The sequence below is a fragment of the Agrobacterium bohemicum genome (genome assembly GCF_001562555.1).
Classification (GTDB): Bacteria; Pseudomonadota; Alphaproteobacteria; order Rhizobiales; family Rhizobiaceae; genus Agrobacterium; species Agrobacterium bohemicum.
On sequence record NZ_KQ961036.1, the window covers coordinates 66,403 to 122,221 of the forward strand.

The 55,819-nt window shown below is 56.2% G+C and carries 55 protein-coding genes and 6 pseudogenes (2 of these 61 running past the window's edge); 33 read left to right on the forward strand and 28 right to left on the reverse strand.

The window, feature by feature from the left end; all coding sequences use genetic code 11:
- A protein-coding gene (locus ATO67_RS20030) for an Hsp20 family protein (RefSeq protein ID WP_067653265.1) crosses the window boundary here: on the forward strand, nt 1-411 show its 3' portion. Its footprint begins 63 nt before the window's first position; 411 of the gene's 474 nt are visible here — the last part of the coding sequence; its start codon lies beyond the left edge, outside the window; the stop codon is at nt 409-411.
- A gap of 76 nt (nt 412-487) precedes the next feature.
- Entirely contained in the window at nt 488-787 is a 300-nt protein-coding gene (locus ATO67_RS20035) for a DUF982 domain-containing protein (RefSeq protein ID WP_067653268.1), read from the forward strand.
- A gap of 505 nt (nt 788-1,292) precedes the next feature.
- Here ATO67_RS20035 and ATO67_RS20040 read toward each other — a convergent pair.
- The 5 genes from ATO67_RS20040 to ATO67_RS23910 all read right to left on the reverse strand — a co-directional run bounded on the left by ATO67_RS20040 (nt 1,293) and on the right by ATO67_RS23910 (nt 2,610).
- Complete coding sequence (locus tag ATO67_RS20040) at nt 1,293-1,496, reverse strand: hypothetical protein (protein WP_067653270.1); 204 nt, start codon at nt 1,494-1,496, stop codon at nt 1,293-1,295.
- A gap of 71 nt (nt 1,497-1,567) precedes the next feature.
- Entirely contained in the window at nt 1,568-1,807 is a 240-nt protein-coding gene (locus tag ATO67_RS20045) for a DUF982 domain-containing protein (protein WP_067653272.1), read from the reverse strand.
- 75 nt (nt 1,808-1,882) lie between these two features.
- Nucleotides 1,883-2,125: a hypothetical protein gene (locus tag ATO67_RS23320; protein ID WP_173645952.1), complete on the reverse strand. Its 243-nt coding sequence runs from the start codon at nt 2,123-2,125 to the stop codon at nt 1,883-1,885.
- Nucleotides 2,050-2,256 (reverse strand): SemiSWEET family sugar transporter, encoded by a 207-nt coding sequence (locus tag ATO67_RS20050; RefSeq protein ID WP_245304050.1) that lies wholly within the window; start codon nt 2,254-2,256, stop codon nt 2,050-2,052. Before ATO67_RS20050 ends, ATO67_RS23320 begins: the two co-directional genes overlap by 76 nt.
- A gap of 162 nt (nt 2,257-2,418) precedes the next feature.
- The gene (locus ATO67_RS23910; protein WP_067653276.1) at nt 2,419-2,610 is read right to left on the reverse strand and encodes a DUF2934 domain-containing protein; all 192 of its coding nucleotides are present in this window, start codon (nt 2,608-2,610) and stop codon (nt 2,419-2,421) included.
- Between the two features lie 446 nt (nt 2,611-3,056).
- On the opposite strand from ATO67_RS23910, the gene ATO67_RS20060 reads away from it, so the two are divergent.
- Nucleotides 3,057-3,671: a flavodoxin family protein gene (locus ATO67_RS20060; protein ID WP_067653278.1), complete on the forward strand. Its 615-nt coding sequence runs from the start codon at nt 3,057-3,059 to the stop codon at nt 3,669-3,671.
- A gap of 67 nt (nt 3,672-3,738) precedes the next feature.
- Nucleotides 3,739-4,347 (forward strand): exopolysaccharide biosynthesis protein, encoded by a 609-nt coding sequence (locus ATO67_RS20065; protein WP_067653280.1) that lies wholly within the window; start codon nt 3,739-3,741, stop codon nt 4,345-4,347.
- Nucleotides 4,348-4,468: 121 nt separating this feature from the next.
- On the opposite strand, the pseudogene ATO67_RS20070 reads toward ATO67_RS20065, so the two are convergent.
- A pseudogene (locus ATO67_RS20070) lies at nt 4,469-4,717 on the reverse strand (DUF4158 domain-containing protein); the annotation flags it as partial.
- Nucleotides 4,718-4,952: 235 nt separating this feature from the next.
- On the opposite strand from ATO67_RS20070, the gene ATO67_RS20075 reads away from it, so the two are divergent.
- Nucleotides 4,953-6,056, forward strand: coding sequence for an IS110 family RNA-guided transposase (locus ATO67_RS20075; RefSeq protein WP_067653284.1), 1,104 nt, complete (start codon nt 4,953-4,955; stop codon nt 6,054-6,056).
- A gap of 418 nt (nt 6,057-6,474) precedes the next feature.
- On the opposite strand, the gene ATO67_RS20080 is transcribed toward ATO67_RS20075, so the two are convergent.
- Nucleotides 6,475-7,023: a TetR/AcrR family transcriptional regulator gene (locus ATO67_RS20080; RefSeq protein WP_067653286.1), complete on the reverse strand. Its 549-nt coding sequence runs from the start codon at nt 7,021-7,023 to the stop codon at nt 6,475-6,477.
- A 113-nt stretch (nt 7,024-7,136) separates the two neighbouring features.
- Between ATO67_RS20080 and ATO67_RS20085 the strand changes: the two genes are divergently transcribed.
- From ATO67_RS20085 to ATO67_RS20105, 5 genes are all read left to right on the forward strand, one after another.
- The gene (locus tag ATO67_RS20085) at nt 7,137-7,925 is read left to right on the forward strand and encodes an SDR family NAD(P)-dependent oxidoreductase (protein WP_067653392.1); all 789 of its coding nucleotides are present in this window, start codon (nt 7,137-7,139) and stop codon (nt 7,923-7,925) included.
- Between the two features lie 54 nt (nt 7,926-7,979).
- Nucleotides 7,980-9,077: an alkene reductase gene (locus ATO67_RS20090; protein WP_067653289.1), complete on the forward strand. Its 1,098-nt coding sequence runs from the start codon at nt 7,980-7,982 to the stop codon at nt 9,075-9,077.
- A 114-nt stretch (nt 9,078-9,191) separates the two neighbouring features.
- Entirely contained in the window at nt 9,192-10,016 is an 825-nt protein-coding gene (locus tag ATO67_RS20095; protein ID WP_067653291.1) for an oxidoreductase, read from the forward strand.
- A gap of 50 nt (nt 10,017-10,066) precedes the next feature.
- Nucleotides 10,067-10,927: an alpha/beta fold hydrolase gene (locus ATO67_RS20100; RefSeq protein WP_067653293.1), complete on the forward strand. Its 861-nt coding sequence runs from the start codon at nt 10,067-10,069 to the stop codon at nt 10,925-10,927.
- Between the two features lie 31 nt (nt 10,928-10,958).
- A complete protein-coding gene (locus tag ATO67_RS20105; RefSeq protein ID WP_067653295.1) occupies nt 10,959-11,963 on the forward strand; it encodes an NADP-dependent oxidoreductase in 1,005 nt (334 codons plus the stop codon).
- A gap of 490 nt (nt 11,964-12,453) precedes the next feature.
- Here the strand turns inward: ATO67_RS20105 and ATO67_RS20110 are convergent.
- Nucleotides 12,454-12,852: pseudogene (locus tag ATO67_RS20110) on the reverse strand (transposase); the annotation flags it as partial.
- A gap of 186 nt (nt 12,853-13,038) precedes the next feature.
- Here ATO67_RS20110 and ATO67_RS20115 point away from each other — a divergent pair.
- From ATO67_RS20115 to ATO67_RS20125, 4 genes and pseudogenes are all read left to right on the forward strand, one after another.
- Nucleotides 13,039-13,299 (forward strand): hypothetical protein, encoded by a 261-nt coding sequence (locus tag ATO67_RS20115; protein WP_157940908.1) that lies wholly within the window; start codon nt 13,039-13,041, stop codon nt 13,297-13,299.
- A 136-nt stretch (nt 13,300-13,435) separates the two neighbouring features.
- Complete coding sequence (locus ATO67_RS20120) at nt 13,436-15,559, forward strand: putative bifunctional diguanylate cyclase/phosphodiesterase (protein WP_245304043.1); 2,124 nt, start codon at nt 13,436-13,438, stop codon at nt 15,557-15,559.
- Nucleotides 15,560-15,682: 123 nt separating this feature from the next.
- Nucleotides 15,683-15,808: pseudogene (locus ATO67_RS22995) on the forward strand (IS110 family transposase); the annotation flags it as partial.
- A gap of 758 nt (nt 15,809-16,566) precedes the next feature.
- Nucleotides 16,567-17,316 carry an SDR family oxidoreductase gene (locus ATO67_RS20125; protein WP_067653299.1) on the forward strand — a complete coding sequence of 250 codons (750 nt, stop codon included), beginning with the start codon at nt 16,567-16,569 and terminating at the stop codon, nt 17,314-17,316.
- Nucleotides 17,317-18,115: 799 nt separating this feature from the next.
- On the opposite strand, the gene ATO67_RS22610 is transcribed toward ATO67_RS20125, so the two are convergent.
- The 3 genes from ATO67_RS22610 to ATO67_RS23185 form a co-directional block, all read right to left on the reverse strand.
- The gene (locus ATO67_RS22610; RefSeq protein WP_082760357.1) at nt 18,116-18,397 is read right to left on the reverse strand and encodes an I78 family peptidase inhibitor; all 282 of its coding nucleotides are present in this window, start codon (nt 18,395-18,397) and stop codon (nt 18,116-18,118) included.
- A 399-nt stretch (nt 18,398-18,796) separates the two neighbouring features.
- Complete coding sequence (locus ATO67_RS20135; RefSeq protein ID WP_067653304.1) at nt 18,797-18,994, reverse strand: hypothetical protein; 198 nt, start codon at nt 18,992-18,994, stop codon at nt 18,797-18,799.
- 64 nt (nt 18,995-19,058) lie between these two features.
- A complete protein-coding gene (locus tag ATO67_RS23185; RefSeq protein WP_157940907.1) occupies nt 19,059-19,388 on the reverse strand; it encodes a hypothetical protein in 330 nt (109 codons plus the stop codon).
- Between the two features lie 421 nt (nt 19,389-19,809).
- Here ATO67_RS23185 and ATO67_RS20140 point away from each other — a divergent pair, with 421 nt between their 5' ends.
- Nucleotides 19,810-20,973 carry a zinc-dependent alcohol dehydrogenase gene (locus ATO67_RS20140; protein WP_067653306.1) on the forward strand — a complete coding sequence of 388 codons (1,164 nt, stop codon included), beginning with the start codon at nt 19,810-19,812 and terminating at the stop codon, nt 20,971-20,973.
- Nucleotides 20,974-21,041: 68 nt separating this feature from the next.
- Here the strand turns inward: ATO67_RS20140 and ATO67_RS20145 are convergent, their stop codons facing one another.
- The 3 genes and pseudogenes from ATO67_RS20145 to coxB form a co-directional block, all read right to left on the reverse strand.
- Complete coding sequence (locus tag ATO67_RS20145; RefSeq protein ID WP_157940906.1) at nt 21,042-21,320, reverse strand: hypothetical protein; 279 nt, start codon at nt 21,318-21,320, stop codon at nt 21,042-21,044.
- A 957-nt stretch (nt 21,321-22,277) separates the two neighbouring features.
- Nucleotides 22,278-23,870: pseudogene (ctaD, locus tag ATO67_RS23915) on the reverse strand (cytochrome c oxidase subunit I); the annotation flags it as partial.
- Nucleotides 23,870-24,511: a cytochrome c oxidase subunit II gene (coxB, locus tag ATO67_RS20155; RefSeq protein WP_158667385.1), complete on the reverse strand. Its 642-nt coding sequence runs from the start codon at nt 24,509-24,511 to the stop codon at nt 23,870-23,872. The gene coxB and the pseudogene ctaD, both read right to left, overlap by 1 nt.
- An 81-nt stretch (nt 24,512-24,592) precedes the next feature.
- Here coxB and ATO67_RS20160 point away from each other — a divergent pair, with 81 nt between their 5' ends.
- The gene (locus tag ATO67_RS20160; RefSeq protein ID WP_067653314.1) at nt 24,593-25,090 is read left to right on the forward strand and encodes a DUF2231 domain-containing protein; all 498 of its coding nucleotides are present in this window, start codon (nt 24,593-24,595) and stop codon (nt 25,088-25,090) included.
- Here the strand turns inward: ATO67_RS20160 and ATO67_RS20165 are convergent.
- Together ATO67_RS20165 and ATO67_RS20170 are read right to left on the reverse strand one after the other, a co-directional pair.
- The gene (locus tag ATO67_RS20165; RefSeq protein ID WP_067653316.1) at nt 25,068-25,565 is read right to left on the reverse strand and encodes a CopD family protein; all 498 of its coding nucleotides are present in this window, start codon (nt 25,563-25,565) and stop codon (nt 25,068-25,070) included. The two genes, ATO67_RS20160 and ATO67_RS20165, sit on opposite strands and share 23 nt — an antisense overlap.
- Before the next feature lie 4 nt (nt 25,566-25,569).
- Nucleotides 25,570-26,103 carry a cytochrome c oxidase assembly protein gene (locus tag ATO67_RS20170; RefSeq protein ID WP_157940904.1) on the reverse strand — a complete coding sequence of 178 codons (534 nt, stop codon included), beginning with the start codon at nt 26,101-26,103 and terminating at the stop codon, nt 25,570-25,572.
- A gap of 765 nt (nt 26,104-26,868) precedes the next feature.
- On the opposite strand from ATO67_RS20170, the gene ATO67_RS20175 reads away from it, so the two are divergent.
- From ATO67_RS20175 to ATO67_RS20205, 6 genes and pseudogenes are all read left to right on the forward strand, one after another.
- Nucleotides 26,869-29,148, forward strand: a complete 2,280-nt coding sequence (locus ATO67_RS20175; protein WP_425352237.1) for an FdhF/YdeP family oxidoreductase — start codon at nt 26,869-26,871, stop codon at nt 29,146-29,148.
- Entirely contained in the window at nt 29,145-29,945 is an 801-nt protein-coding gene (locus ATO67_RS20180; protein WP_067653322.1) for a formate/nitrite transporter family protein, read from the forward strand. The genes ATO67_RS20175 and ATO67_RS20180 overlap by 4 nt, the downstream gene beginning before the upstream one ends.
- 353 nt (nt 29,946-30,298) lie before the next feature.
- Nucleotides 30,299-30,508: a cold-shock protein gene (locus tag ATO67_RS20185; protein WP_067653394.1), complete on the forward strand. Its 210-nt coding sequence runs from the start codon at nt 30,299-30,301 to the stop codon at nt 30,506-30,508.
- An 88-nt stretch (nt 30,509-30,596) separates the two neighbouring features.
- A pseudogene (locus ATO67_RS23600) lies at nt 30,597-31,215 on the forward strand (IS5 family transposase); the annotation flags it as partial.
- A 351-nt stretch (nt 31,216-31,566) separates the two neighbouring features.
- Nucleotides 31,567-32,145, forward strand: coding sequence for a TetR/AcrR family transcriptional regulator (locus tag ATO67_RS20200; protein ID WP_210176153.1), 579 nt, complete (start codon nt 31,567-31,569; stop codon nt 32,143-32,145).
- Nucleotides 32,142-33,302, forward strand: coding sequence for an MFS transporter (locus tag ATO67_RS20205; protein ID WP_067653326.1), 1,161 nt, complete (start codon nt 32,142-32,144; stop codon nt 33,300-33,302). Before ATO67_RS20200 ends, ATO67_RS20205 begins: the two co-directional genes overlap by 4 nt.
- Nucleotides 33,303-33,676: 374 nt before the next feature.
- On the opposite strand, the gene ATO67_RS23605 is transcribed toward ATO67_RS20205, so the two are convergent.
- On the reverse strand, nt 33,677-34,033 hold the full coding sequence (locus ATO67_RS23605) for a hypothetical protein (RefSeq protein ID WP_245304053.1): 357 nt from the start codon (nt 34,031-34,033) through the stop codon (nt 33,677-33,679).
- Between ATO67_RS23605 and ATO67_RS23610 the strand changes: the two genes are divergently transcribed.
- Entirely contained in the window at nt 33,938-34,189 is a 252-nt protein-coding gene (locus ATO67_RS23610; protein WP_245304051.1) for a helix-turn-helix transcriptional regulator, read from the forward strand. The genes ATO67_RS23605 and ATO67_RS23610 overlap by 96 nt on opposite strands.
- 109 nt (nt 34,190-34,298) lie before the next feature.
- Here ATO67_RS23610 and ATO67_RS20215 read toward each other — a convergent pair whose 3' ends face one another.
- Nucleotides 34,299-34,988, reverse strand: coding sequence for an aspartate/glutamate racemase family protein (locus ATO67_RS20215; protein ID WP_067653330.1), 690 nt, complete (start codon nt 34,986-34,988; stop codon nt 34,299-34,301).
- 209 nt (nt 34,989-35,197) lie between these two features.
- On the opposite strand from ATO67_RS20215, the gene ATO67_RS20225 reads away from it, so the two are divergent.
- Nucleotides 35,198-35,950 carry a class I SAM-dependent methyltransferase gene (locus ATO67_RS20225; RefSeq protein ID WP_245304052.1) on the forward strand — a complete coding sequence of 251 codons (753 nt, stop codon included), beginning with the start codon at nt 35,198-35,200 and terminating at the stop codon, nt 35,948-35,950.
- A 99-nt stretch (nt 35,951-36,049) separates the two neighbouring features.
- Here the strand turns inward: ATO67_RS20225 and ATO67_RS20230 are convergent, their stop codons facing one another.
- Complete coding sequence (locus ATO67_RS20230) at nt 36,050-36,724, reverse strand: glutathione S-transferase family protein (protein WP_245304044.1); 675 nt, start codon at nt 36,722-36,724, stop codon at nt 36,050-36,052.
- 257 nt (nt 36,725-36,981) lie between these two features.
- Between ATO67_RS20230 and ATO67_RS20235 the strand changes: the two genes are divergently transcribed.
- A complete protein-coding gene (locus ATO67_RS20235) occupies nt 36,982-37,971 on the forward strand; it encodes an AraC family transcriptional regulator (protein ID WP_210176161.1) in 990 nt (329 codons plus the stop codon).
- A gap of 298 nt (nt 37,972-38,269) precedes the next feature.
- On the opposite strand, the gene ATO67_RS20240 is transcribed toward ATO67_RS20235, so the two are convergent.
- Both ATO67_RS20240 and ATO67_RS20245 read right to left on the reverse strand, forming a co-directional pair.
- A complete protein-coding gene (locus ATO67_RS20240; RefSeq protein ID WP_067653336.1) occupies nt 38,270-38,944 on the reverse strand; it encodes an RraA family protein in 675 nt (224 codons plus the stop codon).
- Between the two features lie 28 nt (nt 38,945-38,972).
- Nucleotides 38,973-39,995 carry a hydroxyacid dehydrogenase gene (locus ATO67_RS20245; protein ID WP_245304045.1) on the reverse strand — a complete coding sequence of 341 codons (1,023 nt, stop codon included), beginning with the start codon at nt 39,993-39,995 and terminating at the stop codon, nt 38,973-38,975.
- A gap of 130 nt (nt 39,996-40,125) precedes the next feature.
- Between ATO67_RS20245 and ATO67_RS20250 the strand changes: the two genes are divergently transcribed.
- The 5 genes from ATO67_RS20250 (at nt 40,126) to ATO67_RS20270 (ending at nt 45,079) form a co-directional block, all read left to right on the forward strand.
- A complete protein-coding gene (locus tag ATO67_RS20250; RefSeq protein WP_067653338.1) occupies nt 40,126-40,821 on the forward strand; it encodes an IclR family transcriptional regulator in 696 nt (231 codons plus the stop codon).
- A 51-nt stretch (nt 40,822-40,872) separates the two neighbouring features.
- Nucleotides 40,873-41,832 carry a tripartite tricarboxylate transporter substrate binding protein gene (locus ATO67_RS20255; protein ID WP_067653340.1) on the forward strand — a complete coding sequence of 320 codons (960 nt, stop codon included), beginning with the start codon at nt 40,873-40,875 and terminating at the stop codon, nt 41,830-41,832.
- On the forward strand, nt 41,829-42,290 hold the full coding sequence (locus ATO67_RS20260) for a tripartite tricarboxylate transporter TctB family protein (protein WP_067653342.1): 462 nt from the start codon (nt 41,829-41,831) through the stop codon (nt 42,288-42,290). Before ATO67_RS20255 ends, ATO67_RS20260 begins: the two co-directional genes overlap by 4 nt.
- Nucleotides 42,291-42,321: 31 nt before the next feature.
- Entirely contained in the window at nt 42,322-43,830 is a 1,509-nt protein-coding gene (locus ATO67_RS20265) for a tripartite tricarboxylate transporter permease (RefSeq protein WP_067653344.1), read from the forward strand.
- A 67-nt stretch (nt 43,831-43,897) separates the two neighbouring features.
- Complete coding sequence (locus tag ATO67_RS20270) at nt 43,898-45,079, forward strand: alpha-hydroxy acid oxidase (protein WP_067653346.1); 1,182 nt, start codon at nt 43,898-43,900, stop codon at nt 45,077-45,079.
- Between the two features lie 240 nt (nt 45,080-45,319).
- Here ATO67_RS20270 and ATO67_RS20275 read toward each other — a convergent pair whose 3' ends face one another.
- From ATO67_RS20275 to ATO67_RS20295, 5 genes and pseudogenes are all read right to left on the reverse strand, one after another.
- Nucleotides 45,320-45,673, reverse strand: coding sequence for a cyclophilin-like fold protein (locus ATO67_RS20275; RefSeq protein WP_245304046.1), 354 nt, complete (start codon nt 45,671-45,673; stop codon nt 45,320-45,322).
- A gap of 128 nt (nt 45,674-45,801) precedes the next feature.
- Nucleotides 45,802-46,992, reverse strand: coding sequence for a (R)-mandelonitrile lyase (locus tag ATO67_RS20280; RefSeq protein WP_067653349.1), 1,191 nt, complete (start codon nt 46,990-46,992; stop codon nt 45,802-45,804).
- A gap of 78 nt (nt 46,993-47,070) precedes the next feature.
- Nucleotides 47,071-47,816: pseudogene (locus ATO67_RS20285) on the reverse strand (SDR family oxidoreductase).
- A gap of 89 nt (nt 47,817-47,905) precedes the next feature.
- The gene (locus ATO67_RS20290) at nt 47,906-49,009 is read right to left on the reverse strand and encodes an alpha/beta hydrolase (protein WP_067653350.1); all 1,104 of its coding nucleotides are present in this window, start codon (nt 49,007-49,009) and stop codon (nt 47,906-47,908) included.
- A gap of 72 nt (nt 49,010-49,081) precedes the next feature.
- Nucleotides 49,082-50,203, reverse strand: a complete 1,122-nt coding sequence (locus tag ATO67_RS20295) for an MFS transporter (RefSeq protein ID WP_082760365.1) — start codon at nt 50,201-50,203, stop codon at nt 49,082-49,084.
- 211 nt (nt 50,204-50,414) lie between these two features.
- Here ATO67_RS20295 and ATO67_RS20300 point away from each other — a divergent pair, with 211 nt between their 5' ends.
- On the forward strand, nt 50,415-51,302 hold the full coding sequence (locus ATO67_RS20300) for a LysR family transcriptional regulator (RefSeq protein ID WP_067653406.1): 888 nt from the start codon (nt 50,415-50,417) through the stop codon (nt 51,300-51,302).
- Nucleotides 51,303-51,609: 307 nt separating this feature from the next.
- Here the strand turns inward: ATO67_RS20300 and ATO67_RS20305 are convergent, their stop codons facing one another.
- Nucleotides 51,610-52,554, reverse strand: coding sequence for a nucleotidyl transferase AbiEii/AbiGii toxin family protein (locus ATO67_RS20305; RefSeq protein WP_067653351.1), 945 nt, complete (start codon nt 52,552-52,554; stop codon nt 51,610-51,612).
- Nucleotides 52,544-53,131, reverse strand: a complete 588-nt coding sequence (locus tag ATO67_RS20310; RefSeq protein WP_060504954.1) for a DUF6088 family protein — start codon at nt 53,129-53,131, stop codon at nt 52,544-52,546. The genes ATO67_RS20305 and ATO67_RS20310 overlap by 11 nt, the downstream gene beginning before the upstream one ends.
- Before the next feature lie 491 nt (nt 53,132-53,622).
- On the opposite strand from ATO67_RS20310, the gene ATO67_RS20315 reads away from it, so the two are divergent.
- Together ATO67_RS20315 and ATO67_RS20320 are read left to right on the forward strand one after the other, a co-directional pair.
- Nucleotides 53,623-54,681 (forward strand): LacI family DNA-binding transcriptional regulator, encoded by a 1,059-nt coding sequence (locus ATO67_RS20315; protein ID WP_067653352.1) that lies wholly within the window; start codon nt 53,623-53,625, stop codon nt 54,679-54,681.
- Nucleotides 54,682-54,686: 5 nt separating this feature from the next.
- A protein-coding gene (locus ATO67_RS20320) for an FAD-dependent oxidoreductase (protein ID WP_067653354.1) crosses the window boundary here: on the forward strand, nt 54,687-55,819 show its 5' portion. Its footprint extends 469 nt past the window's final position; only the first 1,133 of its 1,602 coding nucleotides appear in the window; its start codon is at nt 54,687-54,689; its stop codon lies off the right edge, out of view.

A 55,819-nucleotide genomic window follows, 5' to 3' on the forward strand; every position in this document is an offset into this window, starting at 1 on the left:
AACCTTCTGGAAAATGCCCAGCGCGCCCACTCAATCAGCGACTGGCCGCCCTATGACATCGTCAAGACTGGCGATGACAGCTACCGGATCTCTGTTGCTGTGGCAGGTTTTGCGAAGGACGACCTCGACATCACTTTTCAGTCCAACCTACTGACCGTCACGGGCAGGAAGCAGGAGGCAGTAAATGATGGTTACCTGCATCGCGGCATTGCCGGGCGTCCGTTTGAGCACCGCTTCGAGCTTGCCGACCATGTCAGGGTGAACGGAGCGGATCTGGCCAACGGTCTTCTGTCCATCGATCTTGTTCGTGAGATCCCCGAGGAACTAAAACCGCGCAAGATCTCCATCGAAAGCGCACCCGCGCTGACATCGGCCGCTCCGGCGCAGATCGAAGCTCAAAAGGCCGCTTAATCTTCATTGTCGGCTCAACAAGAGGGTGCCGTCGCAACGGCACCCATCACCATTCCGGGTAGGGAAGGAGAGAACGATGAAACCCGATATGTTCAGACAACCCGTTTCCATTATGGTGGGCCTCGGCTTTCCGGCTGAGGTTCGAAGCGTGATGGACGCTTACCGACATCTTGTGGAATGGCCACCGTCACAGAGGAATAGCGCGCACTCAGTCGCGCTTAAGGCATGCAGTGCCGCGCTACGCGGTGAAATCGAAGCCGAGACGGCGCGCGGCTTTTTTGCTGCTTTTGCCGAGAAACACGATCTGATAGCGTCGGAAACAAACTCGATCGCTGCGTGGCGTTGGCGCCGAGACAAAGATCCGCACGTGCTGTGAGGTGACGGGATGATACACAATATGCACCAGAACGCTGCCAACAACGCGATGAAACTAACGGTCCTGTTTCAGGCATACAGATTCGGCGACAAGTGAAGCATTGAGAGTTCCGGCATTTCCGTTGATGCCAAACAGGCGATCTCCACCGCCTGGGGATCAGGCCGTTACGTTGTCAATCCGAAGCCGGTGCTCCATATTGCCGAAAAGATCAGAGCCTCATAACCCCACTGGCGGAATAGTATCTGATGGACTGTGCGTCCAAGCGGAACGTTCGATCGTCTGTTCCAGAGAGTGCGGCTCTCATAATGGGCCTAACCGGCGCGCACATTACAAGCGGCTCTGGCCCGGAACGCAGCTCTTGGACTGCGCCGGAATGTGACCAAATAACACATGCCGTGAGAACGATCGTTCCTATCTCATGTGTTGGCTCGTGCAATATGTTTCGCCGTGCCCACTTCTTGTGTCAGAAAGCGGAGGCGATCAGTGCCCATCTCGACTGATTCATCTACTCGTCGTCCCGCGTCTTAAGCGCATCGGAAATTTTTGTTTTCTCTGGGTGGGCGTTGTTTTCTCCCATCGCGTCTCGATCTTCGTCGGGGTCATCGTCCGGGGGCAAATAACCGCGCGGCCTGTTCTCAACCGGCCCTTCCCACCGGGGAGACTGATCGGTGGTTCCGGCAGCACCGTCCGTTGGATCGCCTTTTGCCATTTATATACCTCCTTTGTTAGAGACGGTCGCAACTGGATTTTGTCTCGATTGCGGACATCACCTGATCATGCTCAGTGAAGCAGATTGGCTTCACTGGCTGCCCGCAAGAAGGTCTCGCGAGCTTCCTCTGGGGACGTCCTGCCAGCGATCGCGGCACGACAGATGCTGCGAGCACGTACATATGCCGGACCTCGCAGGTCAGGCCACTCGTCGAGCAAAAAAATCAACGCTGCGAACGGCCCCTGGACTGTCTGACGTCCACTGACGGGCATACTGATTTGAACGGGCTCTCCCCATGCGGCAACCGGCATTTTTCTCCTCCTTGCTGAATGCGTGCCAAACCTAGCTGTTTCATATAGGTTCCCTGATCGGGGATTTTTTCTTTATCAGCCGAGTGGCGAGACAGGGGGCAACCGCCAGTTCCCGCTTTCGAGAACCAGAATGACGGCAGTTAAATTGACCGCTTCCCAAGCTTGGGTCTTATTCTTTAAAGGCACCTTCGGTCTGTTTGACTTGCAGTCCTTGACTAAAATTGGGCAGACAAGCGCGCCTCTTACGGCTTTAGCTTTTTCACGAGTATGACCAGCGACAACAGAAAACAGGCTGAATTTGTGAGGATAATCGGCCATTCGGCGCGCATGATGCCGAATGTTGTCCAAAGTGCAAAGCCTGCAACTGTGAGACAGTACATGCCCGTCGAAATCGCTCGAGTATCGTTGGTCTTAACAACTTTGCAGACTTGCGGGACAAAGCTTGACACCGAACAGATGGAGGCAAGGTATCCAACCAACAGAGCGGTATCCAATGATTGGTTCCTTTCTACCGATTCGTTAGTCGGAAGGGAAAGCCGGGGTGCCTCACGGCTTTACAAAAATATCGACGTTCTCGACCCACGTTCGTTCTGACGAGTTTGATCCACGGGCTAATTTCTACTGTCGTGTTTTCGGCTGGCCAGTATTTCCGAGCCGTCAGGGGATGCCTGGGTTTGGATCATAAGCTCGTATTCTTGGATGGCTTGAAACCAGTGTTCGCGGTCGCCCCCGTCTGTTCGCCCGTTTTCTTCCCAGAGTGCGTATGCGCGTGCGCTAATCCATATATCCCGTTTCTCATACATTGGTGCTGCTCGATCTTATATAGACAAAAGCCTAACTGGCAGGCCTTCCAACCGTTTACTGTCAGCAAAGTTCCTGAAGAATCGGGAGAGGCGATAATCGTACCCTGCAGCATGCAACTCTGAAGCAATGATCAAAAACCGAAGACTTCCGATTATGGAATTTAGTAACTCACGGGACATCGGAATAATGTTCATTCAATGCATCATTCACCTGGCGACATGAATGTGAGTTTTTCCCGCAGGCGCATCTGGGCGATTTACGGTCATCGGCATCAGATGGCCGGAGCCGGAGTTTACTCCCTGCGACGAGTGATCCCTTGAGACGCCGCGTCGATGTTTTGGGAACCAAAGACGCAGCGCATGGTTGGGATGCCAGTTGTTCGGCTCATCAGGCCCCCGCGTCTATGCACAGACTGCTGACCGTCCACAATCTTTCGGAGGTAGATATGGCACTGAAGGTTCTTGCCCTCAACGGCACTCTCAAGACATCGTCATCAACAGAGACATCGTCGACCGCTAGGATGCTTGACCTCATAGTGAAGGAATTCAAATCTTTCGATGCAGTGACAGAAACAGTTTGGCTGGCAGATCATGATGTCAAACCCGGTGTGACATCTGATGAAGGTGAGGGAGATGCGTGGCCCGCAATAAGGACCAAGATACTGAGCGCAGATATCCTTCTCATCGGCACTCCTATATGGCTTGGGCAGCCCAGCAGCGTAACAAAGCGTGCGCTTGAACGTATGGATGCTTTTTTAGAAGAGACCGATGACCAAGGTCGAATGGTTTCTTACGGCAAAGTTGCCGCTGTGGCTGTCGTTGGCAATGAAGACGGTGCCCATCACGTAACTGCCGAAGTTTTCCAGGCATTGAATGATGTCGGCTTCACGATTCCGGCAAACGCCGTCGCCTATTGGGTGGGTGAGGCAATGGGATCCACAAACTTCGCTGATCTCGAGGAAACGCCCGACACTGTAACGACAATGGTCGAAATGCTGGTACGGAACACGGCGCATCTCGCCAACCTCCTGCGAGGAAATCAATACCCAGGTGAGCAGTGAGGTCGCCCTGTGCAAGACAGCCAACGTCTTTGCTCGGCATTGAGCGCTCAGATTGTGGAAACGGAACATGACGTCCCCCGCTCACGCTGATCAACGACAGCAGAACCTCGGAGCTCTTCTCCGAGATTTGTATGCCCTTGCCAGCGACTGTGACAAACCAACGATCCATCACATAAGGGAAACAGTGGGCGAACGAAGTTTTGGGCCTTTTCTGACGATCCCGGCCATAATTGAGATAAGCCCGATCGGTGGAATTCCGGGCCTCCCAAGCGTCATTGCCATTATCATCGCTTCCTTCGCAGTCCAGATATTGCTGGGGCGAAAGCACCTTTGGCTTCCCCAGTGGCTCGAGCGAAGGACGATCAGTGGATCGCAGCTCAAGAGTGGACTTGAGAAGATCGTACCAGCATCGCACTGGATCGACAAAATTGTCTGGCCGCGGATGGAGTGGGCAACGAAATCACCCTTTCTACAGGGGCTCGCGGCGCTGATCATTCTCCTCTGCGCAACTGTACCCCTTCTTGAACTTATCCCGTTTGCAAGTACCCTCCCAATGGCGGCGGTCGCTCTCATCGGATTGTCGCTCATAGCACGAGACGGGCTGCTGGCATGCTCAGCGCTGCTGTTATCGGCTGGGACGGCATATGCAGTCTTCAGCAGTCTGTCTGGTTCGTAGGGATGCACACCCGATAAACACTCAACGTCCTTTCATCGTGCGAGAGGGTTCTGCAATCTATGGCCTTTTGACGGGTTTCTTCACGGCGTGCATCGAGCGAAAATGCTTCCGGGGCGGCTCAGATCTGATCAGCAACATATTTAATCATGGCGCGTACCGGAATTTCTTCTGCCCCGAGCACTCGACCCGGGTATCGCATCATGCATAGCTGAATGGCTAAGCCGAGCCTCTTAGAATTTAGTCTCCGCAGTCCGATCTCCAGGCGATCCGCCAATGACAACGAATAGTGTTGGATCAGGCTGTCCTCGTCGACTGGTATGTCGACAAGCTTTCGATGATCTTGATCTTTGAGAAGCCTGCGCCTTGCCATTGCTCGACTCCATCCATGACGAATCTGCGCTGAGCGTTGTCGAGTCGGGCCGGACAGAGAAACCAAAACTAGCGCATGTCGATGGCAATCCACAGAAATCCAATGCACAAGATCTAATCTACGGCATTGTTCATGCTCCGTTCTGCCTTAGACCCAATGACCGTCATTCCCTCCCAGTGCTGGGAGCGGTTTGGTAGCATAGGAGCTGTCCATGCTACCAACCAGGAGATTGACGATGACGCAGATGAAGTTCATTGGCCTCGACGTGCATAAGGAAACAGTCGCGGTCGCTATTGCCGATGCGACCCGCAACGGCGAGGTACTCTTTTACGGCACCATCCCAAATACAGCCGAATCTATCCGACGCCTCTTTGACAGGCTCCACCTCGCCGAAGTCGAACTCCACTTTTGCTATGAGGCTGGCGGATGCGGGTACGGGATCTACCGGCAACTTCGACAACTCGGCGCTCCCTGCGATGTGATCGCTCCGTCGATGATGCCGAAGAAGCCCGGTGACCGGATCAAGAACGATAGGCGAGACGCCGTTACGCTCGCGCGGTTGCTGCGCGCCGGCGAACTGACAGCGATTTGGGTTCCAGATGAAAGCCATGAGGCGATGCGTGATGTGGTCAGAGCCCGCCGACAAGCGAAAGGTGATCTGGTGGCAGCCAGGCAGATGCTGCTGGGCTTCCTGCTACGGCATGGACGCAAGTTTCCTGGAAAGACGAACTGGACTCGTTCGCATTGGCGATGGCTGGGAGAGCAGGCTTTTGGCTCACCTCAGCAGCAGTTCGTTTTCGGTGAGGGCATCAGGTGCATTGAAGAGGCACAGGCCAGATGCGATCGTTTGGACCAAATGCTTCGGGAAGCAATGACAGGTTGGTCAATGGCGCCGCTTGTGAAGTCCCTGCAAGCCTTGCGTGGCGTCGGTCTGGTGATTGCAGCGACGCTTGTTACCGAGATCGGTGACCTCACTCGGTTCCAAACGCCAAAGCATCTCATGGGGTGGCTTGGGCTGGTTCCTTCTGAAGCATCGAGCGGATCGCGAACGCGGCGTGGGGCGATTACGAAAACTGGCAATGCCGAGGCACGCGCCATGCTTGTTGAAGCGGCCTGGTCCTATCGTTTGCCTGCCCGAGAGGAGCACCGCTACCGGATGAGGGTCGAGGACCTTCCGGAGGAGATCAAAGCTATCGGCTGGAAGGCCCAGGCTCGACTGTGCCAACGGGATCGCCGGCTTTCGGCCGCAGGCAAGCCGCAACCGAAAATCATCACCGCTATAGCTCGCGAGTTGGCGGGTTTCGTTTGGGATGTAAGCCGCCACACTCACTTCGCATAAGAGAAACCAGGCTGGAGAGACTTCAGAGAGACATAACAACCTGACCGGCGTGCCGCGAAATCCAGGCATGATGTGAAATCCTCGCCGTACGTTGGGGCGAGCTTCGGCTTATGCCCGTACTTAGACAGAGGAAGGCCCGCGACGAACATGGGAAATGCGGTAGCCAATCCGCGGATGAGAGCATGATCAATCGTCGACCGATCGGATCGCGGCACACCTGTCAGGTTGAAATTCTACAACATTGGCGTAGAGTCGGTGCTGCAACTCTATGCGACTTTACCTCCATGACGATCATGAGAGCGTACGATTTCGGACTGCTCTTGTTCTGCCCCCTATCTAGATCGACAGCGAGCTGGTTCATCTGACAAAAGATATCCATACGCCAACAGGCGCTGCAAATGCGCCTTCGCGGATGCTCCTACTCCACCTGCGTGTCGATCCATGCCCGCGTCTGCTCCAGAACCTCGTCCGACAATTCAGGATCATCGACCGCCCTGGCTAGAATGACGGCTCCGACCATCGCTGCCCAGCTTCCGATCGCTGCACGGCGGGCGTCTGCTGAGCCTTGGTCTGGAAGCGCTTTCTGAATACGAGCGATCTGGGTGCGCAGTCCCTTGGCCATGACTGCTTTCGCTGCAGGCGTCTGATGGCGAATGGCCGCGGCGAGGCCTGCGGTCGGACAACCATTGCCGGGATTGTCCCGGTGGCGAGGCGCCAGATAGGAGCGGACGAAGCCACTGAACTCGCCGTCCCCAAAACTGTCTGCCGCAAGCGCATGCGCCAACGTCTGCGCGACAAGATCGTCCTTCGATGTGAAGTGGCCATAGAAGCCGCCATGGGTCATACCGGCGGCCTTCATGACCTCAGCGACGCTGACCGCATCGAACCCCCTGTCCTTAAACAAGTGGCTTGCGACGTCCAGAATCCGGCGACGGTTTTCCGCCATCTGTTCTCGACTGACTTTCATCTTCAAAATTCTCCGAGCTGGCCATTGACATTTACATGATGGCCGTCATATTTAAACACAATCATGATGATCGTCATGAATATAGGGTCAACCGTAGAAAAGAGCAATCCAAAATGACTCAGATTCCCTTAGTCTTGATCACCGGCGCCTCCACAGGGATTGGCGCGACCTATGCCGAACGGTTCGCACGCCGCGGACATGATCTCGTGCTCGTCGCCCGAGACGTTGTGCGCATGGAGGCGCTTGCAAGCCGTCTGCGCGACGAAACCGGCGTCGCAATCGACATCCTTCCTGCCGATCTCACCAAGTCTGAGGACTTGGCCAAGGTCGAGACCAGGCTGCGCGACGACGCCCGGATCGGCATACTTGTCAACAATGCCGGAACGGCGATAGGTGGAAGCTTCGTCGACCAGAGCGTCGATGACATGACCAAGCTCGTTGGGCTTAACGCAACCGCACTCGTCAGGCTTTCCAGCGCGATTGCTCCCCGTCTTGCCAAGGCAGGGGAAGGCTCGATCGTGAATATCGGTTCGGTCGTCGGCCTCGCCCCCGAATTCGGCATGACCGTTTATGGCGCGACCAAGGCCTTTGTCCTGTTTCTGTCCCAGGGACTTGCCCATGAGCTCGGATCCAAGGGTGTCTACATCCAGGCCGTTCTTCCCGCGACGACCCGCACCGAGATCTGGGATCACGTCGGCGCCGACGTGAGCGCAATGAGCAATGTCATGGAAGTGGGCGATCTGGTTGATGCCGCTCTCGTCGGCTTCGACCGTCGCGAACCGGTGACCATCCCTCCGCTGCACGACGGCGGCCAGTGGGACGCGCTTGATGGCGCGCGCAAAGCCATGCTCGGCAATCTCGTCAATGCAGTTCCCGCTGAACGCTATCGGACGCCGGCGTGAGCTTTCCGACGTCGATGAATCCACACCGATCCAGAGAAACATCACAGTGATATCATGACCAAGACCACACTCTTCCAACCCACCAGCTTAGGCGCAATCACGCTTGCAAACCGCATCGTCATGGCGCCGCTCACCCGCAATCGCGCCGGCGCTGGCTTCGTGCCCGGCGAGCTGACCGCCGGGTATTACGCCCAGCGGGCTTCGGCCGGACTGATCATCTCCGAAGCCACTCAAATTTCGCAGCAGGGACAAGGCTACCAGGACACGCCCGGTATCTATACCCAGGCGCAGATCGATGGCTGGAAAAAGGTCACCGCCGCCGTGCACAAGAAGGGCGGGCGGATCGTCCTGCAGCTCTGGCATGTCGGGCGGATCAGCCATGTCAACCTTCAGCCCAATGGTGGCGCACCAGTCGCGCCATCTGCAATCCGGGCGGAAGTCAAAACATTCGTCAACAACGGCTTCGTCGATGTTTCGGAGCCTCGCGCGCTTGAGCTGGAAGAACTCGCTGGAATCGTCGATGATTTCCGCAAGGCCGCCGCCAATTCCATCGAGGCGGGTTTTGATGGGGTCGAAGTTCACGGGGCCAACGGTTATTTGCTCGAGCAGTTCGCCAAGGACGGTGCCAATATGCGTACAGATACCTATGGCGGCTCCGTGGAAAACCGCGCGCGCCTGATGCTTGAGGTGACCGCTGCGGTGGCGCAGGAGATCGGACCCGAACGCACCGGGATCCGGATTTCGCCGGTCTCGCCCGCCAACGGTATTTCCTGCAGTGATCCCCAGACGCAGTACGATTACATTGTCGATAAACTCGATGCTCTCGGTATCGCCTACATTCATGTCGTCGAAGGTGCTACCGGCGGACCCCGCGACGTCGCACCCTTTGATTATGGTTCGCTGCGCCGCCGCTTCAGCAGAACCTACATCGCCAACAATGGCTTTGATCTCGAGCTTGCGACGTCGCATCTGGCCGATGGCAGGGCGGATCTCATCGCTTTCGGGCGTCCGTTCATTGCCAATCCGGACCTGGTGGAACGGCTACAGAGCGGTGCGCCATTGGCGGAAGTGAACGCGGCTAAAATCTTCGGTGGCAGCGCTGCGGGTTATACCGACTATCCCCGCTTTTCCGAAACAACGTCCGACAATTGAGCCATCACTGGCGCCGTACCTCGGTGCGGGCCCTATCATGCAGATCACCATTAACCCCTGACAATTCCCAAGGCTGTGCGGACTGATGTCGCAAGCCAGATCGAGAACAATGCTATGGCAACCTTCGCATCAAAAGGACAGAAGACTGCATTCGTGACCGGTGTCTCAAGCGGCATCGGCAAGGCGGCGGCTTTGGCGCTCAGCCGGGCCGGTTACTGGGTGATCGGCACGAGCCGCAAGGTGGCACCCGGCGAGGTACGCGACGGTATCCGCATGGTCGCCTGTGACGTCACCTCGGACGCTTCCGTGGCTGCGGCCGTGGCGTTTGCACATGTTGAACTCGGTCGCATCGACCTGTTGGTCAACAATGCCGGCTATGCCATCTCCGGCGCTGCAGAGGAAAGCTCAATCGAGCAGGTTAGGGCACTGTTCGACACCAATTTCCTGGGCGTCGTTCGGGTCACGAACGAGGTCCTCCCGATCATGCGCCAGCAGGGCAATGGGCGAATCCTCAACATCGGCTCGGTTGTCGGGCTCATTCCCGGCCCCTTCGGTGCGCACTATACGGCTAGCAAGCACGCAATCGAGGGCTATTCCGAATCCCTGGACCATGAGGTGCGACCATTCGGCATCCGTGTCGCGGTGATCGAGCCATGGGCGACAAAGACGTCTATCGAAGCCAATTCCCCGCAGGGCGATCGTCCTGTCGCGGCCTATCGCGACACATTCGCCCGGTATCAGGCTGCGTTTGCCAAAGCTATGGCAGGTGGCGACACGGCAGATGACGTCGCAGCGACCATTGTTGCGGCGGCGCAGGCCAGGAAGTCAAAGCTCCGCTACCCCTCGGGCAAGGATGCTAGACAGACGGCGTTTGCCAGACGGTTCCTGCCACGCGCGTTGTTCGATCGCATTTTGCGCAAGCAGTTCAACATCGCCTGAGGACCCAACGTCCCTCAATCTGCCCCAACACCGGTAAACAGCAAGCCATCATGACAGTCACATCCGTCAGGACGACATCGCCACCCCGCTACTGCGACGCTCCTAACCGCTTCGTCGCCGTTGACAACATCCGCGCCTATCGTGAGCTCGGCCCACGCGGAGGTGTCCCGCTGGTTCTGCTCAATCACTGGGGTGCGGTGCCGGACAATTTCGACCCGCAGATCGTTGATGGACTTGCTGTCTCTCATCACATCATCGCGCTGGACTATCGGGGGATTGGCCTTTCTGATGGAAGGGCTCCTCTCACCATCGAAGAGATGGCCCGCGACGTAATCGCCGTCGTTGGCAAACTAGGCTTCACTGCGGTTGACGTATTGGGCTTCTCGCTGGGTGGCTTTGTGGCCCAGGACATTGCGCTTAAGGCTCCCAACCTGGTGCGCAAACTGATCCTGACGGGAACGGGTCCTGCGGGTGGAGCCAGCATTGCAAAGGTGGGCGCCGTCTCGTGGCCGCTGATCTTAAAGGGCATGCTGACCCTGCGCGACCCCAAGACCTACCTGTTCTTCACCTCGACCTCAAATGGGCGTCGGGCAGCGAAGGACTTTCTGGAACGGTTGAAGGAGCGACCGCTCGATCGCGATAAGAACCCGACACCCCGCGCGTTCCTCCGCCAGCTTGCCGCGATCAAGGCATGGGGGCGTCGGCCACCGCAGAATCTAGGACGCATTCGTATTCCCGTTCTCGTGGCCAACGGGCATCATGATATCATGGTGCCGACGTCCAACAGCCGCGATATGGCGCGACGCCTTCCGCATGCTGAACTCGTCATCTACCCGGATGCCGGCCATGGTGACATCTTCCAATACCATGCTGAGTTCGTGCCGAACGCCCTGGCTTTCCTGGCTGCCTGACCCTGATAACGTTTTACCCCGGAGAGAACCCGTGAAAGCCTTCGTCGTCGACAAATACAAGAAAAAGGCCCCGCTGCGGCTGGCCAACATGCCTGATCCGGTCATCGGCGCCAATGATGTGCTGGTTCGCATCCAGGCCACCGCGATCAACCTTCTGGATTCAAAGGTGCGTGACGGCGAGTTCAAGCTGTTCCTGCCCTATCGCCCGCCCTTCATTCTCGGTCACGATCTGGCCGGAACGGTTCTTAGGGCTGGCGCCAATGTCCGGCAGTTCAAGGCTGGTGACGAGGTGTACGCTCGTCCCCGTGACGGTCGGGTCGGCACCTTTGCAGAAATGATTGCGGTCGATGCCGCAGACCTCGCGCTGAAGCCGACAAGCCTCTCCATGGAGCAGGCCGCTTCGATCCCGCTCGTCGGACTGACCGTCTGGCAGGCGCTCGTCGAGGTGGGCAAGGTCAAGCCTGGCCAGAAGGTGTTCGTTCAGGCAGGTTCTGGTGGCGTCGGCACATTTGCAATCCAGCTTGCCAAACATCTCGGCGCGACAGTTGCGACCACCACCAGTTCGGCGAATATCGAGCTTGTGAAATGCCTCGGCGCTGATGTGGTGATCGACTACAAAAAGCAGGACTTCGAGCAGGTACTGTCCGGCTACGATCTCGTGCTCAATAGCCAGAACGCCGAGACGCTGGCAAAGTCGGTGAACGTGGTGAAGCCGGGCGGTAAGCTGATCTCCATTTCCGGACCACCGGATGTATCGTTTGCCAAGACGCTGAAGCTGAACCTATTCTTCCGCTTCGTCATGCGGATGCTCAGCCGCAGCATCCTGAAGAAGGCAAAGAGCCGCGGCGTCGACTATTCCTTCCTGTTCATGCGCGCGGATGGACAGCAACTGGGAGAGATCGCCAAGCTGATCGACGCGGGTGTGATCCGCCCTGTCGTGGACAAGGTGTTTCCATTCGCGCAGACGGCGGACGCCGTGGCCTATGTCGAAACTGGGCGCGCCAAGGGAAAGGTTGTCGTTGCCGTTTCGAAATGACCGCAAGGCCCGTCATAGGTTGCTTTATTCAGAGCATAATGTCCGCTTCCATTGCCCAAGGGAGAGGAGCGGACATTCTCCTTTTGACCCCCTTCCGGACATTTCCAAATGAATCAGGTGCTTGATCTGCCGCGTCTGTCTGCCAGCTCGCATCCGAAGTAATAGCAGGTCGATGGTACGTATCCTTTCACATCAGGAATTTTGTCAATTGTTCATTCGCGTGGCATCGAATTACTCCTTCGTCGGCGGATCCACGGTCTGAGCCCATAGCAATTACCGGCCCGGTTCTTGGGCCTATACATCACATCCGGTCGCCGCTCTCACGCGGCTGCACCATTATCCAGCTTTCGACGGGCACGGGCTCAGGAGAACGGGGCCAAACTCAAGGTCGGCGTTTAAAGCCAAAAGGATAGCCGGTCCGTTCACCTGGATCCGTCAGGACTGATCAGGCCCTGAGGATTAGAAACTGTGTTTCGGCGCAGTTTGTGTTTCAGGCGTTTTTCATGATTGCACCTTCGATTACGACGCAGGAGTTCACGTACTTCCAGAGTGCAACCAGCAACTTACGAGCAAGCGCCACGATCATCGGCGTTTTTAGGCGGCCGGCGTTACGTGCAACGCGTTCCTTAAACCACGGCGTTAAAGTTGATCTCGGTTGGTGGCGCAGCCATAGCCAGGCGAGCTTGACCATCCTTGCCTGCAATCGCGGATTTCCCGCTTGCGAGACCCCTTGTTCGCGATTGACGTTGCCGCTTTGCCAAGGGGAGGGCGCAAGGCCCGCATAGGATGCGATTTGCCGCCGATTGTCGAAGTGTCGGAACAAGCCTTCCGTGTAAAGTATCGTAGCGAACTCTGGTCCTATTCCTCTGATGCCCAAAAGCGCGGTCGCTTCTTTAGGCGTTTCCGACGTCTCGTGGACGATTGTGTTTCGGCGAGCCATTTGACACCGCCATAGGCACCGAAGGATGACCCCGGCGGGGCAGCAAAAATTGATACACTTCCGGACCATGCTGCGTAGCATATGGGGTCACCCTTCTGCGTCGAAAGGGGTCAACCTTGGAAGCCGGATGACACTTTGACATTCTATTCCCCGATCGTTGCCGTCGAATCGATTCAGTTCAAGCCGGTTGGCTACGACAGTATATTGGTTCGGATTTGGCAGATCACAGCGCAAGGCGCGTGCACTCGCCCTCCCGTTGGAAGCTATCCCCATGAGATGAAGGATGTTGCGATCCGCATTGACCTCAACCACAAACGTGGACAGCACCTCGACTACGACGCTCATTGCACGCTAGGTAAGCTGGTGATTTGTAGTGAAGGAAAAGAGGATCGTTAACTCTGTCCATTCCCTCAGCCTTAACCCAGATGCTGTACGCTTTGTCCAACGAAAAGGCAGATGGCGCATGATTAGGCAGTCACAATGGTTCGCGAAATGGGGGCTCCCGGCAAGCGTGTCCGCTTTGGTTGGAGCGATGCTACTCGGCACCCTTTACTGGTCTGCCGCCGAAATTGACGAGGTTGCTGCGGAACGGCAGAAGGGTCTAGCCACCCTCATCGTTTCAAAAATTCGATCTTCTGTCGCTCATGATCAAGAGAGTGCCACCGTGTGGGACGACGCGGTGATCAAAACGAAGGACCGTGATCAGGATTGGCTTGACGTGAACCTTGGGCGGTGGATGAACACCTACTTCAGCCATGATGCCGCCGTCGTACTTTCCGCCAATGGGCTTCCTATCTACCAGTATATTTCAAAATCAGCCAGCACGGCGTCATCAGAAGACCTTCGCTTGGCTTACAGTCCGCTGGCAGAACGGCTGCGCGAGCGGCTGGCCGCTGGAGACCAAGAGGGCATTTCGGACAAGGTCCTGTCAATTGGCGAGAGTGATCTGACCTATGTAGGGAAACGACCTGCTGTGGTCAGTGTCAAACCGATTATGTCTGACACAGGTGAGATCGAACAGCAGGCGGGCGAAGAAAACCAGCATGTTGCGGTGCGGTTTCTGGATCGAGACTTCCCATCTGAAATAGGTAACGAATACCAGTTCGCTGAGATCCAGTTCACAACGGAGATGCCGCGCGACAAGCGCCACTCCCATATCGCTCTCACCTCGAAGTCCGGAAAGGTGATAGGGTACTTTAACTGGCATCCATTTGAGCCGGGAAGAAGGGTTTTGCAGGCAACCCTCGCCGTCATCGGACTTGCTGTCACTGGCATATTCATCGCCGCAAGCTTGGCTGGAGATGCAATCTGGAGACGCTCGGTCAAGCTGAATTCCAATCGGCAGGAGCTCCAACATCTGGCATTGCGTGACAGTTTGACGGGACTGGCAAATAGGACACATTTTAACAGTGAGCTCGAGGCAAGGCTACAAAAGGCATTGCCTGAGGACCTATTGAGCGTGCTTTTTATTGACCTCGACCGGTTCAAGGGGGTCAACGATACCTTTGGACATCCAACAGGGGACAAACTCATTTCCTTAGTTGCTGTGCGAATGCGGGACATTCTTCCGGACGCTCTCATTGGGCGGATTGGAGGTGACGAGTTCACGGTCTTCCTCGAAAGGATGAAGGCGGACGACGTCGCTGCCATTGCAGAAAAAATAGTCGTGGGCCTGCGCGAGCCATTTGAAATCGACGGGGCCTATGGCTCCATTGGTGCGAGTGTCGGTGTGGCGATTGCGACAGGTGCGAATGTAGATGCTGTCGAACTGACGAGGCAGGCGGATATCGCGCTCTATCACGCAAAAGCAGCGGGGCGAAATACATATGCGGTGTTTGGCGCCCATATGGACGAACTCCTCCGCACCCGCCGAAAACTGGAGCATGACCTTCGCGAGGCGTTGGCAACGGGGACGCAGATTGAGGTTGTCTATCAGCCGGTCTACTTTGCTGACAGCGCGGGGCCGTGCTCGCTCGAGGCTTTGGCGCGCTGGAAACACCCAGAGCTAGGCCCTATTGGTCCCGATGTGTTCATCCCGCTCGCGGAAGAGATCGGCCTCGTTAACAAGATTGGAGCTCACGTTTTGGAGGACGCCTGCAGCCTGATCGCGGTGTTCCCTTCAATCAGTGTAGCCGTGAATGCATCCACCTCCGAACTCGCTTCCGCTGGCTACCCACTGCGGGTTCTCTCTAGCCTGGCCAAATGGGGGATCGAACCGGCTCGATTGGAAATCGAGATAACAGAGAGCTTGGCCATTAATAGTGAGGAGGATACTGAGCGAAACATCGCGATGCTGAGAGGGGCAGGGGTAAGGTTTGCAATCGACGATTTTGGCACCGGGTACTCTTCGTTCTCAAGGGTTCAGAACGTGACTGTCGACAGGCTCAAGATCGACAAGTCGTTTATCGCCGGGATGGGCGAGGGCCGGAACAGCGCGATTGTCGAAGCGATCATCAAGATGGCGCGTGCCAACGGGCTACAGACAACGGCCGAAGGGGTTGAAACCAACCAGCAGAGAGATGCACTGAAATCATTGGGCTGCGATAACATCCAAGGGTTTTTGATGTCGCGCCCAATAGCCCGATCAGAAGTTACGGCGCTTCTGCAGATGGCTGCCTTAACACCAAGCAGGGCCGCTTCGTCGGCCGCTTGCTAAGTTGCAGGGTACACGAATACCGATGTGCATTGTCGCTGGTTGCTTGCGTGGAGGCAGCATGATCGGGCCTTTCCGGAAATTAAGGGTCTATCAGTTTTGCGAAGCGACCGGCATGACGAGTACCGTCAGCTTACCGGGATGGGTCACGACTGCGTGGTGGTCGCACCGTCCCTGATACCAAAGCGACCTGGTGATCGGGTGAAGACGAACCGGCGCGACGCAGTCAACCTGGCAAGGCTACATCGTGCAAGCACCGCATATCGCGCGCATTGGAAAGAGGAGGCAAGATCGATCATCTGCTGATGCTCAATGTTGGAGGCAGGGCCCCGGTCGGGGAATCTTCGATGGAATTAAGTGGCCGACTACGTCGATGCCCGTGCTCAGATAGAAGCAGCCCCAGGCGTACACACGGAAATGCGGTATCCAACCCGCGTATAAGAGTTTGCAAACCGTCGTCTTGAGGCCCTGTCTCCTACATTGCGCATTAGCTACACCATGCAGGACCAGCCATTATTGGCTGGACGAACAGTCGTGGCCACGCCGCTTGCAAATGAACATAAGAATTCCAACGAGACGAATATTGCGCCAAAGATCGCTGGGGTAGCGGTGTGTGCTTGAGTGTGATCTGCTGTCATTGGCATGATTGGCCTCGAGAGAGTTTTCTAGCGACCTCACTCTGCCACAGTGCGGGCCGCTACTCACCCCTGATGGGAACTCAAGGTGGTAGAAGCACCCATGAGTTTGTCCAAGTTCGCTCTATAACACCCTACTAAGCCAGTAACCTGGCTGCCACGTTGCCGGAGATCCCGAAATTCTGCAATCCATTCAATAACGGGTATCGGCGCAGAGCGACCGACACCTCTGTTCGGCCCGAACCGGTCTTCACAGGCTACGCATTTCACGCGGCCAAGCCCGGACAATCTGCAGTACTTCGATTTCGCATGAAACGGGTGGCGTCAAGCGTCCGTGCTTCTGTATCGCTCGGCCTTCAACAATGGAGGCCACGAATGGGTTTGCTTAAAGACAAGGTAGCTATAATCACGGGTGCATCATCAGGTATCGGCCGCGCCGCCGCGTTACTTTTCAGCGCCGAAGGTGCGGCTGTTGTGCTCAACGGAAGAAACAGTACGGCGCTCGATCATGTTTTGGGCAGTATTCGTGCTGGTGGGGGACGGGCTGTTGCAGTTGCAGGCGATGTCGGCCTGCCGGAGACGCATGCAAGGCTGGTCACAGAGGCCTATCAGTCCTTCGGAGGCTTAGACATCGCCTTCAACAATGCGGCGTCCGTTGGTCCCGTTAAGCCCTTGGCTGAGGTCGAGTTGCCGGAATGGCAGGATACCATCTCAACGACGCTGACCTCTGCCTTCCTTGCGAGTCGCTTTCAAATTCCCGCAATGCTTCAGGCGGGAGGCGGCAGCATCATTTTTACATCGAGCTTCGTCGGTACGAGCGTAGGGCTTCCCGGCATGGCGGTTTATGCCGCTGCCAAAGCGGGCTTAATGGGCTTGGTGAAAGGTATCACCGCGGATTACGGCGGCCACGGCATCAGGGCGAACGCTTTACTACCAGGCGGGGTGGATACTCCTATGGCTGGTGACGAAAGCCAGAAGGCGTGGGCGGCCGGGCTGCATGCAATGAAACGCATCGCACAACCCGAGGAGATCGCGAATGCTGCCCTCTTCCTCGCAAGTTCCATGTCGAGTTTTGTTATGGGTTCATCACTGTACGCGGACGGTGGTAACTCTGCGGTCAAATGATTGTCACCGCCTGAAAATCGCCGCACTGCGGCGATCCTCTCCGTCAGATCGGCCATGTCCGCTTGTGGCGGGTACTGTTGAAAAGCTCCCTGAGCATCGGAAAGGGCGCGTCTTACCGTATCGTCAGGTATAGTTTTCTGACGCGGCGGGAGAGATGAGACCACTTTACGTCTGACGTGCTGAGGGAGCTTGTCATGCGCGATATTATTTCAGTGAGCCCAAAGGAAAAGCCGCCTGCTGGAGTTTTCAACAGTATCGGCGCAAAGCAGACTTGCCCTGCCGTGAATCGAGGAAGCTAAAGCCAAGGGGGCAGATGACCCGCCCCTTCCTACCCTCACAACCCGGCGCAGCCGCTCCAGCCGGCGGCTAAATTGCCGGAGCGAGGGTCGCGTGTTGAAGAGGCAAGTAGAAGAGGTTGGTCATTTTGACTTTGCAAAATCCCGACATTTCAGTGCTGCGGCGCCTCTGATGTATTTTCATACAATTAAGCCATATGACCAACCCAGTCGCCGGTTCGGTTCCTTTCAAGTTGCTTCAGCATTAAAGTTCGACCCCTTTAGGTGCGTAAGAATGACTCCTGGTTGCGCAGCGTGAAATACTGATTGGCTTGCGCGGCGTTTGGTTTGACGGTGTCAACGTTCAACGCCGATGGTGGGGTCACACCTAACTCCGAAACACAGATTGGACCAACGATCCTGCTTCAAGTCTACAGCTTCGACGCCCAACCGACATCCTGAGAGCCCCGGCTCTTTCTCTCGATGACAGGCTGCGACCCTCGCGGCCAGGGCATTACTCTGGTTCACCCGCAGGTGGCCCGGATAACGCGGCCTGTGGCTAGGTCAGTCTCCAGAGTTAACCTGTTATCTCGGGAATCATGCGTGACGGGCTGGCCTGGCGCGATCTGGCGCACGATGGTCGCCCCAGTTCGTTGCCTCGCTTCCTCGTCGCTCTGCCTGGGTTCTCCTATGAGTGATCGGGCCGCTGCAGGATCGCAGCGACGATTGGTAACTTCGTGCCCAGTCGAGCAGGTCACCAAAGCCGTTCCGCAGGATACAAGAAGCGTAACACGGAGAGTTTTCATTGGCTTTTGCCCCTGTCGATGAAGAATTCATATCATTGGTTCGCCGCCTGTTTGTCTGCTGAAACCCTATGTTGGAATCTTGATCGCTCCTATCTCGCGAAAGGTGTGTACCGCGAGTATTCCTCCAACCGTAGAAGTCACTTTCTTTTCAACCTTGGCAAACTTAATCACACAATTTTTTACATAGTAACCAATGCAGTGCCTCAACCCGCGGACTCGTCTTTCCCTTCGATCACGTCGGCAAGCTTTTGGAGAACCGGTGCAGCATCAGCCTCTCGGAGGGCTTGGATTGCTTCTCCCAAAATTGATCGAAGTTCCTCCGACGAAAGGATTCCTACATTTAGGTATGCGTACTTGAGTTTCGAGATCGTTGGCGCATTTGGTCGATCTTCTGTCATGTTATATATCCGTCTGCGCCCTAATCTGCTGTGCATTCAACAGAGAAGCCATATCCTCTGTTTCGTCTTCCTCAAGTGCGATGATTGGAACGTCGTTGACAATGGCGGGTGCCGCAGTCACTGCGTCAAAGATAGTCCAGTAGGGATCGCTCGCGTTTTTTCGCATCGTAAAACGGGCACTAGATTCGGGTTCAGTCATATCCGGTCGCCGGGCGGGTGAGGTATCATTGTACGTTGCCAAGGCAGAATGAAGAGTCAAGACCTTAGCTTTTACCTGTAAAGCTCCCGGCGTCAAAAAACGTCACCGCTAAGCCGCGACGCGACGTCACACCGTCGCAGGCAAGATCAATGCTTTGGTCAGTGAAATTGAGGTCGATCCAGACATCTTGATGCCTGTCTTGAAATGCGAAGATCATGCGCGACATACATGACGCCAGGTGCCGCCGGATATGCCAATGGCGCTGGCAGGTAACCACTCGGCATATTTTGGCCTCTTCGCGAGCCTGCTCTTCGAGCAGCAGGATCTGCCGGCAGTATCGGCTACCTTCCTTGGTCAGGGTGACGCATCGGGTGGTTCGACCAAGAAAAGACATGCTAACCGCCCCTTTCAAGCGCGTTGATAGGGCTTGGGACCATCGAATACCCGACGGCGAGTTTCCGGACCTGTTCTGAGAACTGCCGTTCTTTGCAACACGCACAAAGGCTCGCATGCGATCCAAATCATGCCCCATATTATTCATTTTTGGGAGAATTCGTGATCTGCAAATCGCTTGGTGGCCAAAGTCCTGAGGCCGACCATTGCCGTGCACAGTCCTCGGCTGGGAACTCTCGACAATCAGTCGAGTTCTTGAATGAGACCATCTGGAACAAAACGGCCGGCCGACCTTGCAGCAATCTATGTCCATCTTGCCGACAATGGCGCAAGTTTTTCCGCCGAGCAGGTTTACGGCGCAGGGGGCGGAGGCAGCCAGCCATGATTACGAATACGATGATGCACAAATTGGAGGATAGAACGTGAAAGCTCTAACATGGCATGGCAGTGGTGATATCCGCTGTGAGGAAGTCGATGATCCGACCATCCAGCATGACAGAGACGTCATCATCAGGGTCACCAGTTGCGCGATCTGCGGATCGGATCTCCATCTTTATGGCGGTTTTGTCCCCGGAATGCACGCGGGTGACGTAATGGGTCATGAGACAATGGGCGAGGTGGTCGAGGTAGGTCGGGGCATTTCGAAACTGAAAGTTGGTGACCGCGTGGTTGTGCCCTTCACCATCTCTTGTGGAGAATGCCGTCAGTGTAAGTGGGGCCAGTTCTCGCTGTGCGAGCGCTCCAATCCCAACGGAGCGATGCAAGCAAAACAGATTGGTTACCCAACTGCCGGACTGTTCGGATATTCCGAGATGTATGGTCGCTTTCCAGGTGGACAGGCACAGTACCTTCGTGTTCCCTATGCCGATGTCGGCCCGATCGTTGTTCCAGACGGTCTCACTGACGAACAAGTGCTGTTTCTCTCCGACATCTTTCCGACCGGTTATATGGCTGCCGAGAATTGCGACATCAAGCAGGGCCAGACCATTGCCGTGTTTGGATGTGGTCCTGTTGGGCTATTTGCCATCAAGTCGGCTTTCCTTCTGGGAGCGGAACGGGTGATTGCGATAGATACAATCCCTGAACGTTTGGCCCTCGCACGGCAATCCGGGGCGGAAACGCTCGACTATTCAGACGAAAGTCTGCAAGAGCGCATTCTCGATATGACGAATGGTCTGGGACCTGACGCCGTAATCGAAGCTGTCGGGATGGAAAGTCATGGTGCTGGTGGGATTATGGAAACCCTTCAAACCAAGCTGACCTCCACGGAGCGGCCTTATGCGCTGAGTCAGGCGATCCTCGCGTGCAGGCCCGGCGGCACCGTGTCTCTTCCGGGTGTGTTCGTCGGTCCGGCAGTCCCTGCACCGCTAGGCGCCCTGGTAGGCAAGGGGCTGACGTTGAAGACAGGCCAAACGCATGTCCAACGCTATCTGGAACCTCTTATGCAGTTGATTGTCGACGGCAAAATCGATCCTTCTTTCCTGATTACGCACCGTATCGGGCTCGAAGAAGGACCAGAGGCCTACAAGACGTTCCGCGACAAGACGGATGGTTGCGTCAAAGTGGTTATAAAACCCAATGGCTAATGTATGAATAAGGGTGCCCGCTGCGTGAGGATAGCGGGCACCTTACTGTGTGAAGCCTAGAGCGGCGTTCAACACAAATCCAGCCACAAAACGCCTGGAAATATGATCATGGTCGAGAAGAGACCTGCGGCCGCACAGTAGCGTCCGATCTTCACGATCGCCAAATGGTCAGCCTCTTTTCGTCGGGCCAGCACATACATCGCCACTGACAGAATGGCCGACGCCGCTAGGATTGCGACAAGTATCAGTCTCAACATGGGAATGCCGACTAGAAAAGCAGTATTCCAGTTCGCTTTGCATCCCACGGCATGAACGCCGTAGAGCGTGATGAAATAGATGCTCCACAAGATGAATGGCCCCAGAATAAGGGATATCAGACGATATCGGATGGCTTATCCTCCCGGCGGCAGGGTGGTGAGGAGATGTGGATACAGCCACGCGATGAGGACAATGCCTAAACAGTAACCGTGCCAGAGAGAGCTGATCCGTAGATCGTTCTGACGCGCATCGGAAATATATTCGCCCGTGCGCCACAGGCCAAAGCCGGCAAAGACCAGACCAAGGCCAAGGTGGAAAGCCAGATAGCATGAGACTGCGAATTCGACGGCGTTGAGGGCCGTAGACGTGGCGATGGTAGAACGTCCGTGCAATTCCACCAGCAACAGCGTCGCTGCCAGACCATAGGCGATGAGCGATGCGAGAAACATCGGACGATACAGCCCCTTTTTCAAGCCCGATGCCGCGCCTGCGCATGCTGCGAAGATGGCAAGGGGTATAATCAATGCATCACCCGCGGTGGATACCAGGTCGGTCTTTGGCCTCGGACCAAGGTTCGAGACCCACAAGAAGAGGCCGCCGAACAACAGCGATGCAAACAGCGTGGCATTGGCAACGAGCACCAGACGCATTGCCAGAATGGTCGGCGCCTCCAGGCTTTCAAAATGCAACGGAAGGCGACAGTCGCTGGAGGCTGCGAGGGGGCCACGGTCTGTCTTGGCATCCGGGTTTCTAGTCCAGAGCAGGAACAGCCCCAGCGTTGCCAGGCCGAAAATTACCGCAACCGGATAGAGCTTCAGCAGAAGCGATACGAAGACCCCACCAGTGGCGATCGCTGTGAACAAGGGCAGGTAGGTCGGTCTCGGCAGAAGGATGATTTGATTGGGCTCGCCGGAGATGGCATCGATCCCTAGCGTTTCCATCCATCCATTGCGTGAAAACCCCAGATAGCCCTTGCCTGCGGCTAGTTCCGCCGCAAGCTTGTCGATCGGCAGATTGTCGGCCCGTTCGGAAATGTGAGGGATCGACGCGAAACTGTAGGACGGGGGAGGTGTGGGCATGGCCCACTCAAGCGTACCCGCTTTCCAGGGATTGCGTCGGAAGGGCTTTCCGAAGATGAAGATCAACACCATGTCGAGTGCAACGAGCACGAAGCCCATGGCCATGATGAAGCTGCCAAAGGAAGAGAGCAGGTTCAACCACTCCCACGGTGAACCCTCAGGGTATGCATAAATTCTGCGCGGCATGCCCAGCAGACCAGTCAGATGCATCATGAAGAACGTCAGGTTGAACCCGACAAAGATCATCCAGAATGCCGCATGCGACAGATGCTGCGCGGGCTGACGTCCGCTGATGTGGGGTATCCAGTAATAAAGACCCGCAAGCATCGGAAACAGAAAGCCGCCCACCAACACGTAATGCAGATGCGCCACCACGAAATGGGTGTCATGCGCTTGCTGGTCGAACGGGACCATGGCCAGCATCACGCCGGTCAAACCACCCATGACGAAGACGACGAAGAAGCCGATGACATTCAGCATCGGCACATTCAACTGCGGGCGTCCCTGCGCAAGCGTCGCAAGCCAGGCGAAAATCTGGATCGATGTGGGAATGGCGACGAGTGCACTGGCGGCCGAGAAAAACGACAGGGCGACATGAGGAATGCCGACGGTGTACATGTGATGCACCCATAGCCCGAAGGACAAAAAGGCCATGGCCATCAGCGCGGCGATAATGATTTCGTAGCCGGTTAGCGTCGCTCTCGCAAGCACCGGAATGATGGTGGACAGCGCGCCTGCGGCCGGCAGAAAGATGATGTAGACCTCCGGGTGTCCAAATAACCAGAAGAGATGCTGCCACAAAAGCGGATCTCCGCCTCGGTCGGGATCAAAGAACGGCAGGTCGAAGGCGCGTTCCGCTTCCAGCAGAATCGAACCGAGGATGAGGGGTGGAAACCCGACGAGCATCATGCCGCCGACCACGAGCATGTACCAGGCAAAGATCGGCATTCGCACCAGTGACATTCCCGGTGCACGCATGCGAACGATCGTGATCACGATTTCGATTGCGGCACTGATTGCGGAAATCTCCACGAAGGTGATGCCCAGCAACCATATATCCGCATTGATACCGGGGCTGTATTTGGATGAGGAGAGCGGCGTGTACATAAACCAGCCGCCATCCGGGGCAATGCCCGTGACGAGGGCGAAGATCAGCATCGAGCCGCCGAAGAGGTAACACCAGTATCCATAAGCGGATAATCTGGGAAAGGCCAGGTCGCGCGCACCCAGCATCTTCGGCAGAAGATACATGGACAGGCCTTCGAAAAACGGGATCGCAAACAGGAACATCATGATGGTCCCGTGCATGGTGAAGACCTGCGCATATTGCGCAGCATCCATGAACCCGTTGGAGGCCGTCGCCAGTTGCGTGCGGATCAGCATGCCCAGAAACCCGCCGATTGCGAAAAACACCAACGCCGTTACCATGAAACGTTTGCCGATGACATTGTGATTGACTGCGGCAAATCGCTTGATGCCCGAACCGGCATCCCAGATCGCATCAAGCTGCCTGTGCAAGGCGATTGGAGACAGCTTCTGAGTGGGTATGGATCGGTCCATCACTGGGCTAACTTCCTCAATACGTTTTCAAAGTCGGTTTCGTTATGGGCCTGGACACGGAAGTTCATGCCCGCATGGCCTTCCCCGCAATATTCCGAACAGACTCCGCCGAATGTGCCTTCGATATCTGCGAGCAGCGTGATCGTGTTGACCTGACCGGGAATGGAATCGATCTTGCCGCCAAGCCGTGGCACCCAGAAACTGTGTATGACATCGACGCTGGTCGTATCGATTTTCACTGGCAGACCCACTGGAATGTGCAGAAGGTCTCGGGAGACCACCCGCCTGCCGTCGGCCTGATAGGCGAACTCCCAGCTCCACATCCGCGATGTTGCCGAAATCGTGACCGCAGGGCGCGGTGTATTGGCGCCGAACATTCTCTCACCATGATAGAAGGCATGGCCCAACAAAGCGATGAGGATGGGAATGGGCATGATGATGCCGCCCAGTACGATCCAGCGCTTGGGATCGATGGATTTAAAACGCCCCCGCGCCATTAGGACGGTGACGAGCAGGACCATGACGAGCGCGAAGATGATGACCGAACCTGCCAGCATCGCCCACCAAAGTTTTGCAAAAGCTGCCGTTGAAGGCCCGGCGGGATCGAGCGCTGAGAGGTCGCCTTGACAACCAGAAAGCATGGCGCCCGCCAGACCCAACGGGATCAAAGGCCGGAACCGGAAAGTGGATCGCCGTGTTGATAGCCAAACAGGAGCCGATGGATGCCAGAAACAGAGAAGTCGAACCCAGTGATCTCCAAAGTGGAAGAGAAGACCACCAACTCCGCTGTTGCGGTGGCTGGTCATCCCCTTCACGCCATGACGGTGCATTTTCCCATCGCACTGGTGATTGCCACTTTGGCAGCGGACGTCATGTTCTGGTGGAACGGCGACAGTTTCTGGACGAGGGCGGCACTGTGGGCATCGGGTGGCGCTTTTTTCAGCGGCATCGGGGCCGGATTGATCGGTACTGCGGAACTGCTGCTGGTTTCGGGTATCCGCGCACGCGTGGCCAGCTGGGCGCATGGTATTGCCGCAATGTCTCTGATTGCCGTTGCCGGTGCCAACTGGGGCGGACGTGTAACCGAAAGCATCGCGGTTCTTCCGCACGGGCTGGGTCTCTCGCTTCTGGCATCCGTTCTCACCGGACTGGCAGGATGGCATGGTGGCAAATTGATCTTCGATCATGGCATCGGCCTCATGGTATCTCCCAAGGACTGATCTGCGAGACGATCCGCTTGAGTGCGCCTGGCTCTGCCCATCCTGATGGCAGAGAGAAAGGTGCTTCCGGTCGCGCCAGAACCAGAAAGAAAATACCGCCCACCACCACGCCGCTCGCTATGGTAACGGAGACAAAGCGCCATACGGGATAAACTTCGCCATCCTTGAAAAGCCGGATGATGACGAGCCCGGTCATGACGTGGATAACGACCATGATGCCGACAAGTGCGAGCTTCATGGAAAACCAAGCACTGAACGGATATTGGAGAAAAATAAGACCGGTCCCTGTCGCAATTGCGACGAAAGCTGCGGGCGAAAGAACGCGAACGTAAGAGAAACGGACGATCTTCTGAAGTCGATAGAGATCATTGTCCTTCACGATGTGCGCGCGCTGCACGTAGAGGCCCGGTAGGCTGACAAGCCCGGCTGCCCACACAGAAATGGCCATGATGTGCAGGAATTTGACGAATACCATCGCGCTACTGCTTTGCTAGGCGAGGAAGGAGCAGACGGGTGCGCGCGCACCACAGAACGACGATCGCGTATGGCGCAAACCCCAATGTCCACATCAGCACACCCGCCAGCTGTTGATCCTCAAGCGGTGACAGCCCGAAGGCCTGCGTGCTTGCGAAATGTGCGTCGAAAAGCGGAGTCGGTGCGAATGTCAGGATTGCGCCGAGGAAACCCATTTGCACCATGGTGCCCAGTGCGAGGCCAGCGGTTGCCATCACTGATGTGCTGCGCGCCAGCAAAGCTTGCCATAGCAGGAGGGATACGACGATGAGCGCGATTTGCATCAGCCAATATTGCCATGTGCCTGATAGGGTGAAAGCATATCCAAACGGCAAATGCCAAACCCAGTAGATCGCGGTGTGCAGGACAAAGATAGCCTCCACGGGAATTTTTGGCGGCCATAGCTTTGTCTGAAGACAGATCGTGACGATAAGTGGCGCAATGACCGAGCCGATAAGAATATGGTGGGCAAGTCTCACCGAGAATAGGGCGCTTGTCATGGCGCAAAGCGGCGAGACAAATGCGACAATCAATAAGAGGAGAAGCAAGCCCGTCTTTAATGCCTTAGGGCGCGTTGCGAGATAATGAAGCGTCACTGCAACAACTGCGAGACAAGCGACTAGAACTGGATCAAAGTTCCATGAGGATAGTGCACTTTGGAGTGTTGGAGCTGGGCCGCAATAGGGGTCAAGCGTGCTCGGCAATATTTTGATTCCTGTTCAATAAACGGCGCGAGTTGGTCCACCTTGAACAAAGAAACGCGCGCCGGTACGACCAGTTCCTGATTTCCTATTTCACGCTTTAGTTACAGCCAGTGATCGCATCATTCTGGAACGATCATCTATTTTTTTAATTTAGTAACCGGGGATTGTAATCAAGGAAGTAGAAAATGTCTCATATGAGGCCTCGGATTGATGCCGGGATATCTCCATTTTCGCTTGTTAGCCGGCATCGCTGCCTTTGCGGCATCCAAGCACCGAGAAGAGCGAAGTCCCGGAAGTGGGCAGCATTGTAAGGCGCGTAAATGGTGCATTGGCGTGGCGGCTGTCGGTATACTTGGATCTCTCATGTCGAGTAATTTTTTTGCAGGAAGAGATCAATAGAGAGCTTCAGAGCGGGGCGGTTGTTGTGAGAATTTCCGTATCAGATGAGTGTCATCAGGTTCAGAAAGCTTTCAGAAATTCGTCAAACACAGTGGGATCAGAAAGATAACGGCATAGGGAGCTGACCTCAGTGCCCTGCCTCATAGCAGAAATAGGTGACCGGTGAAAAAAGTCAAATATGTCCAATACGACATGCCAACGGGCGGTTGGGGATCGATCAAATCCGTTGTCAAGAACGCCGTAACGCAGAAGGCCATAAGAGCGGCTCCCGGCTTGATGACTGATCATAACAAAAAGGGTGGGTACGCATGTACCAGCTGTGCCTGGGCCAAGCCGGGCAAACCGCATCTGGCGGAGTTTTGTGAAAACGGTGCCAAAGCGACGTTTTGGGACCTTACCGCCAAGCGCGCGACGCCCGAATTCTTCTCCAAACACACGGTTACCGAACTGCTTGAGTGGGCCGATTATGACTTGGAAAATGAGGGACGTTTGACGCACCCTATGCGTTACGATGCAGCGACCGACAAATATCGGGAGGTTGCCTGGTCGGAAGCATTTGCGGATATTGGCCTTAAACTCAAAGGCTATGATCCAGAATCTGTCGTCTTCTATGCGTCAGGGCGGGCATCGCTTGAAACCTCCTATATGTACCAGTTGCTGGCGCGCCTCTACGGTAACAACAATTTGCCCGACAGTTCCAACATGTGCCACGAAACGACGTCCGTTGCGTTGCCGCAGAGCATTGGAACCCCTGTCGGCACCGTTTTGCTAGAAGACTACCAGCATACCGATTGCATTCTGTCATTCGGGCAGAACGTTGGCACCAATGCGCCAAGGCTGTTGCACAGCTTGCAGGAGGTGCGGGAACGCGGCGCACCGGTTGTGGTGTTCAATCCGTTGAAAGAGCGTGGCTGGCGAGAATTCGTCAATCCGCAGCGTCCCGGCCAGATGCTGACCAACAAGCCGACCGATATTGCCACGCAGTATTATCAGGTCAGCGCAGGCGGTGATATCGCCGCTATGGTCGGGATGGCCAAGTGTCTGTTCGAATGGGATGACCAAGCTATTGCAGAGGGAAGACCGCATATCCTCGATGTTGCGTTTATCGAAGAGCACACCCATGGGCTGGCCGAGTTTGAAAACTATGTTCGGGCCATGCCGTGGTGCGATATTCTTGCCACATCCGGCCTCAGCCAATCCTCCATCGAGGCTGCGGCGAAGACCTATTCTCAGGCTCGCAATGTCATAGCGATCTATGGAATGGGTCTTACCCAGCATCGTTATGGTATCAGCAACGTTCAGATGCTGATCAATCTTCTGCTCATGCGCGGCAATATCGGCAGACCCGGCGCTGGGATCTGTCCCGTGCGCGGACATTCCAACGTGCAGGGCCAGAGAACGGTCGGCATATCCGAAAAGACCAAGCTGGTTCCGCTGGACCTGCTGGGCGAGCAATATGGCTTCGAGCCACCACGCAAGGATGGGGTCAACACGGTGGAGGCCTGTGAGGGCATCATCGACGGCAGCATCAAAGCCTTCATCGGCCTGGGCGGAAATTTCGTACGCGCTATTCCCGAGCGGACCTTGATGGAGGAGAAATGGCGCGGGCTTGATCTTTCCGTACAGATTGCAACGAAGCTCAACAGAAGCCATTTGATAACTGGCACAACGGCGTATCTTTTGCCCACACTGGTGAGAACGGAAATCGATGAGCAGGAGACTGGACCGCAGATCGTCACAATCGAGGATTCGACCACCTGCATTCATGCATCACGCGGCAAATACAAGCCTGCTGCCGAAGGTCTGCGATCGGAACCTTGGATTGTCGCCGAGATCGCAAAGCATACCCTGACGCCCAATCCAAAGGTTCCATGGGATGAATGGGTTGGTGACTACAGCCGGGTAAGAGATGCGATAGAAGCCACGTTCCCTGAGCCCTTCAAGAACTTCAACAAGCGCCTTGATATTCCCGGCGGTTTCCCGCGTCCCGTGGCCGCCAGACACCGGACATGGGAGACAGACACCGGCAAGGCGAACTTCAAGCTGCCGAAGGCCCTCTATTCAGGTTTCTCAACGGGGGAAGATCGCAACGTACTGAGCCTGATCACCTTGCGTTCCAACGATCAGTTCAACACCACCGTCTATGGCTATGACGACCGGCTGCGCGGCATCCACAAATCGCGCATGGTCCTGATGATCAATGCGGATGATCGTGTGCGATTGGGCATTGCGAAGCATGGGTTGGCGAGCATCACCACGGCCGTGGACGACGGAATTGTGCGCGTGCTGACGGGCATGCAACTCATCGATTACGATCTGCCACCCGGGAGCTGCGCGGGCTATTTCCCCGAATGCAATTCGCTCATTCCATTGTGGCAGCACGATGTGGAGAGCAAGACGCCTGCGGCAAAGTCCATCCCGGTTAGGATCGCCCCGGCATGAGCACGTTTCCGAAGCCTGTAGAATTGACCGAAACCATTTTCGAGGCGTTGGCCACGAAGGCAGGGCAGCCGGTAAAACACATCGCGATCCTGGGCGTGTTGGCAGGAATATACATTGGCTTGGGTGGTGTCGCTGCGACAGTAGCGCTGGCGGGCGCTGCTGACATGCCGTTTGGGGCAGCCCAGATCCTAGCGGGACTGGTCTTCTCTCTCGGACTGGCAGCGGTGGTGATCGCTGGTGCTGAACTATTTACCGGCAACACGCTGTTTGCTGGCCCAGTACTATTTGGCAATGTTTCTGCGAAGGTTGCAATTCGCGCGCTCCTAATTGCCTATCTCGCGAACTTCATCGGCTCGATTGCGCTCGCTTTGGTCGTGTATGCCGCACGATTGCACGAAGCAGGGGATGGTTCAGTTGGCGCTGCCGCCATCGAGCTTGCAACCGCAAAAGCCGCTAAAAACTTTGTCACCGTTTTTGCGAGCGGCGTCATTGCAAATATTCTTGTTTGTCTTGGGGTGTGGTTCGCATTGGCGGGCGAGAATGTCACTGAAAAACTGATGGGGCTCCTCCTTCCCGTCACAGTCTTCGTCGCGGCCGGCTTCGAGCACTCAGTGGCAAACATGTACTTGCTGCCCTACGCGTATTTGATCGACGAACGCCAAGTTGGGATATCCACGCTCACCATATCTTCGATCGTCAGTAACATCTCAGCTGCAACACTCGGCAATATTGCCGGTGGTGGCTTGATTGGTATGGTTTATGGATATCTGTTCGGGCATAAGATATCGCAACCGTAAGTGAACGCTCTGGTCCGGCGTGCCGCATCGCAAATACATTCGCGGCAAGTCCAATCCTGTTGAAGACCACTCGGAGAGTGGAAGTTAGGCAGTCGACGTCCTGCTTTACTCTTTCTGCAACCATCTGAGATTATCGGGAATGTTTTAGAGACAGGCCTCATTTTCGCCCCCTGCGGCGCGCGGGCAGTTTTAATGTGCCACCCGTCGCCGCTTTTTTGGGTCGGTATATGCCGCATTCGGTTAGCTCTCTGAGAGGTCTTAACCAGTCTTGTTGAACTTCTTGGCGTGGTTCTCGTTACCACGACCGTGAGATCCCCACGTTGGGGCGTCTGAAAATCTTGAAAGGGTTCATCATGGCCACAGGAACAGTAAAATGGTTCAATGCCACAAAGGGTTTCGGTTTCATCCAGCCGGATAATGGCGGAGAAGATGCGTTCGTCCACATTTCTGCTGTTGAGCGCGCCGGTATGCGCGAAATTGTCGAAGGACAGAAGCTCAGCTACGAATTGGAGCGCGACAAGAAGTCTGGCAAAAACTCAGCGACCAACCTTCAGTCTATCTGATATTTGATCTAAATGAGTTGAAAGGTCGAGCGCCAGTTCGGCCTTTTCGCTCCGATATTCAGTGACCCAGACTAACCTACCCTGCCGGAGCAGCTTTTTGTGGCGTTTCAGAACGGGTTCGTCGTGGCGAGATGTGCCGGAACGCTATGGTACGCGCACGACGCTTTACAATCGGTTCTCGCGTTGGCGCAAGGCTGGCGTCTGGGATCGCCTTCTTGATGCGGTTTCAAAGCGCTACGATGGAGACATCGTGATGATCGATTCCTCCTCCATTAGCCTTCATCAGCATGGCCTTGCATGGGGCGTTCGCGTGGCTGCCTGACAACAAACATCCACGCGCTTGTTGAAGCCGATGGCCGACCGATCCGACTGGAGCTTGCCGCCGGTCAGGCCACCGATGCACCCATGGCCGAAAAGCTGCCGAGTGACGTGAAGCTTGGAGCAACCCTGCTCGCCGACAAGGTTTACGACAACGACGCTATCAGGACCTTCGTCAGAAACGGAAATGTTGGGCGAACATCCCCGCAAAGGCCGATCGAAAACAGAACTTTGCCTTCAGCCGATGGGTATACCGCCAGCGCGACCTCGTTGAGCGTTTCCTCAACCGCATCAAAAAGATGCGCGGCCCGGCCACGCGATATGACTGGCGAGTAGACAACTACCTCGCAGCACTCAAGCTTGCAGCGGTAAGGATATGGATCGCCTCACTTAATGAGTCCGTGTCCCAGCATATGGGCGGCCCCGGTGCGCCCCGCACAGTCGAACCGGGAGCGGCAATTGCAGTCCGATTGGCGACGCTCGACTGGATGGGTCTGACCGGGCGCTTCTACCATGACCATGAAGGGCCAAATATCGCACGTACGGCTGGTTATAGGGCGGATTTATGCCCACAATCTTGTCTCGAAGTAGGCGCGGTACCACCACACGGCGCAACGGAGTTAAGTCTGACCTTGTCTCAGTTACTGCATTCCTCGGTACAGCACTCAACAATGCGGCGGTCCCCATGATTACCACCAAAGATATTAGATGAATGTGAGGAGTGGTGACAGCTCCTTGTGATGTACAACGATCGTTGTATATTTGTTAGCATGGAAAAACGAACTGATATTATCACCGCTGCTGAGCGGGTCTTCGACGAAAATGGATTTCATAGCGTCGGCGTAGACACCATTCTTGCTCCTTCAGGGGCTTCTACCCGAACGCTATATAAGCATTTCGGATCACGTGACGGGCTCGTCACTGCTGTTCTCGAAAAGCGCCATCTCGCTTTCATGGCGCGGCTTGAAGACTGGCAAGCAGCGGACGATCCGATCGGGTTTCTCTTCGACACCCAGGAGCAATGGATGGTCGAGCACGGTGCGAGGGGATGCATGCTGCTTCGCGCTTACAGCGAGTATGCTGGTGCTAACGAGGCGATAGCCGCCCTTGTCCAGCAACAGAAACGAGAATTTCGCGAAGAGATCGGTAGGCGCGTAGAGGTCTGCATCGGCAGTGCAGATACGGAGCTAACCAATCAGGTATGGCTTCTGTTCGAGGGGGCCACTGCAGCCGCGAGCGTTTTTGACGGCGATCCGATCAGGTCGGCTAGGCGCGCGGCGCTTGATCTCGTAGCAGTCGCAAAGGAGCGTTTGAAATGAGGGGACACGCAAACTTCCTTGCCGCTGCCTTTTCCCTGACGGCGCTGAGTTATGGGCTAGCCCGCTTCGCTTATGGTCTTCAACTCCCCTATATCCGTGACGACCTTGTCCTCAATGCCGCAGCCGCGGGGTGGATCGGCGGTGGAGCCTTTGCCGCGTACTGCGTCGGGATTGCAATCGCTCTTGTCTTCGAAATGCCTATGGGCGAGCGGCGCATCGCAGGATTAGCAGGCTTGACGGCCACATTGGGAATGGGCTTGGTATCGATTTCTCAAACGGTCTGGCAACTTGGTCTCGCAGTCGCCCTTGCTGGGTTGAGCACGGGTCTAACATCACCTCCGCTTGCTGTCGCGGTTTCTGGAAGCTTGGACGAAGGCAATAGGCCGCGTGCGAACGGTGTGATCAACTCAGGCACTGCGGCCGGCATTATTCTGTCGGGTGTCGCAGTCCTGGCGTTTCCGGGAGGGTGGCGGGAGCTCTACACGGTTTTCGCCACGATAGGCGCAGTTGTGACAGTGTGGCTCTGGTTTGCAATGCCCACAACCACTGCAACCAAGGCCAATGCTTACGGCACGTGGTCGATTAAGCATATGGTTCGCAAAGGGGCAGGGCGGCTTTGCATCAGCGCTTTTCTCGCCGGCAGCGCTAGCACTGCAGTCTGGACCTTCGGCGCAAATCTTATGCGCGATGAACTGGGATTCTCCGACAGCTCCATTGCGTGGGCATGGATAGCGCTTGGCATGGGCGGATCGGTCGGTGCAGCGACAGGCCTTTTAACTGACTACCTCGGGATACGTTTCGCTCACCGCTTGTCGGTGTCGTGCATGGCGCTCAGTCTGCTCGGTCTGGTGGGTGCAACGGTTTTCACGCCAATAGGCTTTCCAGTTATGGGACTGTTCGGCGTGGCTTACATTGTCGCTACGGGCACGCTCCTGATGTGGGGGATCGTCTTATACGCAGATCGCCCGGCGCTCGGTCTTGGAATTCCGTTTCTTGTTCTGGCGCTTGGCCAAACCGCTGGTGCGCCGCTGTTCGGAGCGGTTTTGGATTACGCCGGGAGCGCTACAGCGCTCATATCATTTGCGGCAATCATGGCGAGCGCCGCGTTGTGGAGTGCTGCACCCGGGAGGGCAGGCACCGAGACGAGGTCAGAGTGAAATTTTTGATCCGAGAGCACTTCTTGCGCTTGCCGGGAGACGCGGCCGATGTGAGCGCAGCGGACAACGCGGCCTTGCAATGGATCATGCCGCCGACAATTCCGACCGTCTTCACGTGTGCTCTCCCAAGGCGGGCAGGTTGCAGATTTGCTGAGGGTTGATCTGAAATGCCCGACGTGGGGAAGAAAGCAGGCGCATCAATTGAGAGCCATGGAGACTCTAGCTTAACAGAAGCGGAACTCGCTCCGCTTCCGTTAAGGACGTCAGGTCTTTAATTGCCAACGATGCCCTATGGCGACAGCCTCTACAAGGTTTACGAAAGGATCAACCTCGACTGCGCTCCTTCTAAAATCAGGTTGTGGCATCGACATCTCTCACCAGTCGTATGGCGCAATGTTGGGCCCTTCATTGTCGTGGTAGAAGCCGCCGGTCGGACCCATCCAGAAGAGCGTCGCCAGTCGGACTGCTATAGCTGCTCCCTGCTCGACCGTGCGTGGCGCACCGGGGCCGCCCATACCCTCCGCCAACTGGGCCAGCGTGATAATCGCTCGCGTAGGATCAAGATAGCAGCCGACTGGCTTTGTGAGAATGCGGACAAACCCTTTGTCGTGGCCGAGCCGGCGGAAATCGCGGGAATGAGTTTGACCTCGTTTCATAGGCATTTCAAACCAGTCACCGGCCATAGCCCTCTGGCTTTCCAGCGTCAGATGCGTCTTCTGGAAGCACGGCAACTGCTGTCCGCGGGTGGCGCCAGCGTTTCAAGCGTGGCCTTTTCTGTAGGATATGTCAGTCCTTCACTGTTTAGCCGTGAATATAAAAGCATGTTCAGCATACCGCCCGTGTCTGATTTGACAAACTCGGAAATCAGAGCACCGGCCCGACGATAATAGTAATAACAACTGGCGCCATAGCTCCGGACCCATGAAGGCGCGGTGCTGAAATCAGATAAACCATCTCGATCCAGGAGCACTTCGTGCGCTCAGCCGGAGACGCGGTTTACGTGAGCGCAGCAGACAGCGCAGCCTCGCAATGGATCAAGGTAGTATCAAATACAGGGACTGAAACGTTTTCCTGGCTTAAAAGCATCCCGATCTCGGTGCATCCGAGGATGAGGCAGTCACAGCCTCTCGCCACCAGTCGCTTGGCGATGGTTTCGAAGATGGTTCGGCTGTCGTCCTTGATCACGTCACGGCAGAGTTCTTCATAGATGATACGGTGAGTTTCGGCACGGTCTTCCGCGTTCGGGACGAGCGGGATCAAGTCCTTGGCTTTGAGGCGGTCGATATAAAACGACTGCTCCATAGTGAAGGCGGTTGCCATTAAGCCGGGACGTTGCAGCCCCCGGCTTGCGATGATATCTGCTGTGGCGTCGGCGATATGCAGTAGCGGCATCTCGATTCCCTCGACGATTTGATCAGCCACTTTGTGCATGGTGTTTGTCGCAAGCAGGAGCAATTGTGCTCCACCACGTTCCAGCGCACGGGCCTCTGCGTTCAACACTTGTCCGGCGGTTACCCAGTCGGACGCAGCCTGGAGCTTCGCTATCCTGTCGAAGTCCACGGAGCGGATGAGCAATTCCGGGGAATGCAGACCGCCCAGCCTGTCTCTCGTGAGCCTGGCCAGTTCCCGGTAGTAAATCTGCGTAGACGCCACGGACATGCCGCCGAGAATTCCGATCATCTTCATCTGTGCTCTCCCAAGGCCGACAGGTTTTCGCATTATGTGTTAATGCCACCTCCTGTAACGGTTGTCATAGCACGAAGCGATCGTCCGGCAACGTCGACGACTGGGAAGCCGTATCATAGATCGCCTTAACATTGAGCAACGCTCCGCTTGCCGATGAAGCGCGCTCCGAGTAGAACGTAATGATGTTACATACAGATTCTGCAGCGGCAATGAACCCCGCAAATTCCGAAAGCCCCCGTTTCTTTGACAGCTTGGGCATCGCTAGTGGATCACGGGTCCTTGATGTCGGCTGTGGAAACGGCGATCTGAGTCGATTCGTGGCAAGATTGGCCGGCCCTTCAGGGGAGATCATCGCAATAGACAGCAACCAGTCCGCGTTGAAGGCCGCCTGCGCCATAAGCAAAGACCCAGACGCGGCACCCATCGACTATCGTGCTGTCGATCTCTCCCGCGATCTGCCCGAGCTTGGCAGATTTGACGTCATCGTTGGACGCCGCATCCTCATGTATTTGCCGGACACGTCGGCAACGCTTTCCCGTCTGGTCGGATTGGCAAAACCCGGTGCGGTGCTGGCATTTCAAGAGCATGCACGCCGTAACGTGCCCTTTGATCATCCAGCTCTTACCTTACATCGACAGCTTTACGACTGGACATGGGACACGGTCGCGGCTGAGGGCGGCGATGTCACTCTCGGCAAGAACCTCGACGAAAAGATGCGCGCACACGGTCTTTCGATTATTCAGGCCTACAGCGAAGTCGTTCTCATTGAGCCTGACCAGCCTTCCTTTCTGCCTACACTTATGCGCGTCATGCTACCCAGATTGGTCAAGCGTGGCGTCAGCACGGAAGGGGAAGTACAGGTCGATACACTTGCGCAACGACTCGAAAAGGAACACCAAGCTTTCGGTGGTGCGATCGTCTGGGATCAGGCATTTTTTGTGGCCGGACGGGTCGTCGGCTAGATCGCAGTCAGCAAAAAGGCCGAGCGAGTGCTCGGCCTAGAATTTTGTCAGGTCGTGGCAAACGTCGTTTTTCCGACCAGCACCAGAAAGATAATGGCCTCAACCCGCTTGAAGCAACGCGTTGTCGAGTTCAACTGCCCGCTTGTAGGCATCCCGGGCTACAAGGTTACCAGCATATTTCACGAAGGCCTCGCGTGGTGGTATCGTGCCTAGTCCCAGACCCCATCCTATATGTGAACCAACATACACATCCGCAGCGGTGAACCTTCCACCAGCAATGAAGGGATGCCTCGTTACTGCGTACTCAAGTTGATCCAACGTGCGCTCGTAGCTGCCATGGCCGAAAAAGAATTCCTGTTCCGGAAGCGGGACGAAGCCAGCGCGTTTGTTGGTCACGGCCTGCTCGATGGGGCCAGCGGTGAAGAACATCCACCGATGGTAGTCGGCTCTTTCATCATCCGTGGGGGTGAGGGCCGCGAGTGGAAAGACATCGGCAAGATAGGTGATGATCGCTCCGCTCTCACTGATGACGCGTGCGTTGTGCTCGATCGCTGGTATTTTTCCGATTGGATTGATCTCTCTAAAAAATCGGGCCTGCTCACTGTCCGTCTCAGTTGCGGCTGGCTTTTCAAGGGCCGCCCCGCCCCACTGGTCGTCGGTACTGGTCTTTAGATAATCTAGAACGACGGTCTCATAGTCTGCTCCGACTTCTTCGAGCATCCAGCGAACCATGCGTCCCCTTGAATTTGGGTTGGTGTAGAATGTGATGGTCAACGATAAATCTCCTTCAATGGTGGATGTATCGTATGAAGAAATCGACCCGAGCACAAAGGCATACGCCGCCAAAAAACTTGCAAACGACGCCATTGTATTTAGAGTTAGGCTGTCGGTCACTTACTCACCATGGCGGACAGGTAGTATCGCCGGAAGGTCGCCCAGGAAAAGAGAGAGAGTCGTGCATGGTCGTTAGATTGATGGTCCCCCCGGATCGGTGCAGGCTTCCGCGTCCATTCTGGAGCGGAATCGAAAACATGGGGCTGCGCCCGTCTGCGGTCCTGCGCCACGCGAAACTACCATCCATGCTGTATCTGGACGAGACAGCGGTGATCAGTACGATGCAGCTTTTTGCTGTATGGAAAGCGATCGAGGTTCTGTCAGAGGACCCAGCCATCAGTATTCGTTTGGTTGAGAACACCAGCACCGCGAACCATAAGCTTGCGTTTCTGGCGGCATCTTTTGCTGCCAGTTACCGTGACGGCCTGGAGCGGATCGCGCGTTTCAAGCGAGCATGCAGTCCCGACAAAATGCGGTTTGAAGACGGGGGTGGCATCGTTTCGCTGGTAACTGACTGGCCATCTGGAACAGAGCCGGAGCCAGCCCTGTCGGTTGATGCGAGCCTGGCGATGTTACTTGAACTAGGCCGACGTGGCACCGGGCAGCGCATCGTCCCAGTGGTCGTAGAATATGCACGGAAAGGCCTGCCGACAGCCACGCACGAACAGTTCTTTGGTTGTCCCATCCGCTTCGGTTCTAACCGCGACAGACTTGTTCTGAAATCCGCGGATCTGGATCTCCCGTTCGTGGGGTACAACCCTGAAATGCTTTCGATAATGACCCCGGCGCTCACTGCGGCCCTTGGAGACATCCAAGCGTGGGGCAGCGTGACCGAACACATCAAACTTGTCCTAAAGCGGCGGCTCGCCAGCGGTCGTCCAGATATTGCCGACGTCGCGCAGGAACTGGGTTTTAGTGAAAGGACGTTACAGCGACGGATAGGCGATGGAGGGACAACATTCCGAGCGCTGCTTGACGAAGCAAGACAAGAGCTGAGCAGGTCTCTTCTTTTGGATGCATCAATCACGATCGAGGAAGTGGCCTTTTTACTTGGCTACAACGACTCGGGCTCTTTCTACCGTTCATTCAAAAATTGGGAGAAAGTGACTCCGCGCAGATGGCGGGCAAGGCACACAACCACGCTCACCGCAGTTCCTTCTCCTGTCCAGGGAACGTCAGAGTGTTGAGTTCAAACCGGATTTGCGCCATTCGCGGTTGACGGGGCGCTGATCAACGCGATCAACAAGAAGGTCGCAACTTCACCCCTGGCACGCTAAAAATTTTATCAGTGAGGCAGATCAAAAACTCGCCGTTTCCATGAGGCGGCTTGATGAAAGCGAGGCCGACGAAGAGAAGGCGGCGAGCAGCAATGGCTCTGGTCGAGGGTACGCCTGTGCGTAATCGAAGTGTCGACGGTTCGCATTTGTTCAAGGGGAAAATAACTCGCAGCGGCTGAGGCGTGGATATTTCCACGCCTCATAGTTTTCAATCTTCGATGACGCAGCCAAGCCGCTCGAGAGACGCATCGACCCAAGCGCGATCGTTCTTCCCAAGCTTGATATTTTCCATCTGCTTCGTCTCTGCTGCGTGCTTTTTGGATGCGGCTTCGAATACGGTTTCCGCCGACGCAAGCGGGACAGACAAGAGGCCGTCGGCGTCACCGCAGATGAGGTCGCCTGGCTCGATGACCATACCGTTGATGGCGATGGGGACGTTCACTTCGCCTGGGCCATCCTTGTAAGGTCCGCGGTGGGTGACGCCTGCCGCGAAAACAGGGAAAGAGCCTTCGAGGAGTTCTTCGCTGTCGCGAATGGCACCGAATATGACGATGCCACCAAGGCCGCGTTGGGCCGCGTGGGCGACCATCAATTCGCCGATGATTGCATTGCTCAGGTCGCCGCCTGCGTCAACGACGACAATGTCGCCTGGCTCGGCAATATCGAGCGCTTTGTGAACCATCAGATTGTCGCCAGGACGGGCTTTGACTGTTACAGCGGCGCCGACCATTCTCGGGCCGGTGTAGAACGGACGCAGCGGCGCACCGCCCGCCGTCATGCGCGACATGACATCGCTGACATTAGCGACGGGGAGGGTTCTGAATTTTTCGACCCAATCTGCGCTGACGGCCTGCTTACGCTTGCATACTCTGAAACCTAACATGTTTAATCCTCCGTTTCGTGTTGGGTGGTTAGTTCTGGTCGAGGTTTTGGTTTGCCAGTGCGCGGCGATCAAACGGAGTGCCAGTCAGGACATCGACGATGTGCTGCGCGCTTTGCAGGGCCATGTTGCGCAACGCTGAGCGGCTCGCCCCACCCACGTGAGGGGTGGCGATGAGGTTTGGCAAAGCCCAGAAAGGGTGATCTGGCGATGGCGGCTCCTGCTCGAAACTGTCGAGTGCGGCACCGGCGATGCCACCATTTTTTAAAGCTTCCAATAGCGCTGCCTCATCGATCACGGCGCCACGTGATGTGTTGACGATGAAAGCCGTAGGTTTCATCGCCTTGAAACGGCCGGCGTTGATGAGATGATGTGTCTGCGGTGACAACGGGCAATGCAGGCTGACAATATCGCTTTGCGCGAGAACTTCGGAAAGATCACGGCTCACACGCGTACCGTCGGCATCATCCGCAAACGGGTCATAGGCGATGGTTTCCATGCCAAGCCCTTGGGCAAGCTTGGCTGTTCTGCGGCCGATTTCGCCGAAGCCGATGATTCCAAATTTTGCCCCGGCAAGGTCCCGCCCAACATATTTGGTCTTTGGCCATGCACCTCGTTTGACAGTGTCGCTCAAGGTGCCGATGTCTTTCATCAGCGTGACTGACAGGGTGATGGCAAGTTCTGCGACCGACTGTGCGTTTGCAGCAAGCGCCCGCAGAACTGGAATGTTGTGCGATGTTGCAGCGTCGAGATCGATATTATCGACACCACTGCCGTGTTTTGCGATGACGCGAAGCTGTTTGGATGCTGATATGACCTGATCGTTGATCTGGCCCTGACGAACGAGGATGGCATCCACCGCATTTGTCTTGGCGATATTGGCTAAGTTGTCTGAACCGCTATAGCCGTCCGCGTAAATCGTCTCGATTCCATTTTTTGTGAGAAGTTCTGTTGCCTCGGGTGCCAATTGCGCCCCTGTGACGAGAACCTTGAGGCTTTTTGCACCCGCGTCTGATGGGCTTGCGGCAGTGTCCACTACATTGATTTCGTTCACTAAAACCTCCCGAATTTCGGTGCGTCGCCTCGCGAACGAGCGACGGTTGACGAATCCTCATTATCGGTTATTGTACTAAATGAAAAGGTGTTGTACCTAGTACAATATCTTTTTGTGGGAGGTTAAACCAATGCCAGGCAATTCTTCAGGTGTTGCAGCCGTAGAGCGCGCTGTTTCGATGCTGGAAGCTTTTACAGACGTTGACTATGCGTTGACGCTGGGTGAGCTCGCGCGTCGTACCGAGCTCGACAAATCAACTGTGCTGCGCATTGCTCGCTCGCTTGCTAAATCCTCAATGCTTGTTCGAAACGATGACGCCAGCTGGCGGCTGGGGCCGAAGCTCGTCCGTCTCGGTGGCCTTTATCAATCCACATTTAAATCATCGGCTGTGGTCGAGCCTTTGCTCGCCCAGATCAGCGAGGAGAGCGGTGAGAGCGCTGCGGTTTACGTCAAAGAGGGCGATGTCCGCGTCTGCCTTCACCGGCACGATTCCACGCAATCCATCCGCCACTCCGCCCGCGTTGGCGATGCCATGCCGCTAGATCGTGGCGCGCCAGGTCGCGTCATTCTAGCCTTCACTGGCACGAGTGGAAAGATTTACGACGACATTCGCGCGCAGGGCTTTCATGTCAGCATGGGTGAACGTGATCCGCAGGTCGCCAGTATCGCTGTGCCTGTTTACCGTGAAGGTCAGACCCTGTTTGGGTCTCTGGCTTTAACCGGCCCACCGTCACGCTTCACCGAAGAGGCCGTATCGAAAAATCTCGAAATTCTCCGCGTTGCCGCGCGCAAGCTCAGCACTGCGCTTGGAGGACATCCCGGCTAGTTTTAGAGCGGGTGCCGGGCCCGCATAGCGTTCCTTGGGAGGAGCATATCGATGAATATGATGAGAACAGCAGCTTTGGTAGCCAGCGCTTTGCTGGCAACGATTGGTTCGGCTCACGCAGAATGGCCGAAGGATCGTCCAATTCAGATGATCGTTGCTTTTGCACCCGGCGGAAGCACCGACGTCATGGCGCGTGCCATGCAGCCCTTTCTTGAAAAGGAACTCGGCGCTGACATCGTCATCGAAAACCGTCCAGGTGCCTCTGGCGAAATTGCTTATACTGCATTGGCGAAGGCCAAGCCGGATGGCTACACATTCTCCTACATCAATACGCCTGGCTTCCTATCCATGCAGGTTCAAAGAAAGCTTGGTTATGATCCAAAGACCATCAAGCCAATTGCCCGCATCGTAGATGATCCAGCGGCTATCGTCGTTCCTGCCGCATCTGAAATCAAGACCATCGCCGAGTTCGTTGCTGCTGCCAAAGCAAAGCCCGGCGCAGTATCCTTCGGTTCATCCGGCATCGGCACTGACGATCATCTTGCCATCATCATTCTGGGCTCGGAAACCGGCACGACCATCACCCACATTCCATTCAACGGCGCTGGCGAGACCCGCACGGCGATCCTCGGTTCTCAGGTAACCGGCGGTGGTCTGAATGTTAGCGAGTTCGGTGGAAATGACACATCCGGCCTCAGGATGATCAACACTTTCGGCAAGGAACGTTCGCCTCAACTTCCGGAAGTACCAACGGCTATCGAGTCCGGTTTCAATGTCGAGATGACGTCCGAGCGCGGCATTGCGGCACCGCGTGAAGTACCAGCCGAAATCTCCGACCGTTTCGCCGCTGCTGTCAAGGCAACGCTTGATAATCCCGAGTTCCAGAAGCAGGCAAAGCAAATGGCCCTGCCATTGGCTTATCTCAGCGGTCCAGACTGGGAAAAGGAAATGCCGAACCGCTTGGCTCGTTTCCAGAAAATCTGGGATACAACACCTTGGGTGCAGCAATGAGCATGAAGCCCACAGCCAATAATCGGGATTTTCCCGACATTCTTGCTGGCGGTGTGCTGATATTTCTGGGAGCGCTTGGCCTTTGGGCCGGGCGCGACTTGACATACGGCAGCCCAGCAATGATGGGACCGGGTTTTCTACCGAAGTCCCTGTGCACCATCATCGCGCTGATCGGTGCAGTTGTTCTGATCAAGGCCCTCTCCAAGCCACATGAAGCGCTCGATGCAATCAATCCCAAGCCACTGATCATTCTTGTTGTGGCCATTGCGGGATTTGCGTTTGCAGCAGAGCGTTTTGGTTTCGTCGCCGCAACCATCTGGCTTCTGGTTGTGGGAAGTCTGGCCGATCCTGAATCACGCTGGCGGGAGATATTGATCTCGACTGCGGTGCTGACGACGCTTGGCGCGCTTCTCTTCGTTTACGGACTTGGCGTTCAGATGCCCATCTGGCCCTTCTGACGACCTTTCCTGATTTGATCGGATTATTTCGATGGCTTTTCTCGACGTCCTTATGCTCGGCTTCTCTGAGGCCCTGACACCCACCAATCTGATGTTTTGTTTCCTCGGTGCATTGTTGGGAACCCTAATCGGCGTGCTGCCGGGTATCGGGCCAACCGCAACCGTGGCAATTCTTCTGCCGGTGACCTTCTTCCTACCGCCGCTAGGTGCCTTGATCATGTTGTCAGGTATATTCTACGGCGCTCAATATGGTGGCTCCACCACAGCCATTCTGGTCAATCTGCCTGGTGAAGCCTCGGCGGTGGTAACCGCAATCGATGGCTACCAGATGGCGCGAAAGGGCAGGGCGGGTGCCGCACTGGCAATTGCAGCGCTCGGCTCCTTCTTTGCGGGCACCGTTGCGACCATTGCGCTCGCCGTTGCAGGACCGACGCTGTCGTCCTTCGCACTCTCCTTCGGCCCGGCGGAATATGTCGCGCTGTGCATCTTCGGTTTGCTCGCAGCCACTATTCTCGCACACGGCTCCGTCGTAAAGGCCATAGGTATGGTCTGCCTCGGCCTCGTGCTGGGCATGGTCGGTATTGATGTCAACAGCGGCTCTGCCCGCATGACGTTCGGCTCGACCGACCTCTATGATGGCATTGATTTCGTCGTGATCGCGGTTGGCCTGTTCGGCATCGCCGAAATCGCCACCAATCTGGAATCAAAGGAAGTACGCGGTGTGCTGCAAAGCAAAATCGGCAGGCTCTGGCCCACCCGTGAAGAGTTCAAGGATAGCTGGGCGGCCGTGTTGCGCGGCACTGGGGTCGGCACCATCCTAGGCGTTCTGCCGGGTGGTGGCGCGACTTTGAGCGCCTTTAGCGCTTATTCTGTTGAAAAGCGCATTTCCAAGACACCGGAAAAGTTCGGTCATGGTGCCATCGCTGGTGTTGCTGGCCCCGAAGCTGCCAATAATGCCGGCGCTCAGTCCTCGTTCATTCCTCTTCTGACACTCGGTATTCCGTCCAATTCCATCATGGCTATGATGCTAGGCGCGATGACCATTCACGGCATCACGCCCGGTCCATCGGTCATCCAGAACCAGCCGGAACTGTTCTGGGGTCTGGTTGCCTCCATGTGGCTTGGCAATGCCATGCTGCTTGTCATCAACCTGCCGCTGATCGGGCTTTGGGTAAAGCTGCTGCAAATCCCGTATCGCCTGATGTATCCAGCAATCCTGTTGTTCTGCTGCGTTGGTGTTTACAGCGTCAGCAATCGCGGTTTCGATGTCGCACTGGTGATCCTCTTTGGTATCCTGGGCTATGTCTTGCGCAAAGCAAAATGCGAACCGGGTCCGCTTCTTCTCGGTTTCGTCCTGGGTCCATTGCTGGAAACGAACTTGCGCCGCGCGATGCTGCTGTCTCAAGGGGACTGGCTGGTCTTCTTCGAGCGTCCCATCAGTGCAGTGCTTCTGGCCGTAACGGGTTTGATGTTGCTGACTCTGATCCTGCCGACCATCCGCAAGAATAGAAAAGCTGCATTCGAGGCGAGCGAAGACTAAAAAAAAAGGGCGCCGCGAGGCGTCCTTTTTCACTCCCCTTTTCGTGATAACCATAAGAGCTAAAATCATGTTTCCCGGTTTTCCTTCCCTAGCGAAGCACCGTTTGCGCGGCGTCCTGTCTCTCGATGACTTCGAAGGTTTGGCAAAGCGGCACCTGCCAAAGCCACTTTTCGGGTACATTGCCGGTGCAAGCGAAACGAATGCGTCCCTCAAGATGAATGCCGACGCATTCAGAGGCATGACTTTCCAGCCCCGCGTTCTTAGAAATACGTCTTCCCGATCGACGCAGACCACTCTGTTCGGTGAAGAATGGAACTCACCCTTTGGCATAGCGCCCATGGGCATCAGTGCTTTGATGGCCTATCGCGGAGATATCGTGCTGGCAAAAGCCGCGCAGGATGCTGGCATTGCCATGGTCATGAGTGGTTCGTCCTTGATTCGGCTTGAGGAGATTGTCGAGGCTGCGCCACGATCGTGGTTTCAAGCCTATCTGCCGGGTGAGCCGGATCGGATCGATGCACTGATTGACCGCGTCGCCTCGGCAGCGTACAAAACACTTGTGTTGACGGTCGATACCCCCGTCTTGGCCAACCGTGAGAACAACATTCGCGCAGGCTTCTCGACACCGCTTCGACCGAGTGTGCGTCTCGTCTGGCAGGGATTGACCCACCCGGCCTGGACTATCGGCACATTTGCACGCACGATCCTTAACCACGGCATTCCCCATTTCGAGAACTCCTATGCAACGCGGGGTGCACCGATCATTGCGTCGAACGTGATGCGTGACTTCGGCAAGAAAGATCATTTGAGCTGGGAGCATTTTAGCCGTATCAGGCAAAGGTGGAACGGTAATCTGGTCGTGAAGGGAATTCTCCACCCGGAAGATGCGGCCATTGCCGTACAGCGTGGAGCAGACGGGATCATCGTCTCCAACCATGGCGGCAGGCAATTGGACGGTACTATTGCCCCGCTGAAAGCGCTCCCCGCGATTGTGGATAAAGTGGGGTTTAAGACAGCTGTCATGATCGATGGAGGATTTCGCAGAGGCACGGACATCGTAAAAGCGCTGGCTCTCGGTGCGAAGTTCGTTTTCGTCGGCAGACCATTTCTCTACGCAGCAGCGGTGGGTGGACAAGCCGGTGTCGCAAAGGCCGTGAGCATTCTTTCAGATGAGCTGCATCGGAACATGGGGCTGTTGGGCGTGACGGAAATCAATGAACTGTCATCGCTGTTAATCCAAAGACGCTGACGTCCGAAGGTCAAGCGCGAAGAGTCGGAAATTTTGACTTTGTCGGATACAAACCCTTACTCCCATTTTCATCTATCAAGAACGCAGTTGGCGGCTTAGGTCGAAGGTTCTGATCCAGTCAAGAGCAAGGCAACGATTGCTTCAGTCATTTTGCGCAAATGAAATTGACACTCCAACAGCTGCAGTTTTGCCTGTTGCTTGAGGTAAGCTGCTTCAAACGGGTCCGATGCTTGAGATATCCTAATCAGTTTTTTCCAGGGTTGCAGTGATGGGCCCTGGGCGGTCGAATAGCGAAACATCGCCGGTGGTCTGCCCGAGGATGATAATGCCCGGAGCGGGAACGCGGCCGCTGCGATAATAGATCACGAAATGATCGGCACTCCAGAGGCCGAGCATACCGACCGAGAAGTCTCGCTGTCGTGTAAGCTCAGGCAGGGCAGAGGGCAGGTTTCCCGTCTTTTCTTGGCGGAGATGGTCGGACATCTCGATTGTCAATGGCAGCATCCGCGCCAGCGATCTGGCGGCTTCGTTGTCGGCGAGGGTAGCGGTGACTTCTCCCCACGCTGAGGAAATCCGGATGCTTTCTTGAGCCATGACAGGTCCTGTCAATCCTAGTGCGACGACAGCAGAGGCCAATATTGTCTTGGGCACGTGATCGTCTCCGTTTCGTTTTGCATCGAATGCGCGGAGTGGTCACCCACCCCGCCGCCGATAGTTTGGTTCTACTCAGCGGCGCCCTTGGCGTAGTCCTCATCGGACACCTTCTCCATCCAGGTGACAGCGCTTCCGTCGAGCGCTTCGGCAACCGCGAAATGGCTCATCGGCTCACTAGGTGAGGCCCCATGCCAATGCCGGATCAGCGGTGGTATCCAGACAACGTCTCCTGGGCCGACTTGCTGAATTGGCTCACCTTCCTTCTGCACCCAGCCGCGCCCGCTTACGATGAACAGAGTTTGCCCGAGAGGATGTGTATGCCAAGCAGTGCGAGCACCAGCCGAGAAGGAAACCGTGGCGCCGCCAATGCGCGCAGGAGCGTCGGCTTGATAACGGGCTGAGATATGGACGCTGCCTGTGAAGTACTCAGCAGGCGCTGGCGCAGCACTGCTTCCTGCGGGAGTGATCGTAATGTTTGCCTGTGGAGCGCTCATTTCAATTCCATTCCTGTTTTCAAAAACCTTTTTTAGGACAGGTACCGCGGACATGGCTCTGGGCCAGCCAGAGTAGAATGCAACATGTGTCAGTATTTCGGAAGCTTCTGACTGCGTTAAGCCGTTATCCATCGCGCGGTTGGCATGGAACGGCAATTGCTCCGGCTGACCAACCGCGATCAGCGCGGCCATCGTCACGAGGCTCCGGTCTCGCGCTGAAAGATCTGGTCGCTGCCACAAGTCTCCGAACAGCACACGGTTAGTAAGGTCAGCTAGCGCCGCCGCTGTCGGCGCAACGGCAGCATCGACCGTCGCTTTTCGAGTGGCCTCGGCTGCGACTTCCAATTTAATGCGTGTCGCTTCGCTGTTGCTCAAAGGTGCAATCTGGCGCTCATCGAAGATCTTCTCTGTTTCTGTGACGGCAGAGATTGCATTCGGCCATCCCGAGTAGAACGCTAGATGCGTGATGAGCTCACCGATCTCGCCGGGCTTCACGTCGTTATCCAGGGCGCGGCTGACATGTGCAGCGATCTGCTCGTTTTTCCCGGTAGACACAATTGCCGAGAGGGTGACGAGGCTACGGTCGCGAGGCGCAAGGTCGGTTCTTACCCAAACCTCACCGAAGAGGACGTCATCCGTGAAATGACCAAGCCCTGGTGCGACCGTGTAGACGGCTGGAGGAGCAACCCTTCTGCGCTCTTCCTGGGCTTCCACTCCTGTTGCGGCGAGAGCCGAGATGGCAATGCTTGCGGCAATGTTCTTCATCTGGGTATCCTTAAATTACTGTCATGGACTGTGGGGCCGTCGCGAACGGGGCCCCTAGGACGGACTGCGGCTCAAGGTTTAAAGTTCCTGAGCGGTCGGACGGAAAAGGATCTCATTGATCGCAACATCCTCGGGCTCGTTGATCGCGAATGCGACCATCCGGGCGAAGGTTTCGGCTGGCACGCCGACCTGCCCGACATAGTCCTGGTTCGCTTTCTGCACGTCCTTCTCGGTAATGTGTTCGAGGAGTTCCGTCTTGACAGCGCCCGGAGATATGATCGTGGTGCGAATGTTGTAGGGAGCCATCTCCTGCCGTAGCCCCTCGGATACGGCCCTCACGGCAAACTTGGTCGCTGAATACACAGCCGAGCCGCCGAAAAGCTTGTGGCCTGCCACGGAGGACAGGTTAATGATGTGGCCGGATCTCTGGGCTTTCATGTGCGGGAGTGCTGCGGCGATGCGTAGAGAACACCCTTGAGATTGACGTCGATCATCTGATCCCACTCATCAACCCTCAACCTCTCCAGCGGAGAGAGTGGCATGATGCCCGCATTATTGATGAGCACGTCGATCCGTCCGTAGGTTTCCACGCCGGTGTCCACCAGCGTCCGCAGGTCATCCTGCCTCGTCACATCGGTCGTGACAGAAGTGGCCTTGCCACCAGCATCGATGATTTTGGCGGCAAGTGTATCGATGCGGTCGGCACGACGCGCACCGAGGACAACATTTGCGCCCTGGGCGGCAAGGTGACGGGCGGCTGCCGCCCCCATCCCGCTTGAGGCGCCAGTGATGACAATGGTCTTGCCGGCGATGTTGTCGGTCATTTCAGATCTCCTTTCGAGAGGGAGGCAGGTACGGGGCAGTGCCAGCGGCAAACCCCGTTGCAAATAGCCACTTCTTGCGATGGATTTGCCTACGCAAGATGCTGATCGAAGAAGGCTTTCAGCTTGTCGAACGGGATGAGGTCGACACGGTCATAGAGATCGACGTGACCGGCTCCCTTGACCCAGACCAGTTCCTTTGGCTCGGACGCCCGGTTGTAAGCATCCTGGCTGAATTCCTTCGAATGAGCCTGGTCTCCAGAGATGAACAGCATTGGGCGCGAGATCGTCTCAATGTCGTTGAACGGATAGAAGTTCATGAATTTGACGCTGCTGCTCAGGGTCGGCTTAGTCGTCGTCTCCCTTGCCACGCCTGCAGGCGTGAATTCACCGCGAGGCGTCCGGTAGAAGTCATAGAACTCACGCTGGATTGGATCCGTCTCAGCCGTCAGTTGCAACGTGGTGCCACCGATGTACAGGATATTGGAGCCATCTGCCTCGGCCCAGCGCTGTTCTGCGGCAGTGGCGATGAACTGCTTACGCTGCTCGACCGTTTGCGATTTGTTCAATGCATCGCGAAAAGCAGCGCCCATGTCGTACATACTGACGGTCGCGACTGCCTTGATGCGCGGATCGATCTTGGCCGCACTGATAACGAAGCTGCCACTGCCGCAGACGCCGATGGCGCCGATATTGGTGCGGTCAACGAAGGCATGCGAGCCAAGGAAATCGACCCCTGCGCTGAAGGCTTCGGCATAGGCTTCCGGAGAAACCAGATTGCGCGATTGTCCTTCGCTTTCGCCCCAGAACGGCAGATCGATGGACATCGCGACAAAACCCTGTTCGGCCATTTTGGTGGCGTAGAGATTGGCACTCTGTTCCTTGACCGCACCCATTGGGTGGCCAACGATGATCGTCGGATGCTTCGACGTCTGGTCGAGGTCCTTAGGTAGGAAAAGATTGCCGGCGACATTTGTTTGATACTGGGTTTTGAATGTGACCTTCTGCAGGGTCACCTTATCGCTGGTGTAGAAATTGGAGGCGCCGTTGGACATGTCTTGAGCCTTTGAAATTGTTGCGTCGAAAATAGACATCGCCCCTAGGGCAGCGACGCCAGCGCCTGTCATCTTGAGCAGACTGCGGCGGTCGATGGTGGTTTTCTGCGTTATCGTGTTGTCTTGATTTTGGTTGATCATTTGATGTGTCCTTGAATGGTGATGAGCTGGATTTCACTTGGGTGCATTGCATGGAATGACCGCCGTGACAGTTTATGGGCGTGTCGAGAAACGCGATGCGGCGATGGAGAGCAGGAACGAGCCAACAAGTAGCCCTGCTGCGAAGAGGAAAGCGGTCCACCAGCCGTAGCCATCAAACAGCACGCCGCCGATCGAAGCGCCCAGCGTAATGGCAAGCTGGATGGTTGCGACTTGAAGCCCGCCGCCTGCCTCCGCATCGTCAGGCATGGTGCGGCTGAGCCAGGTGCCCCAGCCGACGGGAGCGGCCGTGCTGAACAGGCCCCAGCCAATGAGGAGTGCGGCCGTTATGATCGGGGAAGATCCGAACGCGATCAGTCCCACTGCAAGGATCGCCATGATGAGAGGGATCGTGCCCAGGATGAGGAAGAGGTGTTTGTGCAGCAGTTGGCTGACGATTGTGGTTCCGGCGACGCCTGCCAGACCCATCAAAAGAAGCAGGAGCGAGAGCGTCGATATCGAGACTGAGGTGACGGTTTCCAGAAATGGGCGCAGATATGTAAACAGGGCGAATTGACCCATGAACAGCAACAGGATCGCGATCATGCCGATGGCAACCTGAGGCCGGGTGAGCAGCCTGAAAACATTCGACGAACCCTCGTGGCGGCGGGGCGGAAGCGACGGCAGGCTCATCCACTGCCAAACCAGTGCGACAAGTGCCAGAGGGACGACGGTAAAGAATGCGCCGCGCCAGCCGATATAGCTCCCGAGCAAACTTCCCAGCGGCGCGGATATCGTTGCTGCAATCGCATTGCCTGCGTTTAGCATGGCAAGGCCCTTGGGGACGGAATCCTCCGGTACAAGCCGCATGACGATCGAGGTCGACATCGACCAGAACCCGCCGATGGCGACACCGAGCATAGCGCGCCCAACCATCAGGACGGTATAGTTAGGAGCGAACGTCACGATCGCTCCCGAGAGCACCAGCATCAATGAGAACGCGGCGAGAACTATCCGCCTGTCGAACCTGCGCACCAGTCCCGCGACGAAAATGCTGGTCAAGACAGCAAACACCCCGGAGATCGAGATTGCCTGGCCGGCACGACCTTCCGTCACGCCCAGTTCGTTTGCAACCGGTGAGAGGAGGCTCACCGGCATGAACTCAGAGGCAATCAAAACGGCCACGCACAAGGCCATTGAAAAGACGGCTCCCCAGGCTGCTTTGGGTTCATGCGACGTCTGTGCCACCGGGGTTGCAGCGCCATTGTCACCGTTGTCGAAGTCGGATGAGGTGTAAGCTTGATGTGTCATGGCGCCACTATATGTCGGGCTCAGTATTAAGATTAGCCATTGCAATTCGCTTGGACTTATCGATCTATGACATCAATCAATGAAGGCGGAGGCGACCATGAAACGGGAAGATCTCAATGACATGCTGTGGTTCCTGGCGGTCGCCGAGGAGCGAAGCTTTACCAAGGCTGCGGCGAAACTTGGCACCTCGCAATCAACCATCAGCCACACAATCAAAAAACTTGAAGCTCGGATGGGTCTTCGCCTGCTGACGCGGACAACGCGCAATGTCGCTCCGACGGAAGCCGGTGAGAGATTGATTAGATCACTGGCGCCGCGCATTGAGGAAATCGAAACCGAGATCGATGCTCTGATGGAGATCCGGGACAAACCGTCTGGTTCGGTCAGGATAACACTCTCCGATCATGCACTTGAGAGCGTCGTGTGGCCTAAACTGCGATCGATGCTGCACGAGTTTCCCGACATCAAGGTCGAGCTGAACAGTGATAATGGGTTTCGAAATATCGTTGAAGAGAAGTTCGATGCAGGTGTCCGCTTGGGTGAAAGCCTGGACAAGGACATGATCGCTGTTCGCATCGGCCCAGACTGGCGGTTGGTCGCAGTCGCGTCTCCTCGGTATCTGGATGCTCGGACACTTCCCTTAACGCCGCAAGAACTGGTGGGTCACGATTGCATCAATCACCGGCAATCGCGAGCAGGTGGCCTTTACGCTTGGGAGTTCGAAAAGGATGGCAGAGAAGTCCGGGTCCGTGTTGAGGGGCAACTGACGTTCAATTCGTCATACGCGATGATTGATGCAGCAGTTGCCGGATATGGCATCGCCTATGTGCCGGAAAGTCTCGTTGAAAAAGAGCGCGCGTCGGGACAATTGACACAAATCCTTGATGACTGGTCTCCGATGTTTACAGGATACTACCTATTCTATCCAAGCAGGCGGCAGAACTCACCTGCATTCAAGGTTGTCGTTGATGCTTTGAGGGCTTGAATTTTCAATCACCCCGAATGGTCGAGCCCAAAATGCCGTGCAGAACGAAATGGCAACAAAAAAGAAAGGAAATTATCGCTTTAAATCGTGGCTCTCTCAAGTTTCAGAGATAGAGTGTCAAAGGTTCGATTCCTATCAAGGCGAGGTAAGATAGTCGATTTGCAAAGATGTCGATCCTGGTTTGTTAACTGCGGTCACCGGCGGATCTGCGGTATGAGCTCGTCCTAATACCGCATAGCGAAGGCGTCCACCCGGACACGTAAATAAGTGGACTTTCGAGAAGATCAGCCGGATGCGACGTCTCTCGTTAGAGACGCTCCGCGTAGATGGTGATGCGGGCAAGGATCTCTTTCAGGCTGGGCCGGCCATGATAATAGAGAGCCGAGGTCCACTCATATGCGCGCTCGTAAAGCCCCAACGTCCCGGGGTCGGAAAGGCTGAAAGCGGGATTGCTGCTTATGTTCTGATCATCAGCCTTCGGGAAACGTCGGTCCTTGTGCGCAAGATAGGCTTCTGTACCGATGAAGTCTTGCACTTCCGGCTGGTCCAGTAGGCAGAAGACGTCGTAATAGTGCCGCAGGAAATTAGCGGGAAACTGGCCGGTTTCCTGCTGCTTGCGATATTTGGTGGAAATGGTCTGGAGCTTCTCGACCAGCGTGTAGCCGGGCTCGTAGCAGGGAACGGCCATTGCGCGATTATCGATCAGCTCGACGCGAGATGCCGCGTAATCATAGGCCCAGGAGCTGATATCCCTGTCGATATTGGGAGCCACCGTGTCGAAGCCGGCTTCGAGCAACACGCCGTCCTTGAGATCCGATTTCGTGCCGGTCGTCTCGGGGTAGTAGAGGCGGATGCCGCCGCTGCGATACGTCTCGTTGTCGAATTCGGTATCGCGCTCGATCTTTTGGATACCGTCGATCGTGATTGTCTCGGCCAGCCAGTCATAGAAGGCCTTCCGGCTTTCACGATGCGCCGCCTTGTCGTGATTAGGGCCGGTTTTTACCTCCATCGCCTTCGGCGGTTCGATACGGATATCGATATCCTCCGAAAAGCGGTTGATGATGCGGTATCCTTTCGATAGCGAGGTGCCTCCCTTCAGCTCGAACGTCATCTCCAACTGCTGCAGGCCGTACAGGCAATGCATGATCCAGTAGTCTTTTTCGACCAGCACCGGCTGCACCTTCATCTGCTCAGCGACGATGCGCAGCAGGGACGCAAAATCCTTGTGCTTATGGAGGAAATCAGCTGGCATGCGTGTCGGCGGCGAGGGTGTTGAAGAATTTACGCGTGCGCACCATGCCGTATTCCTTGGCGGCACGGGTGAGGGCGGTGCGATTGCCCTGCAGGGCACGTTCCTTCACGCGGGCCAGCACCTGATCGCGGTCCTCGGCCAGCTGGTCGAGATTGTTGACCAGGTCGACCAGCAGGAATTCTTTGGTCAGGGTTTTGGGGAAGGCTGGCTTTCTGCGGAACTCGAACTCTCGGCCGCCCAGCATGAAGTTGCCGTGGCGCTTATGGTTATAGACGACGGTCTTGTTATAGAGCTGCGTCGCGCCGACACCCAGGCTGTTATAGGCATTGGGCGAGGTGACGAGGTAACGGTCATCCTTCAGGAAAGCCTCGACGAGCGCGTCATCCTCGGCGGGGGCTTTGCCGAACGCGGTCTGCTTCGGCCGGTGATAGACGCCGGTCGATAGCTTGGTCAGGTATCCTTCTGCCAGCAGCTGCTGAAGATGCCGATCGACAGACGACGACCATTGGGTGAGATCCTCCCGACGGTAGACCTTGCCGGACCGCAGATGCTTTTTCAATTCCTGTAACTTCGTCATGGGTTAGCTCCTGCACTCACTATAGCGACATATGGTCGTGAATGCAATTTTTTCCAAATTTCATGCAAAATCTGGCGGCGGCCCAGCATCTGGATTACTGAAATCATTGAGCTACCTAGGGGACTTTCCGGAAATCTCCACTATTTGAATATCGAAAATCCCGGAACTGACTTGCTCTCCGTAAGATTGCGAGTGACCGCCGACCGTTTGCTTGCCGCGCAATTCGAAGTGTCAAGTCTTGCACGGGATTGATAGGCTTCGTGCTCTCGCGGCTTTCCGCGACTGGAGCGTCAGACGCGTTGCAAAGCAGGCCTTTCCCAGCGCATCTCTGTCGCACTTCAAAGCGCCCTTTTACTCCAAGCTGGGGTTGGTCGATGCCGAACTTGGCTGCGTCGTTCATTTTTTCTCTTGACAGAAGATGTGCAAAAATTGCTAATGCGCATTAGCAGCTAATACGTATTAGCAGATTTTCGGCTTATGGAAGCAAGAACGTGGCAGCAACCAAGCGACTGACCCAGATCGACATCGCGAAGCTCGCAGGCGTCAGCCAGGCCACGGTCTCGCTTGTCCTGAATGGTGCGCCAACGGCTGTGGCACGCATTCCGGCGGAAACCCGCGAGCGGGTCCAGAAGGTCATCCGGGCCACCGGTTATGTCGCGGACCCTATTGCCCGGCGGATGGCCAAGGGCCTGAACCGCATCCTTGGCGTCTTCACGTACGAGCCGGCCTTCCCGAGCGCCCAGGCGGATTTCTTCACGCCCTTCCTGCTCGGCATCGAGGAAGAAGCGCAGCAGCAGAACTACGACCTGTTGCTTCTGACCAGCGCCGGCGTTGGCAACAACCGCAAGATCTTTTCAGAAAACAACCGACTGCGCATTGCCGATGGCTGCCTGGTTCTCGGGCGCGAATTCGATCGCGCGGAACTCGCCCGTCTTGTGGCCGAGGATTATCCATTCGTGGCGATCGGCCGACGTGAGGACGCTGGCGGACCCGTTCCTTACGTCGGTGGCGATTATGCCGCCGGCACCCGCGCGCTGGTGGAGAAGGCCTGTTTGCTCGGGCATTCGAGACTGGCCTACGTCGGGCCGCAGGGCCCGGCGGAATCCGTTGCCGACCGCTGGCTCGGATACCAGGCGGCGCTTTCGGCCACCGGTGCGCAACAGGCGTTACATATCGCCACCGTCAATCGCCCCGCCGAAGAGATCCTCGATGCGATCTTACACTCGGGCGCAACGGCAGCTTTCTTCATCGAACTGGCCGACGCTGTCCGGGTGGAGATCTTGGCGCGCGAGCGTGGAGTTTCGGTGCCCGGCGATCTGTCGATGATCGTGCTCGGCAGTCACATCCGCGCCGGACGCAGCGCGGTGCGCTTCACCTCCTACGAGATCCCGCGAGAGGAGATGGGCCGGCAGGCCACAGCCATGCTGGTGACCCGAATCGAGACCGGCGGCATCGGCACTCAGATCCTTCTTCCCTGCGAGCCCGTCGAGGGAGAGACACTAGGACCTAGTCCTTCAGATCCAGCACAAAAAACGGATGGTATGACGTGAAAGAGATGCGAGCAGATATTCTTGTCGTGGGTGGCGGTCTTGGTGGGGTTGCGGCAGCACTCGGTGCTGCGCGGTCAGGCAAACGCGTCATCATGACGGAGGAATATGACTGGATCGGTGGTCAGCTCACCAGCCAGGCCGTGCCGTCCGACGAACACACATGGGTCGAGCAGTTCGGCATCACCCGATCCTATCGCAAGCTGCGCCAGGGCGTGCGCCAGTTTTATCGTGATCACTATCCGCTGACCGAAGGCGCCCGTGCCTGGGGCGATCTCAATCCCGGTGCCGGCTGGGTCAGCCGCATCTGTGCCGAGCCACGCGTCAGCCTTGCCGTCATGGAAAGCATGCTCGCACCCTATCGCGGCGCCGACCGGTTGACGGTACTGCAGCTCTATCGGCCTGTGGCAGCCGACGTTGACGGCGATACCGTCCGTTCGATCACCGTCCGCCACCGCGACAGCGGCGCTGAGATCGTGATCTTTGCCGATTACATTATCGATGCGACCGAACTTGGCGATCTCCTGCCGATGACCGGGACCGAATACGCGAAGGGCTTCGAGGCCCAGTCCGATACGGGCGAACCGAGTGCCCCGGCAGAAGCGCAGCCGGACAATGTCCAGGCCGTGTCGATCTGCTTTGCCATCGACCACGTGGATGGCGACCAGACGATCGACAAGCCGGAAAACTACGACTATTGGAAACAGTACCAGCCGCATTTCTGGGGTGGCCCGATGCTAGGCCTGACCGCGCCGCATCCGCGCACCCTGGAGCACACGACCCGCTCCTTCACACCCAATCCCGATGACGATCCGCTTCTCGTCGATGCCGACCAGCGCAAGGGTGGCGGTGACGAGAACCTCTGGATTTTTCGTCGCATTGCGGCCCGCAAGAATTTTACGCCCGGCTTCTACACGTCTGATATCTGCCTCGTGAACTGGCCGATGATCGACTACATGGATGGCACCATCATCGACGTTTCCGAAGAGGACAAGGCACGGCACCTGAAGTCGGCCGCCGATCTGTCCTATTCGGTCTTCTACTGGCTGCAGACGGAAGCGCCGCGCCTCGATGGCGGTCAGGGTTTTCACGGCCTGCGCCTGCGTGGCGATATCACCGGCACAGAGCACGGCCTCGCCAT

Excerpts from the sequence above, each read along its gene's own strand:
- ATO67_RS20035 (WP_067653268.1), top strand. The coding sequence starts at position 488 with ATGAAACCCGATATGTTCAGACAACCCGTTTCCATTATGGTGGGCCTC.
- ATO67_RS20040 (WP_067653270.1), bottom strand. The coding sequence starts at position 1,496 with ATGGCAAAAGGCGATCCAACGGACGGTGCTGCCGGAACCACCGATCAG.
- ATO67_RS20045 (WP_067653272.1), bottom strand. The coding sequence starts at position 1,807 with ATGCCGGTTGCCGCATGGGGAGAGCCCGTTCAAATCAGTATGCCCGTC.
- ATO67_RS23320 (WP_173645952.1), bottom strand. The coding sequence starts at position 2,125 with ATGGCCGATTATCCTCACAAATTCAGCCTGTTTTCTGTTGTCGCTGGT.
- ATO67_RS23910 (WP_067653276.1), bottom strand. The coding sequence starts at position 2,610 with ATGTATGAGAAACGGGATATATGGATTAGCGCACGCGCATACGCACTC.
- ATO67_RS20060 (WP_067653278.1), top strand. The coding sequence starts at position 3,057 with ATGGCACTGAAGGTTCTTGCCCTCAACGGCACTCTCAAGACATCGTCA.
- ATO67_RS20065 (WP_067653280.1), top strand. The coding sequence starts at position 3,739 with ATGACGTCCCCCGCTCACGCTGATCAACGACAGCAGAACCTCGGAGCT.
- ATO67_RS20075 (WP_067653284.1), top strand. The coding sequence starts at position 4,953 with ATGACGCAGATGAAGTTCATTGGCCTCGACGTGCATAAGGAAACAGTC.
- ATO67_RS20080 (WP_067653286.1), bottom strand. The coding sequence starts at position 7,023 with ATGAAAGTCAGTCGAGAACAGATGGCGGAAAACCGTCGCCGGATTCTG.
- ATO67_RS20085 (WP_067653392.1), top strand. The coding sequence starts at position 7,137 with ATGACTCAGATTCCCTTAGTCTTGATCACCGGCGCCTCCACAGGGATT.
- ATO67_RS20090 (WP_067653289.1), top strand. The coding sequence starts at position 7,980 with ATGACCAAGACCACACTCTTCCAACCCACCAGCTTAGGCGCAATCACG.
- ATO67_RS20095 (WP_067653291.1), top strand. The coding sequence starts at position 9,192 with ATGGCAACCTTCGCATCAAAAGGACAGAAGACTGCATTCGTGACCGGT.
- ATO67_RS20100 (WP_067653293.1), top strand. The coding sequence starts at position 10,067 with ATGACAGTCACATCCGTCAGGACGACATCGCCACCCCGCTACTGCGAC.
- ATO67_RS20120 (WP_245304043.1), top strand. The coding sequence starts at position 13,436 with ATGCTACTCGGCACCCTTTACTGGTCTGCCGCCGAAATTGACGAGGTT.
- ATO67_RS20125 (WP_067653299.1), top strand. The coding sequence starts at position 16,567 with ATGGGTTTGCTTAAAGACAAGGTAGCTATAATCACGGGTGCATCATCA.
- ATO67_RS22610 (WP_082760357.1), bottom strand. The coding sequence starts at position 18,397 with ATGAAAACTCTCCGTGTTACGCTTCTTGTATCCTGCGGAACGGCTTTG.
- ATO67_RS20135 (WP_067653304.1), bottom strand. The coding sequence starts at position 18,994 with ATGACTGAACCCGAATCTAGTGCCCGTTTTACGATGCGAAAAAACGCG.
- ATO67_RS23185 (WP_157940907.1), bottom strand. The coding sequence starts at position 19,388 with ATGTCTTTTCTTGGTCGAACCACCCGATGCGTCACCCTGACCAAGGAA.
- coxB (WP_158667385.1), bottom strand. The coding sequence starts at position 24,511 with ATGCTTTCTGGTTGTCAAGGCGACCTCTCAGCGCTCGATCCCGCCGGG.
- ATO67_RS20160 (WP_067653314.1), top strand. The coding sequence starts at position 24,593 with ATGCCAGAAACAGAGAAGTCGAACCCAGTGATCTCCAAAGTGGAAGAG.
- ATO67_RS20165 (WP_067653316.1), bottom strand. The coding sequence starts at position 25,565 with ATGGTATTCGTCAAATTCCTGCACATCATGGCCATTTCTGTGTGGGCA.
- ATO67_RS20170 (WP_157940904.1), bottom strand. The coding sequence starts at position 26,103 with ATGACAAGCGCCCTATTCTCGGTGAGACTTGCCCACCATATTCTTATC.
- ATO67_RS20180 (WP_067653322.1), top strand. The coding sequence starts at position 29,145 with ATGAGCACGTTTCCGAAGCCTGTAGAATTGACCGAAACCATTTTCGAG.
- ATO67_RS20185 (WP_067653394.1), top strand. The coding sequence starts at position 30,299 with ATGGCCACAGGAACAGTAAAATGGTTCAATGCCACAAAGGGTTTCGGT.
- ATO67_RS20200 (WP_210176153.1), top strand. The coding sequence starts at position 31,567 with ATGTACAACGATCGTTGTATATTTGTTAGCATGGAAAAACGAACTGAT.
- ATO67_RS20205 (WP_067653326.1), top strand. The coding sequence starts at position 32,142 with ATGAGGGGACACGCAAACTTCCTTGCCGCTGCCTTTTCCCTGACGGCG.
- ATO67_RS23610 (WP_245304051.1), top strand. The coding sequence starts at position 33,938 with ATGAGTTTGACCTCGTTTCATAGGCATTTCAAACCAGTCACCGGCCAT.
- ATO67_RS20215 (WP_067653330.1), bottom strand. The coding sequence starts at position 34,988 with ATGAAGATGATCGGAATTCTCGGCGGCATGTCCGTGGCGTCTACGCAG.
- ATO67_RS20225 (WP_245304052.1), top strand. The coding sequence starts at position 35,198 with ATGAACCCCGCAAATTCCGAAAGCCCCCGTTTCTTTGACAGCTTGGGC.
- ATO67_RS20235 (WP_210176161.1), top strand. The coding sequence starts at position 36,982 with ATGGGGCTGCGCCCGTCTGCGGTCCTGCGCCACGCGAAACTACCATCC.
- ATO67_RS20240 (WP_067653336.1), bottom strand. The coding sequence starts at position 38,944 with ATGTTAGGTTTCAGAGTATGCAAGCGTAAGCAGGCCGTCAGCGCAGAT.
- ATO67_RS20250 (WP_067653338.1), top strand. The coding sequence starts at position 40,126 with ATGCCAGGCAATTCTTCAGGTGTTGCAGCCGTAGAGCGCGCTGTTTCG.
- ATO67_RS20255 (WP_067653340.1), top strand. The coding sequence starts at position 40,873 with ATGAATATGATGAGAACAGCAGCTTTGGTAGCCAGCGCTTTGCTGGCA.
- ATO67_RS20260 (WP_067653342.1), top strand. The coding sequence starts at position 41,829 with ATGAGCATGAAGCCCACAGCCAATAATCGGGATTTTCCCGACATTCTT.
- ATO67_RS20265 (WP_067653344.1), top strand. The coding sequence starts at position 42,322 with ATGGCTTTTCTCGACGTCCTTATGCTCGGCTTCTCTGAGGCCCTGACA.
- ATO67_RS20270 (WP_067653346.1), top strand. The coding sequence starts at position 43,898 with ATGTTTCCCGGTTTTCCTTCCCTAGCGAAGCACCGTTTGCGCGGCGTC.
- ATO67_RS20275 (WP_245304046.1), bottom strand. The coding sequence starts at position 45,673 with ATGGCTCAAGAAAGCATCCGGATTTCCTCAGCGTGGGGAGAAGTCACC.
- ATO67_RS20280 (WP_067653349.1), bottom strand. The coding sequence starts at position 46,992 with ATGAAGAACATTGCCGCAAGCATTGCCATCTCGGCTCTCGCCGCAACA.
- ATO67_RS20290 (WP_067653350.1), bottom strand. The coding sequence starts at position 49,009 with ATGATCAACCAAAATCAAGACAACACGATAACGCAGAAAACCACCATC.
- ATO67_RS20295 (WP_082760365.1), bottom strand. The coding sequence starts at position 50,203 with ATGGCCTTGTGCGTGGCCGTTTTGATTGCCTCTGAGTTCATGCCGGTG.
- ATO67_RS20300 (WP_067653406.1), top strand. The coding sequence starts at position 50,415 with ATGAAACGGGAAGATCTCAATGACATGCTGTGGTTCCTGGCGGTCGCC.
- ATO67_RS20305 (WP_067653351.1), bottom strand. The coding sequence starts at position 52,554 with ATGCCAGCTGATTTCCTCCATAAGCACAAGGATTTTGCGTCCCTGCTG.
- ATO67_RS20310 (WP_060504954.1), bottom strand. The coding sequence starts at position 53,131 with ATGACGAAGTTACAGGAATTGAAAAAGCATCTGCGGTCCGGCAAGGTC.